We start from the raw sequence: 57,671 nt of genomic DNA, 5'->3' as shown, positions 1-57,671 counted from the left end.
ATTGATGACTGGTATCGGCGTTGAAACAGCGACTAAAGAGCACGTACTGCGGCGGCGGCGATGATGCCTGCTGCAATTGCGGGTAGAGGCTTTTTCACGATGAACATGACAACGGCAGTAGAAAACAGTGCTGCTCTAGCACCGTTATCACCCTCTACTGCTAGCGGAGCTAAAAGCGCAACCAATACAGAGCCTGACATCGCAGTAATGAAACGTTGAACCCGTTCGCTAATTGGAATGAATGACATTACATACACTCCGCCCCAGCGGGTTATGAGCGTGACTAGCGCCATAGCGATGATGATAAGCAGTGTGCCACCTAAGGTTGTTTCGATGTTCATGCTTTCTTCTCCTTCCAACAAGCACCCAAGACTCCGCCAGTAATGGCGCCAACCACTACGTGGCTATTCTCTGGCAAATACCAATACGCCAACATAGAAGAGGCTGCTGCTATGGCCCAAATTGCAAAGATTCTTAAGTCTTTCGGCCCGGCTACCACCATAGACAGCAGGAAGCATCCCATAACCATATCGAGCCCGAGGCCCACCGGATCTTTGATTGCGCTACCAAAATAAATGCCGATCCAGGTGCCCACAATCCAAAAAGACCACATCGCTAAGCCGCCACCAACAAGCAAGCCAAAGCCTGGTTCTTTTCTACCAAATGCATTGAGTGCCATTGCCCAGTTGGCGTCTGATGCAACCAGCATTACACCGTAACGTTTTGTTGGTGGGAGTTGTCGTAACCATGGATAAAGTGTGGCTCCCATCAAGAGGTGACGAGCATTAATAGCAAATACAGTAATAAGAACTGGAATGAGAGGGACTTCTGCTCCCCACATTTCTAACGTGGCAAATTGTGAAGCACCGGCGAAGACCAGTGTGCTCATCAACATAGTGGGAAATACATCTAGTCCAGTCTGTACGGCAGCAACACCGAAAGCGAGGCCAAATATGACCACGAACATAGAGAGAGGTAAAAGTTGGGTGAAGCCGTTCCAGACGTCAAGCCGATTAAATTCGTGCAACTCAGTGGAGGAGCGTTGAAGATGTTGAGTATTTTCTGTCATAGAGATACCTAGCTAGCAGGCAAAGGGGCAGTGCCATACGAGTGTGTTTGTTATTCTTTTGTAAACTTCATGTTTAACATCAATTAGAGGGGCTTTCAAACACTAAGTGCTATATAAAAATGAGCCATCCAAGCGGCTTTAAGAAACAGAGTGTAGAGAGTCGCACTTGGTAGTGCTAAAGAAGAGTAAAACAACAGAAATAGTAAGCTCTGTTTAATTGATAGAATCACGAGCTAGTACAAATTAGTAGATAAGAAAGAAAGCGAGCACCAGGCTCGCTTTTTCGCTCTGTTACGAATAACTTAGTAGGTTTATTTTACGTAGACACGAGGGTTCGCGCTTCCCCAAACCGTATATAGTTCAGGGAAGATGACTTCTGCGTGTTTTTCCATCTCAGCAGCTGAAATCGTTTTGCCTTGTTGGGAGCCAAACAAAACAACTTCAGAACCAGGCTCAACATCTTTGATACCTGTAACATCTACCATTGTGGTGTTCATTGAAGCAACGCCCGCAACTTTTGCACGTTGGCCATTGATCAGAACTTCTGCTGTATTCCCCATTTTTCGTGGATAGCCATCAGAGTAACCAACAGGAATGTTCGCCATTAAGCTTTCTTTGCTTGTTGTGTAGCTGCTGTCGTAACCGACTGTGCTATTTTTTGGCAGGTGGTGAACGGATGCCACGCGTGTTTTGAAAGACACGATAGAAGGGTACTCAGGGTTAGTTGGTAAGTCTCCGTATAAAACGCCACCAGGACGAACCATATCAAGCTGGGCCTCAGGAACATTAAGCGCGGTGTAAGAGTTTGCTACGTGCAGTAAAATGTTGTCGCGTTTTAGATTCGCTTCTTTAATCAGCCATGCAGAACTGTCTTTGAATGAAGCTAACTTTTGGCGCACGTCGTCTGCATTGTAGTTAGGGAAATGAGTCATGATACCAACAATATTAACGCCAGCTTGTTGAGCGATTTCTAGCGCTTCTTTCTTGCCCGCTTCTGTCGTCATATCAACACCATTACGTCCCATACCACCGTCGTTAAGAGCAAGGTGAACTTTGAGTTCTTTACCAGCTTTCTCGGCTAGTTTAGACAGTGCTTTAGCTTGCTCTGCTGTGCCTATCAACTCTTCGACATTTAGGTCGATTGCGGCTTCAATCTCGCCAATATCCGCTGAGCGTACACGCATGAGTTGGCCTTTAAAGCCACTGTCGCGAACAGTTTGTGCTTCGGCGTTACTTGCAACGGCAACGCAAGGAATTTGTTGTTCGATAATAGTCGGCATCAGGCCTGCGATACCATTACCGTATGCGTCGGCTTTCATCACGGCGCAGATTTTCGTTTTGCCATCCATGTGCGATTTAAACTGCTCAATATTATCGCGGAACTGACCTAAGTTTATTTCTAGCCAAGCGTTAGCACCTTGAACTTGCTCTGCTTTTGCTGCTGTATTGCTAATTTGCAGAGGAGCAGCAGTAGCTTGCATTACAGGAACCGCGATTGCAGCAGCGATAGTCAGTGATAGTAAGGTTTTATTTAAGCGCATAAAGTCTCCGTACGCGTTTTTTGTATTGGTTATGTTATTGAGTACTTGGGGAAAGTACCTGACGAAGTAAAACGCTCCAAGTGGTGCTTTGGAGCGTTTGTTAAGATAGTGATTTAATATATACCTAAATATACCTCAGTGATGACATTCAATTTAAGCAAATCGGGATTGATTTGATATCTACTAAGGTACCCACTGAGTTTAACTCAGTTTAAAGCGGCTCATTACATCTTTAAGAGAAATGGATAGCTGGCTTAGTTCGCGGCACGCCTGTGCGGTTTGCTCCGAGCCTTGCGAGACCTCTTGAGATGCCAAATGTATGTTTTCAATGCTGCGGTTAAGCTCTTCCGCAACGGAGTCTTGCTGGTTACAAGCCGTGGCGATTTGGGTACCCATGTCTGAGATGTCCGAAATCGAATGCTCAATGTCGCTCATCAGCTGTTTTGATTGAATGCCTTGTTCTGCACATTCTGAGATACTGGTTCTAGAAAGTTCAGTGGCTGATTTTGCGTCTTTTGCAAGTGATTGTAGCTGCTCAATGATCGAAGTGATTTCACTCGTTGAATCTTGCGTACGGCCGGCAAGAGTTCGAACTTCGTCTGCAACGACGGCAAAGCCACGACCAGACTCACCAGCACGCGCCGCTTCAATGGCTGCATTAAGTGCAAGTAGGTTGGTTTGATCGGCGATGTCGCGGATAACATCCACGATCACGTTAATTTTATTCGATTGCTGTTCAAGCTCTGCTACGGTATCGCCTGCAGCGCCAATTACGTTTGAAACTTCTTGAATCGCGTCAACCATACCTTGGGTTTCACGAACACCGTGTTGTGTGCGGCGGTTTGCTTCGTTAGCTTGGTTCGCTGAGTCTTCAGTGTTACGAGCAACATCGGCTACGGCCGCTTTCATTTCTGTCATTGCTGTTGCGATGTGCGTAATTTGCAGCTGTTGATCTTTCATACCAGACGCAGAAATATCGGAGATTTGGTTCATCTCTTCGACAGCGCTGCTTAACTGAGTAACTGCAGCAATCACGTTATCGATAACTTGGCGTAAGTCATCTTGCATCTTAGTGGTCGCGTCTGCCAGTTCACCAAGCTCGTCATTGCCGATTGCTTTACGGTCAATGTCACTTGATAGATCACCTGTCGCGATGGCATTTGCTTGCTCAACAACAAGTTTAAGTGGGCCACAAATTAGGCGAGTCAGCACGTATGTCATGCCTACCATGATCAGTAGAATAATCACGTTACTTGCAATTGAAGAATTACTCAATCCATTTACAGAGGACAGGATATGAGTTTTGTTGCTATCCATAGCTTCTTTAAGGAGACGGATTAGTTCGCCTAACTCTGAGTCAACCGCTTCGAAAGCAGACAAAGAGTTCGCCAAAATAGGGTGGGCCTTGCTTTTGTCGTTAGCTAGCATCGCTTCATTGTACTGGTCCATAGTAACCAAGTACTTTTTCCACTGACGCATAAGACGCTGGTAAGTTTGCTGCTCTTCGCCAGGCCAGATAGTTTCACCGTAAGCGTTGAGCTCTCTAGTGATCTTTTCGCGTTCTCTAATATTGTTAGAAATTTTAGTTTTGACTTGGTCTGCGTCTTCATAAGTGTACGCAGCAAATTGAGCTCGGCGCCAGCGAGACAAGTGGTCTCGAATCGAATCGACCCTTTCCATTGCAGGAAGCGTATCATCGGTATAGTTTAAAAGCTCAGATTTGATGCTTTTGAGCTCTGTAGATAAAAACACGCCAAATGCAATGTTGACGATGGCAATGAGTAAAAACGATAGCGATATCTTTTTCGCTATAGAAAGATTCTTGATAGACATTAGTGATATACCTTGTTTTTCTTATGTTGTGTCGCCAAAGTAAACCACATCCTTATATGTGATATATGTCCATTAAATTACTGCAACTCGTGTAACGTACCATTATTTATTGATATTTTCGATAATGAATTGAGCTTTGTTTGAAAATAAAAAAAGTCAATGATTTTATAAAGGTACGACCACATTCGATATAAAGTTATCGGTAACAAAATATGATGTTCTGTACGCAGTCGTGCCAAGAGTAGGGAATCAAATTGTTACAGATGTTACAGCGGTGAAAAGATCAGCGTTCATAACGTGATAGTCGCGTGTTTACCTCGAAGCAGTTACGGACACTAGTATGCGTATGACTTAATAGACAATGAAAGGGAACGGGTGCTTATTGGTCTAATTGAATGCCAAACGTACTAGTCAGATCGCTTTTTAAGCACTTAAATCAAAAAGATAAAATTTATTGTTGACCAGATAAATTAATCCGTTAAAGTACGCCTCGTTCTCACGGCAAAGGCCGCTGAGACAGATGGTGTCTAACCCATCGCATGATTGCGTTGCCCTGGTGGTGGAATTGGTAGACACAAGGGATTTAAAATCCCTCGGCGTTCGCGCTGTGCCGGTTCAAGTCCGGCCCGGGGCACCATCAAAATCTTTGGTGACAGAGATACAAAATCAGAAAGGCGCCTTGGCAGAGTGGCTATGCAGCGGATTGCAAATCCGTGGACCTCGGTTCGACTCCGGGAGGCGCCTCCACTATTTCGAAAGCCAGTCTTAAATGACTGGCTTTTTTCGTTTTTAGTCCGCCTTTTCGTAACCCTCGCGCTTTCCTAAAGCCTCCCATGTTTTAATCACCATTCAATATTTTTAATGCGCTAATCATTGATTTTATAAATGTTAGACAGCTCAATAATTGTATAGTGTGATTGGTGATAGTTTCTCTTCGATTGTAATCCGAACTTTTTGTATTACAGGCAGCAACCTAGCTAGCGTCATAGTTAGTATCGCTTGGTGCGTATATGCAGAAAGGAGGATTCTAGTCCTTAACGTGAGAGAAAAATAATGAAAACATTCAACCTTAAACCTACACTTTTACCCTTAACTTTGCTGCTCAGTTCGCCTGTAATGGCGGCACAAAATGGCACCATGATGCAGTATTTCCATTGGTATGTGCCAAATGACGGTGCGCTCTGGACACAAGTTGAAAACAACGCTTCGGCACTATCTGGCAACGGCTTTACTGCGTTATGGTTACCGCCCGCCTATAAAGGTGCTGGTGGTAGCAACGACGTCGGTTATGGCGTTTATGATATGTATGATTTGGGAGAGTTTGATCAAAAAGGTTCGGTGCGCACCAAGTATGGCACCAAAGATCAGTACCTAAGCGCCATCAATACTGCCCATAAAAACAATATCCAGATTTATGGCGATGTGGTGTTCAACCATCGCGGTGGTGCGGATGGAAAGTCTTGGGTTGATACCAAGCGAGTCGATTGGAACAACCGAAATATTGAACTTGGTGATAAATGGATTGAAGCGTGGGTAGAGTTTGATTTCCCTGGGCGCAACGACAAGTACTCAAACTTTCATTGGACGTGGTACCACTTTGATGGCGTGGACTGGGACGATGCTGGCGAAGAAAAAGCTATCTTCAAATTCAAAGGTGAGGGTAAGGCATGGGATTGGGAAGTGAGCTCGGAAAAAGGCAACTACGATTACCTTATGTACGCTGATCTAGACATGGATCACCCTGAAGTTAAGAAAGAACTTAAAGACTGGGGTGAGTGGTATATCAACATGACTGGTGTTGATGGGTTTAGAATGGACGCGGTGAAGCACATCAAATATCAATACCTGCAAGAATGGATTGATCACCTACGTTGGAAAACAGGGAAAGAACTATTCACGGTCGGAGAGTACTGGAACTACGATGTGAATCAGCTGCATAACTTTATCACCAAAACCTCTGGCAGCATGTCTTTGTTTGATGCACCGTTACATATGAACTTTTATAATGCGTCTAAATCGGGTGGTAGCTACGATATGCGTCAAATCATGGATGGTACGCTGATGAAGGACAATTCAGTCAAAGCGGTAACCTTAGTAGAAAACCATGACACTCAACCTTTGCAGGCTTTGGAGTCGACGGTTGATTGGTGGTTTAAGCCGCTCGCTTACGCGTTTATCTTATTGCGTGAAGAAGGCTATCCATCCGTGTTTTATGCAGATTACTACGGCGCGCAGTACAGTGATAAAGGGCATGACATCAATATGGTCAAAGTGCCTTACATTGAAGAGCTAGTAACACTGCGTAAAGATTATGCGTATGGCAAACAACATTCTTATCTCGACCACTGGGACGTAATTGGTTGGACTCGAGAAGGTGATGCAAAGCATCCACATTCAATGGCCGTGATCATGAGCGATGGACCTGGCGGCTCGAAGTGGATGTATACGGGTAAACCAAGTGCTCGCTACGTAGACAAGTTGGGTATCCGAACTGAAGAAGTTTGGACTGATGCGAATGGTTGGGCTGAGTTCCCAGTAAACGGCGGATCTGTCTCGGTTTGGGTTGGCGTTGAATAATCCATTCCTGTGATTTTGATACAGAGTAGGCAATTCTTGATAAATCTTTTCAATGAATCAATGTGTTATTTGATATTCATTCAACAAATGAGTAACTTATATTTGAGCATAATCTAGAGGAAGATAAAGAATGGAATCTATTGCTGATGTATTGGTTGTGGCTATTGTGTTCGGTGCCATATTTGGGGGCGGGATAATAAAGTTAATCTTGAACCATCGTAAAGAAGTAAGAGCGTTGGAGATATCTGAACGTAATACGATGAGCCGAGAAGAACAAGATAACCTTAACAAGCAAATTGGTGACTTGAAGCGACGTGTTGAAGTGTTAGAGCGAATTGTCACAGATAACAAATATCAACTTGAAAAAGAAATCGCCTCTCTGTAGATCACCACTTAATCGTAAAGCCGGCGAAGTCCGGCTTTTTGGTGTCTGTACGTCATACCTTTCGGATGTTTAACTCAGCGTTCATCAAAAAAGTCTTTGTCGCGAATGTATTTACTCATAAAGTGATAAGAGAACGGTCGCATTAACCAACTAAATAAGGAGCGCCCAAGCCGTATGAGCGTTGGGGTGTTCTCGTATATTCTCCCGTTATATAACCATAGCATTTTGCCTACATGCCAATACAAAAAAGGTACGGGCGGCATAAAGGTCACGATGTCGATGTCGCAACAAATCCTGTATGTTTTGTGCCCCAAACGGTAGCGTTTCTTAAACGTCCAATCTCCGACAGCGGGCTGTCCGAAAGTGACCACGCGTTTAATGCTTTTGGGGTATTTTTTCTCAATATAGTCAGCAAAAACACTGCCAATCGCGCCACCTGAAGAGTGGCCAGTAATAGTGATTCTTTTTCCCCTGAGAATAAGTGGTACAACGATACCTTCGAGGCGTTCGATCACGGTCAACCCTAACCGATCTTCATTCCGGCTCGGTAAACTTTCTTGGAACAACAGATGATAGAAACCCGCGTGAATGCGATAGTTTAGTCCCAACCTTCGACAGCTTCTCGTCCACATCGCGAAGTTCAACAACCAATCACTGATACTGTGTGAGCCTTTAATCACTACGACCACTTCACTCTGTTTTTTACTCCAGAGCACGCGAATCATAATCTTACCGTGTTCATTTCTAATGACTCGTTGCCCATTAGGATCGAATCCATATTGAGTTTGTCTGAAGACGCGAGGGTAGGCGAGATTACAAAGCACCGCATAGCGCTCGTATTGGTATCGTTTTAATGGTTTCACGTTATCTTTCTTAATGGAGCCCAACGATTGACTGTAATTAATGAATATTAAGAATACGTGAACCTTGATTTAGGGTCGGTAGAGATTTTGTGTATTGGAATCGCGAATGAAAGACTCAAACTGGCTTAAATGCGTCAAGATGGTTTGGCGAGAGAGTTCATGATGTTCGCTAAGCACGTTAATTAGCTTTTTCAAAGCCTTACGATCTTGTTTATTGAGATTTGCTGTTTCTTTGAGTTGTGCGAAAAATTCAATTTGACTTGAAGTGTCGTTAAAGTCACCGAGCTTGTCTTGCAATAGTTTTAGTTGTTTCACGTTGTTTTTGTGCTGTTGGGAAGGATAGAGCGTGGAAAATCCTTCTAACAAATAACGAAGCGCTTTGCACTTTATCCGCATCGAATGAATCACGCTGTCACGACTTTTGTCCGAGATTTTGCGTCGTGCTTTATCAACTTTTTTAAATTGAACGGAGATTTTTTGGCTTGCGAAAAGTAACGCAGGTACGTTGCTATCCACTGGTTCGTGTTGCGTACTTCGCAACATACTATTCCTGATCAAAGTGCAGTGCGTTGTGTATTCTTGTGTATCTAGCCAACGCGTAACTTTTGCTTGTTCGTAAGCACGTTCAGATTCTATAAAGCAAAAAAGTTGCTCAAGAGACGATTTGTGATTTGGGAGCATTTCAATGTATTGGTTTTTGTCCAAGATAAATACGTCCAAATCACGCAGCTTATTTGTTTTCTTCATCATTATTCTTAAATGAGGTTTCAAAATACGCTGTTCAAAAGGAGGGATCAGTTCGCGAAGTAGTGAGCATAGTGAGCGTATGCGCCTCAGTGTGACGCGATATTGGTGTGTATATTCAGGATCCAAGTCGTCGATGACTCCCTGCTCCAGAGAGCGTGCATAATCAAATTCAGTAAGGAAGAAGTGGGGCACTACGAAGTCGAGTTCGGAGTCGGCATGTAAGGGTAAGTGAAATGATGGTTTTCGAAACATGATGAGCGCTATTTTGTTCTCTGAAATACACGTTAAGTTTATACCCATACTGTTAACTTGCGCGATTTGTTGGCTCTTCATTGATATAAAATGAGAAGGTTAAAAGGCACGAAAGCAAAGCGTATTGATGATCAAATAAGCAAAATGATCGCCCTTTGTTCGTTAGAGTCGTCTTTTTAACCATTTGAATAAAAAAGACTAATTTTTTGTTGACCAGATAAATTAATCCGTTAAAGTACGCCTCGTTCTCACGGCAAAGGTCGCGAGATAGATGGTGTCTAACCCATCGCATGATTGCGTTGCCCTGGTGGTGGAATTGGTAGACACAAGGGATTTAAAATCCCTCGGCGTTCGCGCTGTGCCGGTTCAAGTCCGGCCCGGGGCACCATCAAAATCTTTGGTGACAGAGATACAAAATCAGAAAGGCGCCTTGGCAGAGTGGCTATGCAGCGGATTGCAAATCCGTGGACCTCGGTTCGACTCCGGGAGGCGCCTCCATTCTTTTACTTGTCCATGAGTTCCGATAGTAACCTGTAGGATCTCAACTTCTCAGATTGTTCAAACACCATCGTGTTTACCATAATTTCATCTGCCCCAGTGCGTTCCAAAAGTTTCTCAATTTTCTGTCTTACATATGTTTGATCACCATGGATAGATTCACGTAATTGAGTTTCAACGTGAAGCTTTTCCTGTGCTGACCATAGTGGTGCCATACTTTTCACTGGTGCGCGAAGTTTTTCGCGATTGCCGCGAATCATTTTTAAGAATTTTTGCTTCTCTGTTGTCGCGAGAAAATCTGCATGTGACTGAGTATCCGCTACGATAACGTTGGCACAAATCATCACATAGGGTTGAGCTAAATGCTCGGATGGGACAAACTCATCTCGATAAAAGTTTAGAGCACGAGACATTGCATCTGGAGCAAAGTGTGCAGCAAATGCGAAAGGTAAGCCTCTCTTAGCTGCTAAACGTGCGCTGTATGTACTCGACCCCAGAAGCCAAATCGGCAGAGATGTGTTGTTACCTGGATAAGCCGCGACTGGTTGATTTCGAGATACGGGACCAAGAAAGAAATTAAGTTCCTCCAACAGCTCTTCAAAGTCAGGATCCATATGCTCTGGTTCCCGCCTTAATGCATGCATTGTTTGGTAGTCGGTGCCTGGTGCGCGTCCTAATCCGAGGTCAATACGACCAGGGTATAATGCCTCTAACGTTCCGAATTGCTCTGCAATAACTAGTGGTGCATGGTTAGGTAACATGATTCCACCTGATCCTAAACGGATCGAGTTCGTGTGCGCTCCAATATGACTGAGTAATACACTGGTTGCGGCACTGGCGATGTCGGGCATGTTATGGTGTTCAGCCATCCAAAACCGATGATAGCCCCAGGACTCGATTGATTGAGCTAATTCAACGGAGCGTTCGAACGTTTCGGTGAAGTTTGTTCCGTCGGACACGGGTGCCAAATCCAGAACAGATAAACGAGGAAAAGACATAGGATAGTTATAGCCTGTTAATGAATCTTAACTATCATATGGTGGTGAAAGTTGACGTTTAAAAGGGGAGGATTAACCATTCACAATGGATTATTTTTCTTCAATGCCTGGAGAGCGTTTAGCTTACGAGTTTAGCTTTTGCTATGTGATAAAAGCGGCTTTATTACTGTAAGTGGCCACAGTGGTCGATGTCGTTGAATATTCGCATGTAGAACGTTTCCACAGCTACTTTAGATTAAAACATAGGCCTCTTTAACAGCGAACTGCTGTTGTCGACAATAGTGAACGAGCTAGCTTTAGAACGTTTTGACTGATACATAGACTTGTCTGCCGCTGTTAATAATTCATGTACATTCGACCCATGCTCAGGATAGAGTGCAATACCAATGCTAGCTCCGACGCATAACTCTTTACCTTTAAAATGAATTACTTTTTCTATTTCTTGGATATAGCGTAGTGCACATGCAGACAGAGACGTACCTGTTGTGTGTGAACGATGAATAATAATAAATTCATCTCCACCAAAGCGGCCTACCATGTCTGATTCGTCGATAATACTTGATAATCTACTAGCTACAGATTTTAACACTGCATCACCTGCCTCATGGCCATGGCTATCGTTAATATCCTTAAATAAATTTAAATCTATAAAAAACAAACTAAAACTATTCTCACTGCCTCTGAAATTACGCGTAAGCTGGATCAAATGTTTTTCTATTGCTCGACGATTGTAGATATTAGTTAAGGAGTCGTGCTCAGACAAAAATACCAAACTTTCTTTTTGACGATTTAGAACTGAAGTTTGATTCTCTACTTCTTCTTTAAGTTTTGATTTTGATATTGTTGTGTGGTTTAACAATGCCGCCATTTTATTGAAGTAACAAGACAGATTTTCAAATTCCGTGAATTGATTTTCTGAAGGGATTTTATAGTCAAAATTTGACCTGCTTAATTGTTTTATTCCATTTATAAACCTTTGAAAGCTTCTCTTGAACTTTATTTTTATATAAAAGCATAATAGCATAACAACCAGAGAGATAAAAATAATACCTGCTTGAGTGTAATAATTTAAATTTTGTAGTTTTGTAGACTTATTATTAAGTATTTTTTTATAAATATATATTATTTCATTATTCATATCCTGGGATACAATGTTTATTCTGGATTGTATGACAGGATTTGATTTATTATAATTTACGACTGAATCATAATGGCGATCTTTGTCTAGTAAATGATTATTTTCGTATTGAACTAAAAAATACAGTTCGAGATTCATTTTTTTTAGGTCTTTAGTAAGGTATAAAACATCTTCATTTTGAGATAATAATTCGTTTAATTTGTTATGAGAAATCATGAATTGTGTGAAATTGTTTTTTCCCCTATTTTGAGTGTAAGCCCAAAGATAACTACTTAATGACTCTAATGATATTTGTATGTCCATTATTTGGTTTAATTGTTTCTTGGCTTTATAATCTTCTATTTTTATGAAGCTTATGTATACTATAACGCTGATACATAGTATTACGCTTAGACTGAATAGTGATGCTAAATAGTGGTTTAACGAACGATGCATTTTAATCTAGACCATCAAAATATGAATTGATATAGTTTTCTTTAAATATTTTTCTGTAATTTGGAATCTGTCCTTCTACATAGTTTTGTTTTAATGCCCAATTAGCTTCTGATTGTAATGTAAATAATAAAGAATTCGTTAAATTTAATCGAAAGTTATAATCATCCCAACTCCAAGATATTTCTTCAACTGTTGTGTTAAGTTTTTGTGATAGTATTTTCATTGTTAAATGAGGGTTTTTATCCATCCAGTTAATTGAGTGATGAAGTGACTTTATTATTTTCATTACTTCTTGATCTGATTTTTCAATGTGTATTTCTTTTGATACAAGCAAAAAGTAAAGTTTATACACGCCAATAATTCCTATGTTCTTTACTTCTTCATTTATTCTATTCTTGGCCATAAATCCGTATGGCTCCCAAGTAGATATTGCATCGACGTTTCCTTGCATTAAATGATTTATAATAACCTGCGTTGTTGATGATATTTTTTCTACTTTTTCTAAATCAATGTCATTTACCTGTAGCAACAAGTCTAAGTAATATTCGCTAGCGCTCTTTTTTATTACACCAACCTTTTTTCCTGGTAATTTATCTATACTTTCTATGCCAGACCGCTTTTTAGTTAGCAGCTTAATATCATTCGTAGAAGATGCAAAAGAAGTGATTAATGCTAAATCTTTGTATTCAAAGCTTTTAAACATCAGTACGCTTTCAGAAAAAGTGGCGTAATTAACATGGTTTTCTAGAAGTAGGTTTGAACATTCGACCCCTCCAAAGCACATGATAAGTTCGACGTTTAAATCGTTTTCTTCAAACGCACCTATGTGCTCTGCAATGATAAAAGGGGCTGACAGAGGCGTCTTAGATATACCGATTGTTGTAGGTTTGTGGATAGCATTTGATACCGTTGTTAACTTTAAATAAGCAACTACTAATGCAGAAAGAACTAAAATTATGATAACTGTAGAAATCTGTTTTGTATCCATCAAAAACAACTCCCTTCATAATAGTAGTAATTAATCTATCAGTTAAATGAGTGTAGTTGCTTATTGGGTTGATGCTAGGAGAGGAGGGGATTTATTTGTATCGTGCCAAATTTATGAGTACCTAGGGGTAATTTCGGTAACTGGCTTAGATATAAAGAATTTATCTTTAGTTAGTTCAAGTTGTAGCAAATGACTGATTTCATAACATGATGATTTATGGAGAGATATCAACTTTTTAAGTTGAAAAATTGTACTCCATTTTTGCCATTTTTCTTTATCTCATACATTGCGTGATCGGCTTTTTGATACACTTCATTAAACGGTTGCTTTCCTTTGTTAAAGAGACAAACACCGATACTCATTCCTATCGTTACTTTATGTAAGTCTTGATTTATCGCTGGAATGATTGAATCTAAGAGTTGATTGCAAAGTTGGGATATTTCCTCTCGACTTGAATGCCAGTTTAAGATAACAAATTCATCGCCTCCTATGCGTCCAACTTGAGACTTGCTTGACGCAAGCTCTGTTAAGCTATTGGCGATATTGATGAGGAGGGTGTCGCCAGTATGATGGCCTAGCTGGTCGTTAACTGCTTTAAAATTATCTATATCAACAAACACTAAAGCAGACTGCTGAGACGGTTCGGTTTGAGGTTGATGATTAAAGTTTTCCTCAATTGCTTTTCTATTTAACAATCCAGTCAATGGATCACTCGAAGCCAACTTGGCCAGTTGCTGCTCATAACGCTTTTCTTTTGTAATATCGATATGAGTACCCATCATCCGTAGTGGTTCGCCATCAGAACCATACTCGACGATGCGCCCTCGATCGTAGACCCAGCTATCACTGCCGTCTTTATGAATCATGCGATGCACTACCTCATAAAGGTCGGTCTTGCCTGCTAGGTGATCTTCAAATGCACCCACCGCAAGATCATAATCTTCAGGGTGGAGATTGTTTTTCCACGTTTCAACCGTCGCGGTTAACTCATGGGGCTGATAACCTAGCATTTTTCCCCACTGCATATTGAATATCGTCAAAGTACCTGAAGGAATATGCTGCTCCCACAAACACAGTCCATTACTGTCGAGTGCAGCATTCAACTTTTCTTGTAGTCGCGCATTCTTCCGCTTCAGCTCTTCATTTTCTTTTTCTAAGCAGGCAATTCGAGTTAGATATTCTTCCATTTTGCGCATAATTTACGTCGATTTCGGAGCGACAATATACGAAAAATACTTTGCAATTTCTATGATTGAGCTTGGAGATATAAGTATTGAATATGCGGTAAATAATAAAAAATCGGTGATGTTACTTAAGAGCAGCAAAGTAAATACTTGGAAAAAGAAGGAAATAGGGGGCAAGCGAGGGGCTCTCCTGGTGCAAAGTCTTAAATGGAGGCCTTTGCACCGGGACTACTGAGGGTTAGCGGTTTAGTGCACCACAACGCTCAGGCTGGTATGTGATATCGACAATTTCAATTGTCTTCACTTGATTATTTGGCATTGGCCATTCAAGTTTTTGACCAACAGACAAACCGATCAGTGCGCTGCCTACGGGCGCAAAAATAGAGATATCATCACTGCTTTTCAGTTCAGAAGGGTAAACCAATGTCTTTGTCATGGTTCTATCTTCACCTGCAAATTTAAACTCTACAGTTGAGTTCATCGTGACCACGTTATCTGGCATTTGTTCTGGCTCAAGAACTGTTGCTCGGTCGAGCTCTGCTTCTAATTCCACAAGCTCCGCTGCGATGTTTGGCATTTTATCCAACAAGGCCGTGATTCGGTTCATATCTAAGCTTGAGATGTAGATAGAATTGTTTTCTGACATTTTATGACTCCCAAATAAAAGGCCGCCTCACAAAAATGGGACGGCACTCTATATGTCAATTACGGTATCAACCATATGGACGCTATTCCATATGAACTAAACCTGATTTTAGTCTTTATAATGCGACTTAGCTAGTAAAAAATTTTTATTGTGAAGCTTGATTTTTCTAAACCTTTCAATCACTTCAGATATTGTTCTCTGATCACCTTGAAACGGTGAAGTCAAGTGAGTGCGTCGTTTAGAAGCAAAACAGGATTTATCGTAGGTGTGCTCGGTTTCGATGGTCAGCCTTACTTCATAAAGCAAAACGGTATAGTCCGTTGCTAGTATGGCTTCGGTTATCTCAGTTTGTTAAAACTACCAATATCCGTTAATAAATTACTTTTTATTTCGCAATAGTCAGATAAATACGTTCATCTACCCCTTTAGGGTAGTTTGAAATTGTAATTGATTTACATCATGTATTAATTTTCTTTCACAATTAACAATGAGCTCAGTGATAAGAACCTAACTCTTAGGAATTATAATGAGCAAGTTGAAGCTAGTAGTCATCGGTAACGGTATGGTAGGGCACCGTTATATTGAAGACTTAGTCGAGAAAGCTGATATGTCTAATATGGACATTACGGTTTTCTGTGAAGAACCTCGTGTCGCATACGACCGTGTGCACCTTTCCTCTTACTTTTCTCACCATACTGCAGATGAACTTTCTTTAGTGAAAGAAGGCTTCTACGAGAAACACGGTATTAACATGCTGATCGGCGAACGCGCGATTAACATCAACCGTGAAAACCGCATTGTTTACTCAAGCACTGGCCGAGAAGTTCAATACGACAAGCTGATTCTTGCTACTGGCTCATTCCCATTTGTTCCACCTATCAAAGGTCACGAAAGCAAAGACTGTTTTGTTTACCGTACTATCGAAGATCTTAAAGCGATCGAAGCGTGTGCGAAGAAGAGCAAATCAGGCGTTGTTGTCGGTGGTGGTCTGCTAGGCCTTGAAGCAGCAGGCGCACTGAAAGCACTGGGTGTAGAAACGCACGTTGTTGAGTTCGCGCCAAAGCTAATGGCTGAGCAACTTGACCTGGCTGGTGGTAACCAACTTCGTCAAAAGATCGAGCGTATGGGCGTGAACGTTCACACCAGCAAAAACACGCTTGAGATTGCGGCAGAAGGCACAAACGCACGCAACGTTATGCGTTTTGCTGACGGTTCAGAGCTAGAAACAGACTTCATCGTATTCTCTGCAGGTATTCGCCCACAAGACAAACTAGCACGCCAAATGGAGCTAGAAGTGGCACCTCGTGGCGGTGTTGCTATCAACGACCATTGTCAGACTTCTGATGAGAACATCTACGCTATCGGTGAGTGTGCGTCTTGGAACGAAATGTTCTACGGCCTTGTTGCTCCTGGCTACAAGATGGCGACCGTTGCTGTTGACCACCTACTAGGTAACACAGAAAGCAAATTCGAAGGCGCTGACATGTCTGCGAAGCTGAAACTTCTTGGCGTGAAAGTAGGCTCTATCGGTGACGCGAACGGTCGTACTGAAGGGTGTAAGAGTTACGTTTACCAGAACGAAGAGCAAGAAGTTTACAAACGTCTTGTCGTTTCTGAAGACAACAAGAAACTGCTTGGCGCGGTTATGGTTGGCGACACGTCTGACTACGGCGACCTGCTTCAACTTATGTTGAACGAAATCGACCTACCAGAACACCCGGATGCGTTGATCCTTCCTGCACACGCAGGCGCTGAGAAACCAGCACTAGGTGCAGACGCTCTACCAGAAAGCGCAGTGATCTGTTCTTGTTTCGACGTGACAAAAGGCAAGGTCGCACAAGCGGTCGCTAATGGTCACCACACGTTGGGCGACATCAAAGCAGTGACGGGCGCGGGTACAGGCTGTGGTGGTTGTATTCCTCTAGTGACCTCTGTTCTAAATGCTGAGCTTGCTAAATCTGGTATCGAAGTGAAGAACGACGTGTGTGAGCACTTTGCATACTCACGCCAAGAGCTGTTCCACCTAATCCGCATTGAAGAGATCAAAACGTTTGATGAGCTTCTAGAGAAATACGGCAAAGGTTACGGCTGTGAAGTTTGTAAACCACTGGCTGGTTCTATCTTGGCTTCTTGCTGGGGTGAGCACATTCTTAAGCCACAACTGGTTAAGCTGCACGACACGAACGATAACTTCCTAGGTAACATCCAAAAAGACGGTACTTACTCTGTTATCCCACGTATGGCGGGTGGCGAAGTAACACCTCAAGCACTGAGTGCACTAGCGAACGTTGCAGCAGAATACAACCTATACACCAAAGTAACCGGTGCTCAACGTATTGGTCTGTTTGGTGCTCAAAAAGACGATCTTCCAGAGATCTGGCGCAAGCTTATCGACGCTGGTTTCGAAACAGGTCAAGCGTACGCAAAAGCACTTCGTATGGCGAAGACATGTGTGGGCTCAACTTGGTGTCGTTACGGCGTTCAAGACTCTGTTGGTCTGGGTTCTTACATCGAGAACCGTTACAAAGGCATTCGTACACCTCATAAGATGAAGTTCGGTGTTTCTGGTTGTACTCGTGAGTGTGCGGAAGCACAAGGTAAAGACCTTGGCATCATCGCGACTGACGCAGGTTGGAACATGTACGTATGTGGTAACGGCGGCATGAAACCTCGTCACGCAGACCTACTTGCAAGTGACCTAGATAAAGAAACACTAATCAAGTACATCGACCGCTTCATGATGTTCTACATCCGTACTGCTGCGCCACTACAACGCACATCAGTTTGGATGGAAAACATGGAAGGTGGCGTTGACTACCTACGCGAAGTGATTGTTAACGACAAGCTTGGTATCAACGCTCAACTAGAGGCAGACGTAGCGAAGCTTGTAGACGAGTACGAGTGTGAGTGGACTGCGACCATCAACGACGAATCACAACTGACTCGTTTCGCGCACTTCATCAACTCTGACAAGCGCGATGAAAACGTCGTGTTTGTACAAGAGCGTGAACAGCACCGCCCAGCAACCTTCACGGAAAAACACCCTGAAGCGAAAGGCGACATCCTACACGTAGCGATCACTGAAGCATAAGGGAAGGTTGATTATGTCATTTGAAAAGATTTGCCAAATCAGCGACATCGTACCGGGCACGGGTGTTTGTGCACTGGTTGATGGTCAGCAAGTTGCGGTATTCCGCCCAACACAAGCAGAAGAAGTGCTGGCGATCAGCAACACAGACCCGTTCTTCCAATCAAACGTGCTTTCTCGCGGTTTGATCTGTGAGCACCAAGGCGAGCTTTGGGTGGCTAGCCCACTTAAGAAGCAACGCTTTAACCTGACAACAGGTGCGTGCATGGAAGACGAGCGTTTTAGCGTGAAAGCGTACAAAACCCGCGTAACAAACGGCGAAGTAGAAATCTCTGCGTAAGCTTGGTTTTCATTCCCTCCTCTTAGGGGAGGGAATGAACTGAAACCTAGATTTAATAGACAAAGGCTTTCCAAGCATCAACTCAGGGGAACAGGGAAGCGAGGTGTTGTAGACAGCGTTCAGGTGTCAACGGGAAGCCTTTCTCTATTAAATCTTTAACTTTTTAACTTTCAATTTTGGATAAGGACACATTCATGTCTACTGATTTTAAGCCTGCAGAATTCGTGCAAACCATGATCAATGTTGGTGAAGCGAAAACCAATACAAGCACGCGAGATCTTCTGCTTCGCGGTACGATGGCTGGCGTTATTCTTTCGCTTGCGGTGGTGGTTGCTATTACCGCGATTGTACAAACGGGTATCGGCCTTGTAGGTGCACTTGTTTTCCCCGTTGGTTTCGTAATTCTAAGTGTGATGGGTTATGACCTAGTAACCGGTGTTTTTGGTCTAGCGCCTCTGGCTAAGTTTGCGAACCGTCCGGGCATCACTTGGGGTCGTATCTTCCGTTGTTGGGGTCTTGTAGGCTTGGGTAACCTTATCGGTTCTCTGATCGTTGCTTACCTAGTGGCTATCTCTCTAACAGGTAACTTCTCTCTAGAACTGAACGCAGTAGCGAAGAAATTTGTCGCTGTTTCTACCGCGCGTAGCCTTGGTTTTGAAAACATGGGTATGGACGGATGGATCACGTGTTTCGTACGCGGCATCTTCTGTAACCTAATGGTGTGTCTTGGCGTTATCGGCAACATGACAGCACGTTCAGTGTCTGGTCGTGTAGCAATGATGTGGTTCCCAATCTTCATCTTCTTTGCGCTAGTATTTGAACACACCGTAGTAAACATGTTCCTATTCCCACTAGGTATGATTCTAGGTGCGGATTTTGGTATCGCGACTTGGTTGAACTTCAACCTTATTCCAACCATTCTAGGTAATATTGTCGGTGGTCTCGTAATGACTTGTATTCCACTGTACCTAACTCACGCAAAAACAGCGCCTTCTATCAACGTAGTTGAAGAAGAAGTAAAAACAGAGCCTGCAATCGCAAAATAAACCGCTTTTATCTGGCCCTACCTATGGTAGGTAGGGCTGTTCAACTCATTTAACTTTCGATAAGTATTGTATTGATTTAACTATAAAAAGTAATAACTCCTTGGGGTGATTTTAACCTTGAGTTAATGACTTGAGTGTTACTTTTTATGTCCAAATTTTCGATAGGCGTTGATATGACAACTGTTAACTCATCTTTAAACAGCGGCTTTGTTTCTCTTGTTGGTGCAGGTCCAGGTGATCCTGATTTGCTCACAGTAAAAGGCTTAAAAGCCATTCAAGCGGCTGAAGTTGTGGTGTACGACCGATTGGTGTCGAAAGACATTCTTGAATTGGCTCACGCATCAGCAGAGATGATCTACGTAGGTAAAAAATTAGACTTTCACTGTGTGCCTCAAGATCAAATCAACCAAATCTTGGTGCAGAAAGCGCAAGAAGGTAAACGCGTTGTGCGCCTAAAAGGTGGGGACTCATTTATCTTTGGCCGTGGTGGTGAAGAGCTAGAAGAGCTAGCCGAATTTGGCATCAAATACGAAGTGGTTCCTGGTATTACGGCGGCGGCGGGTGCAACGGCATACGCTGGTATTCCATTAACGCACCGTGACTATGCTCAAAGTGTTCAATTTATCACTGGTCATGTACAAAAAGATGGGCGTGAGATTGAATGGCATTCACTAGCGCAATCCAACAACACACTTGTGTTCTATATGGGGTTGAAGCAAAGCGGCCATATTATGGATAAGCTGATCACTCATGGGTTAGATCCTGAGATGTCATGCGCCATTATTGAAAACGGTACGCGCCCAGAGCAGCGCGTGTTCCAAGGAAAGTTGAACGAGCTATCGATCATGGCAGAGCAAGCCGTGAGCCCAGCATTGATTGTGGTTGGCAGCGTGACTCAACTTCACAACAAGTTGGATTGGTTCGCAAAGTAATACTGCCCAGAAGTGACTATATTTTACAGGGGCTTTGTTGCCTCTGCATTTCTTGCTTACGCATAGGCATTTGATCAATGAGGTTGTTGATAAACGGCCAGTCTGTTTCTGCGCCCCAACGGTGCTTTTCTAGACCATCTTTACCAAGCAAAATAGCAGTATGAGAACCTTTTTCGACCGCATAAAGACGAGCTAGCATTTTTAGGTCGAACTCTTCTTTAAGCCAAGCAGGAAAGGTATAACCTTGTTCTGTAATGACCAGTGTGACGACATCTCTGTCTTCCAACTCACACTCATTCATAAGTGTTTCTAGCAAGAATTGTTTGACGTATTCATCATTTTCCGGCGCAAAGTAGAGCACACTTCTATGTGGCCAGTATTTGGAGTGCGCTGGATAACCAAATGCTGTCGATGACAAGATACAAGAAAGCAGTATCACTAGTAACTTTCCGCCCATGACAGTTCCCCTAGAAACCCAAATAACTTTTTATACGTTAAGTTTAGTGGAATTGGCTCATTGTGCTTTTTCCAAAACTGGCATAGGGTAGGCAGCAAATAAATTGAGCGTAGAAATAGATGAGTTCGGAAAGCAAACAAAAAATCGCCATTTTGGTTGATGTACAGAATGTGTATTACACCTGTCGCGAAGCGTATCGAAGCAATTTTGATTACAACCAGTTTTGGTATGTCGCCACACAAGGGAAAGAGGTGGTAAGTGCTCGTGCTTATGCCATCGCGAGTAACGATCCAAAACAACGTCAGTTTCATCACATTTTACGCGGTGTTGGATTTGAGGTGATGCTTAAACCCTACATCCAGCGTCGTGATGGCAGCTCGAAAGGCGATTGGGATGTGGGTATTACTCTCGATGCAATTGAAATTGCTCCCGAAGTTGAGGAAGTGATTCTAGTTTCGGGAGATGGAGACTTTAGTCTGCTAGTAGAGAGAATTCAGCAGCGCTTCAATAAAACGGTGACCGTTTATGGTGTACCTAAACTTACATCTCAAACTCTGATTGATTGTGCCGACAATTTTGTCGCGATTGATGACGATTTCTTGCTGTAGTTAATAGTGCAATAAAGAAAGGCGAGTCACTCAGGCTGTACGAAAACGTACAATGACTCGCCTCTAATTTATCGTTGATTTGGCTAGTTACGAAGGAATGATCATTTGCCCTAGCAAGTAACCCAAGCAACACGCACCAATCACGCCGATTAAGCCCACAGACATGAATGAGTGGTTGAAGTACCACTTACCAATCTTAGTTGTGCCCGAGGTATCGAAGTTCACAGTCGCGATATCTGAAGGGTAGTTGGGAATAAAGAAGTAGCCATATACCGCTGGCATCAAGCCGATAAGCAGCGCAGGTTCCAAACCTAAGCCGAGACCAACAGGTAGCATCATGCGAGCCGTTGCAGCTTGAGAGTTCACCACAACCGACACGATGAATAACGCAAGCGCGAATGTCCAAGGGTAGTTGGTTACCATCTCTACGATGCCGGATTTAAATTGAGGCATAGCGTACTGGAAGTAGGTATCTGACATCCATGCAATACCGAAGATAGCAATCGCCGCCACCATACCAGATTTAAATACCACCCCATTTGGTACGTCACGCGGGTCAGTTTTGGTCGCAAGCAAAATGATACCGCCGAAGCAGAGCATCATCATTTGAATCACAACCGCCATGCTGATTGGCTTCGAGCCATCTACGATGGTACGAATGTCTGGCCACATCGCGATAACGACGATAACCAAGATCGATGCAATGAACAGCAATACAGAGTTACGAGCACTTGTTGGTAGTACTTCATCAAGAGACGTTGCAGTTGTGTTGAGGATTTTTTCTCTCCACACAGGATCTTTCAAACGCTCTTGGTATTCTTCATCGTCGTCTAGTTCTTTACCACGCTTTAGGCTGTAAAGTGACATCAACAACGTACCGAATAAGGTTGCAGGTACAGTAACGAGCAGAATTGAGAGCAGAGTGATCTCGTGTTGAATATCAGAGAGTTGCGCCAAGTAGTAAACTACGGCCGCTGAAATTGGCGAGGCTGTGATTGCGATTTGAGAGGCGACAGAAGCGGCAGCCATAGGACGCTCTGGACGAATGCCGTTTTTAAGCGCAACGTCGCCAATGATTGGCATGATAGAGTAAACCGCGTGACCTGTACCAAGTAGGAAGGTCATAAAGTAAGTCACGAACGGAGCAATAAGGGTGACGCGTTTTGGGTTCTTACGAAGCACACGCTCGGCAACTTGCAGCATGTATTTCAAACCGCCAGCGGCTTCAAGAATGGAAGCACATGTTACCACCGCTAGAATGATCAACATGACGGTGACAGGAGGAGAGGTTGGCGGCATCTTAAAGATGAAGACTTCAATCACCAAGCCAATTCCGGATACGACCCCAAGGCCTATACCACCATAACGTGAGCCGATATACAGCATCACGAGCAAAAATAGAAACTCAAGATACAACATGTGGATTTCCTTATTCAAAACAGAGGGCTACATAGCCAAATTACCTCTTTGTATTGTCTCGATATTCAGAAAGAAAATACTTCATGTTGTTCACAATCCGCTGGATAAGAAACAGCAATATTCAATTATTGGCAATAACTCACGCTACACAGGTGAACTGTTAACACAGTTTTATCAGGGTGTTTTTATGCTGTGTATTTTTGCGATCATGTGAGCGTTAAATGCGAAGAGGTTTAAGAGTTTGTTGCTATTCATCGCATACGTAACCAGACCTTACAGTTTCACAGAACGCGGAAATACAGTCATAGCTAACCCTAAGAGTGTTTCTTTGTTATGAAAACGCAAAGGATAATAGTTTGCATTGCGATTAGTGCTTGGGTATAAAGGTGTCAGAATGAATACAACTACAATAAGCCATCATGTCTGAGCAATTTTTCCCGCAACTGTTTCAAACTTCGAGTGAGATAACACCTTACCTACACGGTGATATCGGCGAGATAGGGCAAGAAGCTATCCATATCGAAAATGATATCAACCCGATCATCCAAGGCCTTTACCAGCAAATCTCGGAGGCTCATCCGGAAGCGGGAAAAGCATATTGGTTGACAAGAACGTGGGATTTACTTTGTTGGCAGCCAGTTTATGTCGCATTCATCTCTATTTACGGTTACCACACGTTGCCAAACATTCGCGAGATAGCGCAGCACCTCAAACCTTGTTTTGTTTCTGGGTACCGATTCTCCGACGAAGCGCATATACATGGCGAGCCAGAGGCGTTGATAAAAGAGGCGGGGCGTCAAATCCGAGAACTGTTCGACTTCTATCAACAAGAGATGAGTCAATGGACACGCATTCGTCCTGGCTTCACCCATCAATTGATGTCGGACGGAATCATGGCTTGTTTAATTCGTCTCCAACAGCGCTTTCCGCAAATGACTAACTCGACACTTCAGGAGCATGCGGTCTTGTGGCTAAGCGCAATGGGTTTGGATGTTGATAATAGCCGCTCACTTCATGAGACGGAATCTGATCAGCCGCTAAAGTTAGTAAGAAAAAGTTGTTGTTTAGTCTATAAGTGTGAAGGCAGAAAGCTTTGTGCAGATTGTCCTCGTTTAGAGGAAAATCGACAGCTTATCAGCAAGAAGGTTCTTAATTAACATTTATTTAACTTGTGTAACAGTGCTCGATTTGAGAGTGAGAATAAGTATCATTGCATACTCTTGTTGACAACAAAAAGATAAATACAATGATGAAAAGGACGTTTTCTTTCAATCTCATCGTACTTGCGATGAGCAGTGGATACGCAGTTAGCTCAATAGCAGCAGAAGATCTTCAACAAACATCGACTCCGAGCGATGAGCAATTGGTTGTTGTAGGCAGTGTGATGCCGAAATCGATCTCCGATATTCCAGGAACGGTTTGGTTTGTTGGCCAAGAAGAGATTGCTCAGCAATATCGTGCGGGCAAGACACTGGGTGATATTCTTTCTGCCACCATCCCTTCTTTAGACGTCGGCACCGGTGGTCGAACTAACTATGGTCAGAACCTTCGCGGTAGAGCAATGTTGGTAATGATTGATGGTGTCTCGTTACAGTCTTCTCGCCCGATTAGTCGTCAGTTAGACGCAATAGACCCATTCAACATCGAGCGAATTGAAGTACTATCTGGTGCAACCTCCATTTATGGTGCAGGCGCTACTGGTGGTGTTATTAACATTATCACCAAGAAAGCGTACTCGGATGACTTGTCGTTTGAATCCTACGTGAGTGGCACTACAGGCTTTAATAGCAGCGATGACTTTGATTACAAACTCGCTCAGTCTATCTCGGGTGGTAATGAGCGAATTACCGCTAGAGGTTCGGTTGTGTACACCGAGACACAAGGTGCATTTGACGCAAATGGCGACATTGTCACCCCAGACATTTCACAGGGCTCCTTGCAGTATAATTCAACGCTCGATGTTATGGGATCGACCGAGATTCAAATCTCCGATGCCAGCAAGTTAAACCTTGTCGCACAATACTATGACAGCCAGCAAGATTCGCCATACGGTTTGTACATTGTTAACAATAAATTTGTTGATGTACGAGAGGGGTTCGATTCCGACCGTGAACATGGTACAGAGCGAGTTCTCTTAAGTGCGAACTACGCTCACGACAGCGTATTCGGTCATCAACTGATAGGCGAGTTATCTTACCGTAGTGAAGACCAAACCTTTACTCCTTATTACCAAAGTGCCTCTCAACAAAAAACAGAAGTTTTTGCTGGGCGCTTAGCGTTAGCTAAAAGCTGGGAGTCATTCAAACTTGTTTATGGTGTCGATGCGTACTTAGACCGTTTTGAAAGTAACCAGGCTCTGTTCGATCCAACCATTGCGAACAGCTCTGGGAACTTAATTAATCGAACCTATGCCGAAGTGGGGCGTTACCCTGATGTTGATGTGGCGTCTTACGCAATGTTTGTCCAGGGGGATTACCAAATCAATCAAGATTGGTCAGTACAAGCAGGCTACCGCTACCAATACATGGACAATAAGATTGATGATTTTGTTGCCTATAGTATACAAAAGAAGATCGCATCGGGTAATGGTGTATCAGCGGATGCGGTACCAGGTGGCAGCACTGACTACTCTGTGAGCTTATTTAATTTGGGCACCATTTATCAGCTTAACGATGAATCTCAGCTTTGGGCGAACTTCTCTCAAGGTTTCGAACTCGCTGATCCTGCAAAGTACTACGGCCAAGGTAGCTACGATGCCGCGGATGCAAATGGTCACTACGCGTTGAACAATAGCATTAATGTATCTGACTCAAAAATGTCGGGCATCAAAACGGACAGCTATGAAATTGGTTACCGATTAGATACGGATACTGTCGCACTGCAAGCGGCGGGTTTCTACTCGGTTTCGGATAACTCAATCAAGTATGACAAGAAGACGCTCCTAATCACCAATGTTGATGACGAGCAACGTGTATACGGTGCCGAAGCAAACATTAACTACTGGGTAAACCGTGATATTTTGTTAGGTGCATCAGGTCACTATGTGGTTTCTGAGCTTAAAACCAACGGTAAGTGGGAAGATCTAAGTGCGGGTAAAGCAAGTACATCAAAAGCGAACGCGTGGGCGGCTTACTATCAGGATGGCTATTCAGTACGTTTACAAAGCCAGACGATGTTTGATTACGAAGATGACGCAAACAATAAACTAGATGGATACACTACGTTTGATCTTCTTGGTAACGTAACACTACCTATCGGGCAGTTAGGTTTTGGTATTCAAAACCTATTTGACGAAGACTACACAACCGCTTGGGGACAACGTGCGCAGATTCTTTATGCAGCACACTACGATGCAGCAGCGTACGACTACAAAGGAAGAGGTCGCACATTCACACTGAACTACAGTGTCGAATACTAAAGCTAACTATCTCCGAATATCAAAAAAGCCGCTTGAAGCGGCTTTTCTTTTAGGCTTGATCTGTCTTCGCTGTGTCTACAACGTTTTCCGTGTGTTCTGAAGCTTGGTTTTGTTCTTCAGCTTCCATTTTCGCGCGTTCAGCTTTGGAGATATAACGCGGCTTATTGCTCTTATGTAGCTTAGCGTTATGCTTCTTCTGCTTCGCTTTCAAGATCTGATTGATTTTCTTCTTGCGGTTCATGGTGGTGGTCCTTTAATTTAGCGAGGCAGGATAGTTACTTTTTTATCAAGTTACAACTAAATAAGCGCCGGTATCGGTCGCAAAATTCAAGTACGTTCCTATGTCCAATCATCTATCGCGTTTTAATGGAGCCCAAATGAAAACACTGTACACCGAACGTTTGATACTGCGTCTTGTGAGTGTAGATGATGCACCATTTATACTAGAACTTTATAACCACCCAGACTTCTACCGTTTTGTCGGAGACAAACAAATTCGTACCGAATATGAAGCGGCGCGTTACATAAAAGAAAACATGCTACGCATGCAACAAATTAAAGGCGTGAGTTTACTCGTTGTAGAGAAGAAAGAAGATGGGCAACCCATCGGGATTTGTGGGTTGGTTAAACGTGACACATTACAACACTATGATCTCGGATATGGATTTTTACCTTCCGCTTATGGCTACGGCTACGGAACGGAGTCTGCAACCGCAGTGCTGGAATACGCTAGAGAGGAAATGAAACTCGATAATTTGGTTGCCATCACCAACAATGACAATATTCGTAGTATAAGTTTGCTCAAAAAACTGGGCTTTGAGTTTGAACGAGTTGAGCAGCAATATGATAATGGCCGCACGTTAGAACTTTACACAATGATGTTGTGATTTTTGGATAGCGCATGAGCGATATTTTACTTGGCAAACTCGCCACTGAATTTAAGACAGTAAAAGCCATGGTAGAGGTTTACTGTCATGACCATCATGGAACAAAACGTGACTTATGCTCAGAATGTCGTGAGCTGCTTGAATACGCAGAAGTGCGCCTCGACCGCTGTCCTTATGGAGAGAATAAACCGACGTGTAATAAATGTCCGATTCACTGCTACAAACCAGAGCCGAAAGAACAAATGCGTTTGGTCATGCGTTACTCTGGCCCCAGAATGTTACTGAAACATCCCATCTTGGCGGTTCGTCATTTGCTTCATGAAAAGCGAATGGTACCGGAAAAGCCTGCAGCGAACGCGTCAAACCGTCACAAGCGTTTATCTAAACAAAAATGCGAAGAATAAAAAAACGAGGGCGACATGCCCTCGTTTTCGTTGAGTAGAAGCGGCGTGGTTAGAGGCCAGCGGCCATACGCTGCTTGGTTTTGCTCGCAGCAAGTAGCATGTATACGCCCGTCGCAACCAAAGCGGCAAACAAGTAGCCTAGCAAGCCGTGTTCTTGGCCCATAAATTTATCAGCGACAACAGGACCAGCAACAGAGCCGATGCTGTAGCTAAACAGCATGACTTGTGTCGCAGAGACAATAAAGCGTTCATCAAGTCCTTCGCAACCTAAGTTGATTGCAATCGGGTACAAGGCAAAAGTAGCTGCACCTAAAAAGAATAATGCAGCAGCCAATACCACGGCTGACGAGGAAATAAACGTCATACCGATCGAAAAAATACCCAAAATACAGAAAAACGCCATTAGCACTGTGCGGCTCATGTATTTGTTTAACGCGGTCACCATTGGTTGAACTAGCATGCCACCTAGAATCACTAGCGCCATCAATGTACCAATGTCTTGATGGCTAATTTTACGGTTAGTTAACTCAACTGGCATTAATCCGTAGATCGCACCTAAGGTCAAACCTGAAACAACACAACCAATAATTGCTGCATGGTTTAGTTTGGCAATTTGCTTAAATGATAAAGCGGTTGATTCATGGCTGTTTGGCTGCTCACACTCAATGAACATTAGCACCAGCATCGCCATTAGGATCAACGTCGTGATCGCAATAAACGGAACGCCGCCACTTACGCCAAGCACGCCAATACCAAACTGGCCTAATGCTGAACCACCATAAAGCGATAGCATGTACAAGCTCAAACGTCTCGCACGCGATGCTTCGTCTCCAGACATTAGCCAAGATTCAACAATGACAAAAACACCAGCAACCGCGATACCCGCAATAAAGCGAGCGGCAAGCCACATCAATCCGTTAGCAAACACGGGTAGTGTGACGATAGTTAGCGAAAATACGGCCAAGCAACCAATAAACGCGTTACGGTGACCAACTTGACGTACGATACGTTCAATAAAAATAGCACCGGTTAATAAGCCGCCATAAAACACACTCGCCAACCAACTCGCGTAATCTGCTGAGATGTTGTATTCACCGAGCATGAGAGGGATCAAGCTCATTAAATAGCCCGAAGCCACCGCATAAAGAGACAGTGCGACGACTGGAACTGTAACTCGTGGTGATGCTGCAGGAACGACTGTGTTTTCCACTGTTTTGCGCCTATAAGTTAAATGAAATCTAAGGGTTATTCGGCGCGAATATGAGGCTAATAGTTAGGCAAGTAAAATGATAAATTTAAGTCGTTTCGACAAATAATATTTGTTAACTAGATAGGTTGATAAGTTGCATAAAAACGCCAACCTACAAACAAGGTTGGCGTGGAAGATTATTTAGTAAGTGCTTGATTTAACCATTGATCGAATTGAGTTTTAGGTAACGCACCATTGATCATATCAACGCGTTGACCATTCTTGAAAACCATAATGGTAGGAATACTGCGAATACCAAATTGCGCCGCAAGTTGTTGTTGAGCTTCGGTATCAATCTTAACAAAACGAGCCGTTCCGGCTTGCTCATGAGCAACATCAGAGAAAACAGGAGCAAAACCAACGCACGGGTTGCACCATGGGGCCCAAAAATCTACTACAACAGGCATATCACTTTGTAATAGAGCAGAAAAGTTATCTTGTGTACCTTCGATAGGCGAGCCGTCTAAAAGTGCACTTTTACATTTACCGCAAGTTGCAGATTCGGCAACGCGCTCATTAGGGACACGATTTAGACCGCCGCACGAAGGGCAGCGAGTTTTAAACGATGACATGACTTCTTCCTTTATTACGTATTGATGAAAACATGACTTACCAGTCAGCCTCATTATTTGTATACTTATTTTTTAACCTGCCGAAATAACGCAGCGCAGGTTTGTATTTGAGCCTAAGGTTCTAAGAAATTTTATTAAAATACAACAATAAATAGGTCTGCGATGACAAATTACTACGCTGAAATTACAGGTTGGGGGAAATGTGTTCCGCCAGCCGTGCTCTCTAACGATGATCTTAGCACTTTCCTCGATACTTCCGATGAGTGGATTCGTACCCGCACTGGTATCGAAAACCGCCGTATTAGTCATGTAAACACGTCAGACATGGCGACCGTTGCTGCTAAACATGCATTAGCTCGAGCAGGCGTCGATGCAACAGACGTGGATTTAATCATTGTGGCGACTTGTTCACCAGATTCATTGATTCCAAATATCGCGTCTAAGGTACAGCAGAACCTAGGTATTCGTGCAGCCGCTGCCTTTGACTTAAATGCCGCATGTACGGGATTTGTCTATGGCCTAGAAACGGGCACACGTTTGATTCAATCAGGTAACTATCGTAACGCGATCATTATTGGTGCGGAAAGATTGTCTTTCTACATCGATTGGGCAATGCGAGATACCGCTGTTCTATTTGGTGATGGTGCGGGCGCCGTTGTGTTATCAAGAACGGAAAAAGAAACGGGTTTACTACAGTCTCAAATCGGTTGTGACGCAAAAGGCCGCGATATTCTGTCCGTACCAAAGTTTGGTACTTGTATGGATCGCTTTGCGGAAGACAACGGTTACTGGGATTTCAACTTTGTAGGACAAGAAATTTTCAAACGTGCAGTAAAAGGTATGGGGCTAGCTGCGAAAACCGTACTGAAAGCATCACAGTTAACGACGGAACAAATCGATGTTGTGATTCCGCATCAAGCGAATATTCGTATTATTCAAACCTTGTGTGACCTGTCTGGAATTCCACACGACAAAGCGTTTGTTAACATTCAAAACTATGGCAATACTTCAGCTGCGACGGTGCCAATTGCATTGTGTGAAGCGGTAGAGCAAGGTCGAGTTAACCCAGGTGATAATATGCTTCTTGCTGCATTTGGTGCAGGTTTGACATGGGGTGCGGCAGTATTGAAATGGGGTGACCGCGTAACGCCAATTGGCGAAAGTGATGCGGTTCTGCCTGAATGTGAGCAATCCGCGTTAGAATTACTTGAGCGTGCCATTAAGCTGTGTAACGAACGCCGTCGCGACGAGGTGTAACGGACACTTTGCAAACATAAAATGAGTAAGGGAGCGCGAGGCTCCCTTATTTGATGATGTGTTCTACAGCTACCTGTAAAATATCTTACGACATAAAACCCAGGTTTGAATGAGTAAAATTACGGATGTTCGGGAACACGTATTCCAGTGCCGCGTTATCACTCACGCCCATCCACTGTGCTAGTGTTGAACCAACTTGATCAGCGGCAATTTTGGGTATGAGTCGGCCTTGAGAGTAATCATCGTTTCCGCCCAGTATTAGTTCCGGCCATGTACCGATAGGTTGTTTCCCATTTACCGCGCCTCCAATTAATAGTTGATGGCCACCCCAGCCATGATCGGTACCATTTCCGTTGCTCATCATCCGTCGACCGAAGTCAGACATAGTGAAAGAGGTGACTTGCTTGTTTAGCCCTAACCGTTCGACCGCACGATACATTGCTAAAAGGTTTGTCGCGAGATCCTCAAGTAACACTGGATGACGTGCCAGTTGCGAATCGTGTAGGTCATACCCAGAGTGTTTAACGAAAAAGACTTGTCGTTGCTGCTTCAATACATCTTGGCTTGCTATCAATTTGTACACGGTTTGCATCTGCTTGCCGAGCGTCGATGACGTAAACAGCGGCTCGTCAGCAATGTGGTTGAGTTGCTCGCTCAGGACACTACTCATTACCATCGACTCATCAACCATCAAATTAAAATGACCATTAAATGGATTGTCAGCTTGATGAGAGAGAAGGCGATCATAGATCCCCTTGTATAGCGGGTTATCAATCGCGGTAAGCTGAACTGCGCGATCTTTTTTCAGGACGGTTTGGCGGTGTTCCATTGCCCGTAACCAAAGCGAGTTGCCATGCACACTGTATAGCGGTGTTATTTCTGATTCAGAGTTTAATACATCCAACATTCTGCCAGCCCAACCAAGATTTTTAGACTCGCTCATTCCACCAAGTAACCAAGCGTCTGTTTGAGAATTATGAGAAAACAGTTGCTCGGGTAGTGATGCTTCACCTTGCTCAATAGCTTGTTTGGTGACGGGATGGTTGAGAATGCCACTATTGAGCACGATGCTGGCATCGCCTTGTTCGAAAACGGAAGTTAACGCATTTAACTTGGGGTGTAAGCCGAGCTTCACTGGGTGATTTGAGCTATCGACAGCACTCAAATTGATAGGGAGTATGTCTTCTTTGGCGACAGAGAGTGGCCCTCTGACTTTGGAATATTGATGATAGTGCGCCTCCGATAATGGCAGTACGGTGTTGAATGCATCGTTTCCGCCTGCTAAATACACACATATTAATGCTCGAAAGTCATTGGATGGCGCTGCGAGAGAGTAACCTGGCAGACTAAGAGAGGCTAGTGCGCCCATCGATAGCGTGCTTTGTATAAAATGTCGTCGTGAAATATCCATAATTCACTCCTAATCCTGAATATAGAATTCGTCGCCAGAAATGGCGGTAAATATCACTAGAGCGAGTTTTGTTGTTGGCACATAGTCCCCACGATAATCATTCAGGGCGGTGAGCATGAGCTCTTTCAATTCAGCAGAAGCCGTTCCAGCAAAGAAACGCAAGTTAACCAATTCGACTAAGGCACGGTGATCGTCCAGAAGAAGATAAAACTCGTTAAGATCGAAGTGGTAGGAATCACCACCTCCTCTACGAGTGCTGGTTAACATATAGTTGACCAAATCGGTATAAACAGACCAATTGAGAAGTTCATACTCTGGAGAGTTAATACCAGACTCCGTAAACTCGTTAGACGGCTGATAGTCTGGAGAGTAAAAATTAAACACGGAAGGAGAACGAAGCGGCCCTTGATTAGCGATGTTCATCATCGTTGTTGCGTCTTCGTAACGTGATCCTTTAACCGTAAAACCTGATGCTCGATGAAAATTAGTCAGGACCAGTATCGGTTCTTTCACTTTTATAGGCGGGGTATCCGTCATCCCTAATGCTTCAGGGTCGAGCAATATGGCTCGAACAACGGCGGTTAGATCGCCTTTTTCTCCTTCCCCATTGTTGTTAAATATCGTAGCAACACGCGCGACGTACTCTGGGCTTGGATTTGAACTGACCAAACGTTGGATAAGTAACTTTGAAACAAATGGAGCAACATTTGGGTGAGACATCAACATATCAATCACTTTTGAAAGCTCTTCTTGTGCGGTTAGACCCGATGGGATCACGTTCCCTAGAAATCGCTTCTCGCCGGTGTCGTGTCTTTGACTGATAACTCGCATCGGTTTCACGAATGCGATGTCGGAATTTTTCCATCCAGTTAATGCTCGCGCGAGCTCTTGAATATCAGTTTGATTGTACGTGGGGATAGGTTTGCCTGTTGCGTGGTTCAGCTTTTTACTGCCATCTAAATTGAGTTCATACAAACCGATAGTGAATAACTGCATTAACTCTCGAGCAAAGTTCTCATCGGGAAGCGTTCCTGTCGCACTATTTTCTTTTGCACTACCGAGCATAGACAAATAGCTCCCCATGACTGGATGGATGGAAACGTCATACAACAGGTCTCGGTAGTTGCCAAACGCATGCTCAACCAACAGATCGTAGTAATTCACTAACCCTGTAGGTTTGCTGGAAAGAACGCCGCCATAACGAGACACGACTACGATCTGACTCAATGCATAAGCCGTTCGCTGCCTAAGCTGATCTTCAGCAGTAACAACAATCTGATACCAAGCATTTTCTCGGTTTGACTGTAGGCCTTTAGAAAAAGGCGTTTGATAAAGTGGTTGATGGTAGGTTGCTGGCAGGTTGATTTGTTTCTGTATCCAATCCTCAAACCCGTTTTCCCTAACCTCATTAATTAACGCAGGTGTTGGTCCAAAAGAGGTTTGATAGAGAAAACGCGCAACGGTTTGATCGGATGGGGATTGCTGTATTTCTGCTGATACATTAGACACATGGCTCAGCAATAAGATAGCCAATCCTAGTACCCAAGCAGAGATTTTATTTAGCTTCTGACGTCTCATAGTTAACTCGCTTACCCGAAGTAACGATTTAAGTCCATTTAACGGGAGTTATTAAGCTCTTTTGAGCTGTTTAGTAAATTTATGAAAATCAAGCAGCTGCATAGGCGAGTATAGTAGCTATAAGTGGTGAACAAAAAACTCAAACGATGAATTTGGTACTATAGTACTAGAAGTTTTTGATGCTATTTTTTCTAAGATACTGATATTAAATATGGCCAATGAAGAGTAATAAGCAGAGGTATCGCAATGGATATAGAAGGGGGACAGCTAAAGTACTGTTAACAAGAGATTGGTATGTTTGTTAAGGCTTAAGTTAGTTTCAAGAAATTATTGAGCCAATAAATAAAGTCCATTGGTTTGCACAAGAGAAAACCACACGGATGTTCTCTTGTACAAAGCAACAAAGGTTATTTTCGGGCAAGCTTATGGTGAGCACGAGAAAAGTGATCGGCACAAAATGCGCCCACGATCGAGAGTTCGCCAGCCAGACAAAGCGCAGCTGCGACTTCGGCTAACGCTTTCGCATTGCCGTTGCCGTGCAAACCCAAAATATCCAAACATGCTTTTTGCGTTGGAAGGCCAGTACCACCACCAACCGTCCCCACCATGATGTTTGGCAAGGTCACGCACGCGTACAAGTTGCCTTGAGCGTCCACATCCATACGAGTGATTCCAATGGCAGACTCTGCAACGCAAGCGGCATCTTGACCACAAGCAATGTACAGCGCGGCAAGCGCGTTTGCGTAATGCGCGTTGACGCCAATTGTCCCGCTGAGTAAACCGCCCACTGTGGTCATTTTGCCAAATTGAACCATAGACTCCGGCGTCGTATGCAGATATTTTTCCACCAACTCAGCAGGAATGGTCACTTCGGCGGATACTTTCTTACCGCGTACCGAGCGCAGTGTGTGCGCGTTTGGTTTTTTGTCGCCTGATAAGTTGCCATCCAAGAATGCTTGAGTTGGTTTGATTGGGCTGGTCGCCAAAATATGATGGAACACTTCGTTTGTTGCGATGGTCACCATGTTTTGTCCGGAAGCGTCACCAGTCACGTATTCAAAGACCAAATAAACGTGGTTTCCTTCGATATTTACATTGATGTCTTTGAGTTTGCCATGTGAGGTGGTGGATTCCGCAATTTGACGAAATACGTCAAACTGGGTCACAACCCAACTGACGAACTGGCCGGCGTCAGCAAGGTGATTAAAGGCGAATACTGGTGTTCGGCTCACCCCTTCACTTAGTAACAATGCGCTCGCGCCACCAGCGGCGGTGATAAGATTTGCGCCACGGTTGTAGGAAGCGACTAACGCGGCTTCTGTCGTTGCGAGCGGAACCAAAAAGTCATCGTTCGCATACAAACCGTTGACGCGCAAAGGGCCTGCGATGCCGACCGGCACATTGACAGTACCAATGAAGTGCTCGATGTTGTTGGAGTAAGCGTCGCAATGTGACTGTGTGAAAGGATCAAGAAGATGATCTTTATTGGTCATTTGTTCCAATACTTGCCAACGGCGCGCCAAATGCTTATCCGATAGGCCAGGGCTTAAGCAGAGACGTTTCTCTGGCTTGTGAAACTTCGGTTCTAATGCCGATTGAATCTTACTGCTGGTTTCGATATCGGAAAGGGCGGAGCTTTGAACAGGGTTATCTTGGTTTAACTTCGGCATACAAACGTTAACTGAAAAATCGAACCAGAGATTGTAGTGATTGGGGCTTTGATTACAACGTTGATTATACGTTTTGCAACAAATACCACTGTGTGAGTGCCTTTGTTATCCAAGTAATTTGATATTGGAGCGGAGGATTTACCAGAAATAAATGGGTTTTGACAATGAATGTTGCAGTAAATGGCAGAGCCGGGGGGTTATGGCTCTTAGAGAAACTGGACTGTGAGTGTCTGGAGTCGACAAGGGATAAGCATGATTGCCTTAAAAGCGGAGAGGAATAAATTGTCTAACCCAGTCCCTTGGGTTAGACGCTAGTTTGAATCAGTTGTTCAAAAACTAGTTGAAGGCGCGAGCCACACGTCCCGCACTTTGAATACGGTAATGGCCAACGTAAGCAGGAACAAATACAGATTGTCCTTTCGAGGCAGTTAACGTCTCACCGTTATCACTGATGAGTGTCAGGTCGGCATCAATCGCCATCAAAATCTCTGCGCTATTGGCATCAACCACTTCATTGTTCGGTTGGTTAAGAATGCTGAAACTAAAGTCTGCCACTGGAACGGGGTAAAGGCTCTGGCAACCATCGGCATTGGGCTCTAGAACAAGGCTGTTAAACGGCTTAGGCACAAAGTCTGTGCATTTAGCCAGTTCTTCAACATCCATGTGTTTCGGCGTGAGTCCTGCACGCAAAACGTTATCTGAGTTCGCCATGATCTCTAATCCCGTACCTTTAATGTAAGCGTGTGGCGTTCTTGCGCTCAGGAACATCGCTTCGCCAGGTTGCAGCGTGATGACATTCAACAGCAATGGTGCAAACAAGCCGACATCGCCGGGGTATTGAGTGGATAGATCCAAGATGAGTTGGAAAACGTCGCTGTCAGTGCCATGCTCTGATTGACGTGAGGCGCAGGCAAGAAGCTGTTTCAGTGCTCGCTCTTTTGTTTCGCCTTCCATGGTCAGAATGTGCACAAAGAAATCTCGCAAACCTTGTGAGTTGATTTCGCGTTTGAATGCATCTAATGGTGCGCGTAGCTCATCGATATCACAAAGGCTAAATGCCTCAGTAATATCGGCATACGAGCGAAAACCGTTCATGGCTTGGTAACTTGTCAGTGCGTATACCAGCTCAGGTTTGTGGTTTGGATCCTTGTAGTTACGATGGCTCGCGTTTAGTGGGATCCCGGCACTTTGTTCTTTTTCGAAGCCTATTTCGGCATCTTGTTTGCTTGGGTGAACTTGAATCGACAGTGCATGTTCGGCCGCTAAGATCTTAAACAGAAAGGGCAGGTCGCCAAATTTCGCTGCGGTTTCTGCTGATAAGTAAGCGGGTTGGTTTTGTTTGATCAGTTCAGACAAAGGCAGCGTGTTCTGCTCAATCTGAACTTCAGAGCAGCCGTTTGGGTGAGTACCCATCCATACTTCTGCTTGAGGCTCATTCGTTTCGTTAGAAAAGCCAAACAAATCGTGAATAGAAGAGGTGCTTCCCCAAGCGTAGTTTTGGATTTTGTTGTTCATTTGAAAGAAGCTATGCGATGAAATAGTGTTCAAATTCATGAATTTTTCCCATAGTTAACCCTCCGAACTGAATCGGAAGAAAAATTGAGCAGAGATACGTTAAATAAGGTGGGCGAGCGCGGTTAGGTCACTCGCCAATTTGCCCGAAGGGCGATAAGTCGATTTACAACCGAGGTTTTGGTTCGAGTGGTTTTCGTGATGGTTGCGCTTGCAAAAATGGCAGCAACAAAAGGCCAATGACGGCTGCACAAACTGAAATGGTGATGAAGAAACCCGTCCAATGATATTCTTCAAGAATTAACGCCAGTGGATAACCAGACAATGCTGCGCCCATGTAGGCGAACAAGCCCACGAATCCTGTTGCCGCGCCGGCAGAGTCTTTGTGAGAGCACTCCGCCGCCGCCATACCGATCAGCATTTGTGGTCCAAAGACAAAGAAGCCGATGGAGAACAATCCCGCTGCTTGGAATGCAAAGTTGGTCAGAGGCATTAGCCAAAGCGCGGAGACAGATAAGAAAATCCCAATCGCGAACAGCAAGTTCATTGGCCCACGGTTACCGCCAAAGAGTTTGTCTGAGCCCCAACCCGCAACCAATGAACCAACAAAACCGCCGATTTCAAACATAGAAAGGGCAGCGTTGGCGTTAATCAGGCTGTAGTGATGCTGCTCTGTTAAGTAAAGGTTTCCCCAGTCGTTGATTGCGGTTCGGACGATGTAAACCAACACATAACTGAACGCGAGCAGCCAGATGTATTTGTTGTTAAATACGTACGATTTCAGAATTTCTCGGTAGGTGAGGCCACGTCCGTAATTTTCTTGCGCAAGTTCTAGTGCGTCGTTGCGCCATTGGCCGACACTTGGTAAACCCATTGTTGTGGGTTTGTCGCGCAATCGCCAACAAACGAATAGACCGAGTAATACCCCGATGATGCCGGGTAGAATAAAACCTTCACGCCAGCTGTAGTGCAACGTTAAATAGCCCACCAAAATAGGGATCAGCGCGCCACCAACGTTGTGTGCGGTGTTCCAAATCGCCCATAAGAAGCCACGCTCGGAACGTGAATACCAAGTCGTTAACAGCTTGGAGCATGAAGGCCAGCCCCAGCCTTGGAACCAGGCGTTTAAGATCCACAGAGTAATGAAAGCCGCGAGTGAGCTAGAAAAACCGAACGCGATATTGACCAGACCTGTCGCAATCAATCCTAATCCCATGAAATAACGAGGGTTAGAGCGATCCGAAATCGTGCCAGAAATAAACTTCGAGCAGCCGTAGGTGATGTAGAAAAGTGTACCGATAAGACCCAAGTCGCCTTTATCTAAGCCAAGGTCGGTGATCATCGCTGGTGCTGCGTAGTTAAAGGTCTTACGGGTAAAGTAGAAACCTGCGTAGCCGATGTACATCCCCAACATAATGTGCAAACGCCAATGGCGGTAACGCTGGTCGATTTGCTCGTTGCTCAGACTCGGTTGAGTAAATTTAGGTGAACGTAAAAATCCAAACATCTTGAGTTACACCTTAGGTAAAGTAATGCTGATTTGTGTGCCGATCATTTGATCGCTGGTGGAGTAGATAACCATTTTTCCACCTAACGCGTGCACACGCTCTTGCATGCCGCGAACGCCCATGCCTTTCATGCTGTCCTGAACTTTGAAGCCGACACCATCATCGTGAATCATTAGTGACACCGCCGTTTCTCCAATTGTCAGCTCAATATTGATCAACTGCGCTCCTGCGTACTTGGCGGCGTTATTCAATGACTCTTGGCATAAACGGAATAGGGTGACTTTGAGTGTGTCACTCACGCTGGTGTAATTGCCTTGCCAGTTCAGTTGAACAGTTGTTCCATGATTGGCGAATTCCATCTCTCGCGTCAGTTGCTCGACGGATTCTTTCAAGTCCAAATCATCCAGCATTTTGGGTCTTAGCTTGCTCAACAGTCGCTTAGTGGTGTCGTACACGTTGAGCGAAAGTCTTTCAATCATGTCTGCGCAACCTACGCGTGTTTCTGTGTTATTTACCCGCTTAATGATGTTGGCTTGTGTGCGGATTGCCGTGATGTTCTGGCCGATTTCATCATGTAGCTCGCGCGCAATATCGCGTCTTACCGATTCTTCCGCTTTGATAAGCTGGCGAGACAAATTCTGATTGCGTGCAAGTTCGCCGCGCAGTTTGTGATTGAGGTCTTTTTGTTTCTGAACCCCTAAACCGAGCATAATGCCAGTAATGGTTTGCGCCGAGAGAGATAATAACAAATCGGTGATTTCTAGATTCGATACGCCGCTACGAGCCGCAATCAGCGCTATGCTGTTGAGCATGGTGGCGAGTAGGGCACCTTGCCAGCCGTAACGCAGAGCAAGCACGATGATTGGAATCGCCATACAAAACGGCGCAAATCGTTTTAGCTCTTCAGGCAAACTGGTTTGCACCAAAATACTGCCGATCAAAAGCAGCGCATAAAGCACGATATGACGCACCTGAAATACAACGGCATTACTAAGTAGGAGAGAGCTAAGCGGAGACCAACGACTTTGGAACAAATAGCTCCACAACAGGTAGCACATAGGCACCACGAGCAAGCCTCCAGAAATGCTAGCCAGCCATACCATGTAAACAGAAGGCACGTGAAATCCGACCGCCATTACGTTGATGAAGGCGGTAATGATGATCACAATGCCCATGACGGCTAAGTGGCGGTTTTGGTCACCGTAGTAGTATTTTTTCGCAATCAGAGTGACCGGGATACTGGCAATGCTCGCAATCAGCACGGTAAGCCACTGCGGTTGACCCAGTAAGATCGCAAGTGCGATGGAAAGCCCCCACTCTGAAAGATAAATCGTTGGCCAATAAACGGTGCGAGTGTGTAGGGCGACACCTAATCGTAAAGCGAAAGGAAACAATAAGATCGCCAGCTCGGGATCATTGACAAAGTAATAGGCAATCACCCATAAGCAGAACCAGGCGCAAGCCATAACAAAAAGTCCGCAAATGGTGGTAACAGCATAAGCTCGCATTAAAAGGACTCTTGAGAAAATAGTTTGGCGAGCTCAACGTTGTTTTTCACGCCGAGTTTGTCGATGGCATTCGCACGATGAACATGCACCGTCTTGTGGCTCAAGCCAAGCTCTGCCGCGACAGACTTTACATCCAACCCAGTGGCAAGTAGCTGACATACCTCGTTTTCACGTTTTGTCAGTTGGCATAGAGAGGTGGTGTTGTCGCTAGGCGTTGCAAGTTTAAGTGCAATATCTGATGTGAGGTAACAGCCGCCAGAAGCACTGGTTCTCACGGCTTGAATAAGTTCGTCTGGGCTACAGCGTTTACTAAGATAGCCTTTTGCACCTAGCTTTAGTGATTTTTCCACCATCGCAGGGGAGTCATGCACGCTAAGCATCACGCAGGCAATGCCAGTTGGTATTTCGCTGAGAAAGTTTAAGCCGCTTTCATCTGGCATGGAAATATCTAGGATGACGACGTGTGGGTGTACCGCAGGCAACCCTTTTCGCGCTTCGGCGACAGAGCCGAATTCACCAACAACGGTAATATCACTTTCTAAATTTAATAATTGTGCGAAACCTGAACGCACGATGACGTGATCATCAACTAGAGCAACATGAATCATTATTACAACCAAATAGAGCAGACGACTAACAACAATAAGCTCCAACAGGAGCTAATAGAAAAATCTTTAATGATACTGAATTGAGCCATGCTTTTTAATGATCTTGCGCGCTTTACCGAAGTAAAGCGCGCAGAGAAGCTAGGCTTGGTTTTGTGCAAGTTGAAGCTTCTTCGCGTGTCGAATCTTCTTCTCTTCCGCGATAGCGACGAAAGCAAGCAAAACAATACAAATCATGGCGGAGGTATCTAGGGCTGCGAAGGTACCTTTCCAACCTGTTAAGCCGAAGATAGGTGTACCGTCTGCAATCATACCGAGACCAAGTTTCGCGAAGCTGTCACCGATTAGGTAAGCGAATGTACCTTTTACTCCGTCAGCTACACTGATTGCTTTTTTAGGGACAAAACCAACCGCGGCAACACCGATAAGAAGTTGCGGACCAAACACCAAGAAGCCCAATACAAATAGAGAGGCTAAGTACATGAACTCGCTAGTGGCGTGTTGGTAGAACTCAAGCGATACGATGATCAAACCAAGAGACACACAAGCAACCAATGCGCGGCGACCGTTTGCTAAGTCAGATAAGTAACCCCACATCAAAGTACCCACAAGCGCACCGACTTCGAATAGAGTAAAGCCAGAGATTGCCGTTTCTTTTGACAGACCAAGTTCTTGGTACGCGTATACCGTTGACCATTGGTCGATACCAATACGCACGATGTAAAGGAAGATGTTGGCAAAGCAAAGTAGCCAGATAACTTTGTTTTTAAGAACGTATTCAACAAAGATTTCTTTTTTGGTCATCTGGTTTTCTTCAGCGGCGGTGTCTTCTTCACTCACTGCTTCATCGAAAAGTTCTTCTACTTTACCTAGACCGTAAGCTTCTGGTGAGTCGCTACCAAAGCGCATACCGATAAAGCCAACGATGATCGCGATGATAGAAGGGAACACGAACATGCCGATTACGTGGCCGTCGAATAGGTAGTTGGCACCGAAAAGAGCAACACCCGCTGCGCCCGCACCACCAACGTTGTGTGACATGTTCCACAAGCCTAGGTAAGAGCCGCGCTTGTTACGAGGTGTCCATTTTGTAATGGTTGAGTAACTAGAAGGGCCACCAGTACTTTGGAAGAAACCACTTAGAGCGTAGAAAGCCACCATCAAGAACAGGCTTGCACTACCGCCGCCCATGCTGAAGCTGAAACCAAGCATTGCAAGACCAGAAAGGATCAGCATAAAAGGGAGGAATTGCTTGGTGTTCTTACCGTCAGCGTAGTAAGACACAACGGTTTTACCGATGCCGTATGTGATGGAGAAGCCAAGGCCAATAAGACCTAGGTCTGTCATGCTCAAACCGTAAGTTGAGATCATGTCGTTTTGCGCGACATTGAAGTTCTTACGAATCAAGTACATGGTTAGGTAGCCGATGAATACGACCAAGTAAGATTGGATGAACGGTTTAAACCACATCTTTCTTCTAACTTCGACAGGAAGATCGAGGGTCGGCTTCCGCACCTGTTCGAGGAATTTTAACATGATGAACTCTCTTGTAATTGTTTTAGAAACACAACGGCGGCCGTTATGCGCTCTTGTTACCTTTGACTGAGCGGAATTCTAGAGAGTGGTTTTGTAAGGCACATGAGATGGTTGCCTAGATCGGCTAGGAAAAATTCCTAGAAATGCCTAGGAAGGCGGAAAAGCGTGAAAAGAGTCACACAAAATCCTTACTAATTTATGGGTTTTTGACAGGGTTCTTATCGGGTTGGAAAGCGTTCAAATGCAAGCAGGTTAATATACGCAAGCTTAGTGCTGACAAGGGGTGAGCACGTTTGGTTGGAGAGAATAGTGTCTTGTCGCTAAGTATCAATTGGGAACGAGAAGCAAACAACAGAGACCCAGAGGTCTCCGTTAGAAATATTAGGAATTCGATTAGGTTGACGTGTTAAGGCGCGGGGCTGTATAGACGCGGCGAGCCGTGTTTTGGCAAGTGAATTAGGTTCAAATGGTTTCTTCTTGCCCATTCGACAGTTAACGCTGTAGGCGCAGATAAGCAAACCAGAGTGGGGATACGCGCGCGAACGGCTTTGTGGATCAACTCCAAGCTGCAACGGCTTGTCATGATTGCGAAGCCACTTTGAGGCTCGATGTGATTGTTGGTCAATGCGCCAATCAACTTATCTAGCGCGTTGTGACGGCCGATGTCCTCTCGGCACAACTTGATGTTGCCTTGTAAATCTGCAAATAAAGCGGCGTGTAACGCGCCAGATTCACGTGCGGCTTCTTGATGCAGTGCGACTTTGTCTCGCAGCCCTTCGAATACATCGGAGCGCGGAGGAAGAGACGGTGTCAGCGGCGCCAAATCAGGCAAAGCTTGTTCCAGAGCCTCGACACCACAAATGCCGCATCCGGTTGTTCCGGCAAGATTTCGGCGCTGTGTTTTTAACGCCCAGAAAGCGCGGTTGCTGATTTCCACTTCCGCATAGTGAGATTCGTGATCGCCGCCAATTTCAATGTCTTTGATCTCTTTGAAGTCGTGGACGATGCCTGTGCTTAGGCTAAATCCTTTCACGAAGTCTTCCAGATGGCCTGGCGTCACCATCATGACCGCTTGGCTAATGCCGTTATAGCTGATAGCTAAGGCGGATTCACTTGCCAGCGACATTTGTTGCACTGGGCGGCCATCAATCAATTCTCGGTAATTGAACGCACTTGGTTGAGGTGGTGCTTGATTGAAATCGGACAGTTCAAAATAAGATTGAGTAGTGCATCTCATGAAATCACCTCATAAGCCGTTATGTATGCCAAAAATTGACGTGTGGACTCTTGTTATCGATTGAATATGTTTTTTGCTTCTGCGAAGCACTGATCGGTTAGCGCGGAGAAGGGTTCTTGTTTTCGCTTTAACAAACCTAGCGGGGCGTGAACGGCGGCTTCTTCGATAGGGATAATGCGAAGCGTATCGTTCAACTCTTCCAATCCACAATTCAGCGGCATAATGGCGCAACAAAGGCCACTGGTTACTGCTTGGATCAAGTGGAAGGTGGAGTTACTTTCAATGACGGTTTGCGGAACCAGCCCTTTACTCACAAAGCTAAGATCAATTGAGTGGCGATAGTGCATTCCCTTCGAAAGCAGCCCTAGCGGAATGTTATTGAGTGACTCCCACAACACTTCAGATTCGGCAAAATCAAAATGACGCTCATCGAATAAAACGCCAAGTTTGGTCGAGTCAAGCTCGATAACATCGAAGTAAGCGGTGTTAACTTGATCGACATAACACATCCCCAAATCAAGTTGATTGCGATTGAGTTGGTCTATGATCTGTTCGGTCGTCATGGAGAGTATTTGAAAGCGTAACTCAGGGAACTGGTGAGCTAATGGTTTGAGCAATTCCATCGGGTTTTGGCTGGCGAGTGGCACCATTCCAAGTCGAAGAGAGCCGACCAACTGACCACGGCAGTTAGCAGCCTCGGCTTGCAATCCATCATGAGCGGCTAAGACGGTTTTTGCCCAAGCTAAAATGCGTTCTCCGGCTTCAGTAAACCCTTCAAATCGTTGACTTCTTTGGATTAATTCGAGATCGAGTTCTTCCTCTAAGCTTCGGATTCTCATGGACAAGGTAGGCTGCGTAATGTGGCACAATGCGGCGGCTTGACCAAAGTGTTTGGTCTGTTCAAGTGCGATGAGATATTTAAGTTGTTTGATATCCATAATGGCTTGTTAACCTTGCGTTGTGAGTCACATGTACGGGGGAACTCCCTAAAAAGGGCACAGCACTACCGTACTTTTTAAGCGCTGGAGCGTTTTAACTGGGAAATGGAAAACCAAAACCAAGTCAAGAATAAAACCACACTCAAAATTGATCTGAATCAAGGCTATTCCTGATATTAATTAGGGTCAAATTTAAAGTATCTATAGTGTGATAGATATTATCTATTATCAAGAGTACCGATTTTATTGAGCTCGTTAAGCGAACTAGGTGGAATCGGATGGGAAAACGATTAACCTCATAAATTGTATTGATTAAAAATGTTATGACCGTCAGTGGAAAAATTCGTCATAGATTTTGTTTATCACTCGGTCAGGATTATCAATTGGACGCATATTGAATAACGACTTAATCTTTGATTTAGATCAAGACGCAACAATGCGAATTGAATCTACCAGTCTTAGAAACAGTAGGCGGGTATCCGATATCAAGAATCTAGATAAGTAAACGCTCGGACAAGCGAGAGCATGTTGAGTGGTTACTTATTTGGATTAAAAAATACATGGATTAGAAACTAAGCCCTTCAATACTTCCGCATTATCTCAATAAATAACGCGCTTGTTTTCACGGGCACCCTGCTTGCTGGTATATCTGCGAGGAGTAAAGTCGTGAGCCAAAAAGAACAAATAAAAACATACAAAGGTCCAGCTGGTGGTTGGGGTGCACTGAAAGCCGTAACCAGAAGTTGGTGGGGCAGTGAAAATGCAGTTAAAAACATTCGCACTATGCTCAAAACCAACCAAAATGGCGGTTTCGACTGCCCGGGATGTGCATGGGGTGAGTCGCCAGATAGCGGTAAAGTCAATTTCTGTGAGAATGGCGCGAAAGCGGTAAACTGGGAGGCGACCAATCGTCTGGTTGATCCTGAGTTTTTTGCCAATCACAACGTTTCATCTCTCTCAACGCAAACCGATTACTGGTTGGAATACCAAGGCCGTATCACGCACCCAATGCGATACGATGCCGAGTCCGACCACTATGTACCTGTCTCTTGGGATGAGGCTTTTTCTCTTGTCGCGAAACATCTCAATCAATTGGATTCACCGCACCAAGCGGAGTTTTATACCTCTGGTCGTGCAAGCAACGAAGCGGCGTTTTTATATCAGCTATTTGTGCGCGCATTCGGTACCAACAACTTCCCAGATTGTTCCAACATGTGTCACGAAGCCAGTGCAATCGGGATGAAAGACACTATTGGTGTTGGTAAAGGCACAGTGATCTTTGATGATTTTGAAGAAGCTGATGCGATTTTCGTGATTGGTCAAAACCCGGGCACGAACCACCCACGAATGCTTGAACCTCTGCGCGAAGCGGTAAAACGTGGTGCACAGGTTATCTGTCTAAACCCGCTCAAAGAGCGCGGGTTAGAGCGTTTCCAAAACCCACAAATGCCGATTGAGATGTTGAGTAACGGCTCAGAGCCTACAAACACGGCGTACCTGCGTCCTGCTTTAGGTGGAGACATGGCAGTGTTTCGTGGCATCGCGAAATTCTTGTTGCAATGGGAGCGCGAGGCATTGCAAAACGGTGGCAAAGCGGTATTTGACCGCGAATTCATCAAACAACACACGATAGGTATTGATAAGTATTTGGCTGAAGTGGATGCAACGTCTTGGGAACACATCGCGGAACAATCGGGTCTTGATTTAAGTGAAATCGAGATGGTGGCGAGCATGTATCGACGTGCAGAACGTGTGATCATGTGTTGGGCAATGGGGTTGACTCAGCATCGTCACTCTGTGCCAACCATTAAAGAAGTCGCAAACGTGCAAATGTTACGAGGTAACGTTGGAAAGCCGGGCGCGGGTCTTTCACCTGTGCGAGGTCACAGTAACGTTCAGGGCGACCGTACGATGGGCATTGATGAAAAACCTTCAGATCTGTTGTTGGATCGCATTGAAAGTCGATTTAACTTTGCCGTCCCGCGTGGTGAAGGCCACAACACTGTGCAAGCCATTAAAGCGATGGAAGAAGGGCAAGCGAAAGTATTTATCGGTTTGGGCGGTAACTTTGCACAAGCAACGCCAGACACAGAACGTACGCACAACGCGATGCGAAACTGTAATTTAACCGTACACATTTCGACGAAGTTAAATCGTTCTCACCTTGTCACAGGTAAAGATGCGCTTATTCTTCCATGCTTAGGCCGTACTGAGATTGATCAGCAAGCGACTGGCCCACAAGGCGTGACGGTTGAAGATACCTTCAGCATGGTACATATTTCATTTGGTCAGCTAAAACCGCGTTCGGAGCATTTGCGTTCAGAACCAGCGATTATTGCAGGTATTGCCAATGCTACACTCGGGGCAAAACCAATTGATTGGTTGTGGGTGATTGAAGATTACGACCGTATTCGCGATTTGATTGCCGACACGATTCCGGGCTTTACCGACTTTAACCATAAGCTCAAACACCCGGGTGGATTCCACTTGGTAAACCCAGCTGCTGAGCGTCGATGGAATACACCAAGCGGCAAAGCACAGTTCAGCTCTAGTGAGTTGCCGAAACAGTTGATCAGCGAAGCGATACTCGAAAAAGGCCAAAAGCCAGATTTGATCTTGCAAACCATGCGCTCACACGACCAATACAATACGACACTTTACGGCTTGAATGACCGTTATCGTGGAGTATTTGGTATGCGCGAAGTGCTGTTTATCAATGAAGCGGATATTCGTAAACTCGGTTTTGAACCGGGCGACAAAGTGGACATGGTGTCATTGTGGGAAGATGGCGTTGAGCGCCGTGTGAGCGGATTTACGCTTGTTGCCTATGATGTACCAGCAGGTCAGGCGGCGGCTTACTATCCAGAAACAAACCCATTAGTTCCTTTGGACAGTTATGGGGATAGAACGTTTACGCCAACCTCTAAGTTTATTGCGATAAAATTGGAAAAATCGACATCCGATAAGATCGCTTTGGTGGAAGCGGAATAGTGACCAAACCGGCACAACGACATTTCCGATAAGCAAACGGCTGATATTAATTATCAGCCGTTTTTAATTGCGCTCAGTCTGCATTTAGTGCGCATAGCTTGTGTATAATGTTAATGACATTATGCTGCTCGATAATAGACAGATAAGGCCGATTTGAATCTAATTTCAAGTAGTAAAACTAATAAGAAGATGCTTATGACCTTGAAAAATATAATTAAATTAACAATCAGTCACTTAGTGGCAGTTTCTATTGGCATTGCGATAGGTATCTATACTTTACCGATCCTTATTGCACCACCTGCGCCGACCGATGAACAAGTTGCTAAGAGCAAGCAAGGTGCAGAATACAGCGCAGTGTTTAAGAGGGAACTCAAAGGTAGCGATGCTTTTCATTGGGGAGAGGGAGAGATTCATTTGAGTTCTGAAGTCATTACGTTGGTAGGAAAACTCGCTCCCGGACCAGACTATAAACTCTATCTATCTCCTAAGTTTGTCGAAACGGAACAAGAGTTTAATGACCTTAAATCTGAAATGAGCTTAATTGGTGATGTAAAAACGTTCGATAACTTCGTTGTTGAGGTTCCTCAAAGCACTTCAATTTCTGAATACAATACGGTTGTTGTATGGTGCGAGACATTCGGTGAGTTCATTACTTCGGCAAAGTATCAATAAACCTTAGCAGTAGAGTAAAAGGCTTTTCTTTTCACTTTACGCTAAGATGTTGTTTCGCATAATTAAGAGGCAAAGACTCTTAAACATTCTAAATTTAAGAGCCTTTGTTTAGAGTTATTGACAGAACCATTCGACTTGTTTCGACTTGTAAGTCGTTTGCACCTTTCAGGCTACGTTCTGGAAAAACAAGATTTCGAACTATTTAGAGTTATTCTCTGTTTGGCTTGTTTCGTTCGATGACGCTAATCGCAATGGCTAAAAATAGAATATCTTTTACTAAAAAGAAGTTTGTCACCAAAACCCCATCAGACACTTTCCATGTATTCGGTGTCGTAATTAGAAAGCTGAGTGTCGCAAGAAAAATAATTGCGGCGGCTATGCCAGAAAAATAAGCGACTCGTGTGTTTTTAAGGCCAACGATTAATCCAATAGCGACAATGATTTCTGTTGCGCCAATGATGTTTGATACGGCTTGAACTGACATCACATCATACAACCAACTCATCAGAAAATGATTTTCAACGAGCGGTTGTATAAGCTTGGCCTCTGTAGGTGTGAATTTATAAATACCAATCCATATTAGAACTAAAGAAACGCCGAAAACTCCGATAAGATATCCAATTGAGTCACATTGATGATGGCTTTTTACGTTTTGCATAATTAACTACATTCTCCTGTTTGTTAGCGCTTCCAACAAGACCTATAAGGTTGGTAGAAAATTTCATAGGTTTTTTTCGCTCAAACAACAGATATTAAAAATCACGTGATACAGAATTACGTGTTTGATAGAACTTAAGGATATTTCGTGGAAGTTAAAATTTTTCAGGTTGACTCGTTTACATCAGAGGTTTTCAAAGGTAATCCCGCGGGTGTTTGTATCACAGAGTCAAGCCTTGATGAGGAAACGATGTTGGCCATCGCGGCCGAGATGTCGTTATCTGAAACGGCATTTCTGTCACTCAATACAATGCAACTTCGTTGGTTTACACCGAGGACGGAAGTTGCTTTGTGTGGACACGGCACACTTGCAACGGCGCACGTTCTGAAAGAGCAGGGGTTATATAATACTGGAGATACGATTGAGTTCGTTACGCTATCTGGGGTTTTAACTGCACAACTCGATCATGAAGAAATTCATTTGGTGTTTCCTGCGCCAACTTTAGATATGAGAGCGAGTATTAACAAAGACTTACTTCATGGTTTGGGGCTAGATGCCGCCAATGTAGTCGCCTACGGTCAGTTTGATAATAAGCAGTTGGTCGTCATTAATGATGAATTTGTGCTTGAACAGCTCGACCCTGATTTTGGTGCGCTGCTTAAACAAAAAGGCCGTGGCGTCGTCATCACTGCTCAATCAAGCACTGACGCCGATTTTGTCTCTCGATACTTCGCGCCTTGGGTGGGTGTTAACGAGGACCCAGTTACAGGCTCTGCACATTGTGCTTTATGTGTTTACTGGGCTAAAAAGCTCAACAAAAAGCAACTGAAAGGCTTCCAAGCCTCTAAGAGAAGTGGGGTCGTTCATACAGAGTTGTTAAGCACTGAGCACGTTAAACTTTCTGGAAGTGCGGTAACGATATTGCGAGGATATATGAGAATCGCGTAGCGGTCCCTGTGGGAATGATTTTATTTTCGTGTTACCCAATGCTCAATAGTGAATACGCTTGAATGCTTCTTATTTAAGTGGTTAATTTTGTTTGTAACCCCCCTGACACGGTGGTGTATAACGATTGGAGAGTTATATGAAAACTATCGGCCTTCTAGGTGGTATGAGCTGGGAGTCGACGCTTAGCTATTACAAATTGATCAACGAAGGAGTAAAAGAGGCGTTAGGCGGCCTAAATTCTGCAAAAATTTGTATGTATAGCGTGAATTTTTCAGAGATAGAGAAGCTTCAACATCAAGGTAAATGGGAAGAAACGGCAAGCATTCTATCTGATGCTGCATCTTCAATAGAAAAAGGGGGCGCTGACTTCATTCTTATTTGTACTAACACAATGCACAAAGTTGCGCCTCAAATTGAAGCCAGTATTAATATCCCCATACTACATATCGCAGACGCGACTGCTGAGTTACTTCGTGAGAAAGGGGTTCAAAAGGTCGGACTCCTTGGTACTCAATTCACAATGGAGCAAGACTTTTATAAAGGAAGGCTTTCAGACCTCTATGGGCTTGATGTCATCATTCCCGATCAAGACGACCGCTCTAAAGTACATAACATTATTTATAAAGAGTTATGCCAAGGTGAAATCAAAGAGGAGTCAAGGACGATATACTTGCAAATTATTGAAAAACTAAAAGAGCAGGGAGCTGAAGCTGTGATTCTCGGGTGTACTGAAATTGCCTTACTTGTAAACCAAAGTCACACCGATGTTACACTACTCGATACCACTTCTATCCATGCTCAAGCAGCAGTCCGTTTGGCAATTGAAGGTGAATGATCTACGCTTTCTTTCCTGCAAAAAAAGAGAAAACCAAGCACGTGGTTTTCTCTTTTTTATTATCAAGTTATAAGCGAGCAAATTTGAGAGTTCTGTATCCACCAATCAAGTTGCGGGCTTTGTAACCATTGTTGACCAGCTGACGGTATGCTACGTTACCGCGTAACCCAACTTGACAGTAAATCACGATCTCTTTGTCTTTAGGAAGTTCGTGCATGCGACGACGTAGTTGATCGACAGGAATATTAATTGCACCTTCAAGATAACCAACGGACTCCAATTCACCAGGATTACGAACATCAAGTAACAGTTGGTCTTCTGTCAGTGAATCCATTTCATCATAATGAATCGCGGTCGCATCGCCTTTGATGATGTTATTTGCCACAAACGCCGCTTGGTTAATTACATCTTTAGCAGAGCCATAAGGTGGCGCGTAAGTTAGCTCGAGGTGTTGCAGTTGCTCTACCGTCATACCAGCACGCTGAGCAACTGCCATTACGTCGATACGTTTATCAACACCGTCTTTACCTACTGCTTGCGCACCTAATATTTTACCTGTTACTGGATCAAACAGCATTTTGAATGACACGGTTTCTGCACCTGGGTAGTAACTCGCGTGACTTGCTGTATGCACATACACTTTTTCATAAGCGATGTTTTCACGTTTCAGCTGTTTCTCGTTTTTACCAGTAGAAGCGACGGCTAAATCAAAAATCTTACAGATCGCCGTGCCTTGCGTACCTTGGTAAGTTTCTTGGCGGCCAAGCATGTTGTCTGCTGCAATTCGGCCTTGACGGTTTGCCGGGCCCGCAAGTGGCACTAGAGTTTGCTCGCCAGTCACAAAGTCTTTCTCTTCTACCGCGTCGCCGACAGCGTAGATCGAAGGATCGCTGGTTTGCATGTATTCATTGGTATAAATACCACCAAGAGCGCCGATTTCTAAGCCAGCTTCTTTCGCTAATTTGGTCTCGGGGCGAACACCAATTGCCATAATCAAAATATCGGTGGTGAGTCTTTCACCGTTGTTTAGTGTTAATTCCAATTCACCTTCTAGATGTTGGTGTTTTTCGCTCTCACCAGAGTCGAAACTTGCCACGTGCTCGTTAGGTACGAATTTCACCGACTCAAGTGCGACGCCAAGTTTAAGGTCGATGCCTTTCTCACGAATTTCAGCATGTGCGAAGCCAGCCATTTCACGGTCAACGGGCGTCATCACTTGATCCGCCATTTCAACTAATGTGGTTTTTATGCCTAGCTGGTGGAAGGCTTCCATCATTTCCAAACCGATAAAACCACCACCAACGACCGTAGCGTGTTCAACTTTGTTGGTTTCGATCGTTTTAATGATGCGATCCATATCTGGAATATTGCGCAGCGAGTGCGTTAACGGGTTATCAATACCCGGAATAGGCGGCACAACTGGACCTGCGCCAGGGCTGAGTAGAAGAAAGTCGTAGCTCTCTTGGTATTCCGAGCCATCAAGCAAATTCTTAACCGTAACCGTTTTGTCTTGACGGTTAATAGAAACCACTTCGTTCATCACACGGACATCAACATTGAAACGCGCTAAAAAGCTCTCAGGCGTTTGAAGAAGCAGTTTGCTGCGCTCTTGGATATCACCACCAATGTGATAGGGTAAGCCACAGTTTGCAAATGACACAAATGGACCGCGTTCAAACATAATGATTTCTGCATCTTCACTTAAACGACGAGCGCGAGCTGCTGCAGATGCACCTCCAGCAACCCCACCAATAATCACGATTTTGCTCATGGATTTCTCCTGCTGAATGATCGAAAACGCCTACACCTTACTTAAATAAATTAGCTGAGTCTAATGTTATTTAATCTACATTAGCATTGACTTAATAATATTAATTAGTAATATCTAATGAAATGTAATGTAGTAATGAAGAGGCATAAGAATGGGCGACAGTATGCTACAAAGTGCGACCGAAGCGAGTGAGCTGCTTAAAATTATGGCTCATCCAGAGCGCCTAATCGTGATGTGTAAGCTGATTGAAGGCGAGAAAGGGGTCGGTGAACTGTTTGAAGGTTCATCATTAAGCCAATCTGCTTTTTCACAACATCTCACCGTATTGAGAAAGCACGACATCATTAAAGCTAGGAAGGTTTCTCAGCAGGTATTTTATTCAATTTCTGATGAAAGAGTTGGTCCGCTGGTTGAAGCGTTTAAGCAAGTTTTCTGTAAGTAATTAGTTTGGCGGATGCTATGTTTGAAGTTCCTTGGATGTCGCTTTTGGGCGGCATAATAGTTGGCGTATCAGCGATAACACTGATGCTATTTACTGGCAAGACTGCTGGGATCAGTGGGATCTTAAACGGTGCCGTTGAGAGCGCAGACCGCGTTTGGCGAATTGTTTTTTTAATTGCGATGGTATTAGGTGGCTTGTTTGCTGTTTATGTTCTTGGCGGGCATGTACCAGATCAGTACAGCGGTTCTCTTATTTTAGTTATCGTTGCTGGCTTGTTAGTCGGTGTTGGTACGCGTATCGGCAATGGTTGTACTAGTGGCCATGGTATTTGTGGGATAGGGCGTTTCTCAATCCGTTCTGTGGTCGCGACGTGTACTTTTATGGCCACAGCCATGTTAACCGTCTTGCTAGTATCGTGAGGAATAGTGCCGTTATGAAAACTCATGTAATGAAAAGTATTAAGCAAATGTCCGTTGTTGCATTTTCTGGTGTGCTCTTTGGTATTGGTATGGTGGTCTCTGGTATGGCTGAACCGGCAAAAGTGATTGGCTTTCTCGATATTACTGGAGCATGGGATCCAAGCTTAGCCTTTGTAATGGGCGGAGCACTTGTTGTGTTCGTTCCTGCTTATCTTTTATTAATAAAGCCAAGAAGCGAATCTGTGTTTGGTGATGAGGTTGTCTGTCCGACTTCTAAAACGATAGACAAAAAGTTAGTCGGTGGTGCAGCACTGTTTGGTATTGGTTGGGGCTTACTGGGTGTGTGTCCTGGTCCTGCGGTTGCCAGCCTTTTTACTGGCAACACACAAGTTCTGCTCTTTATAGCGGCAATGTTGGTTGGGTCATTCACCGCTAAAAGAATGGTTCGTGGCTAAAGAGTTCTTCAACGCAAAAAAGAGTATCTCAACGTTAACAGAGAACTTAAACGCTAAAAAGTGAGTGTCGTAGAAACCGGGCAATGGTCACTCAGTTTATAGTCGAGTACATCTTGTGTTTTGAAAACGGTTTGAACACCAGACGACGCCTTTAAATCACCACTCACAATAATGTGGTCTATCACCGAGCGGAATTGGTGGGTTTTATTCGGATTACGATTAGAACGCACTTTACATTCCGCTTTAGTGTCTTTAGTCACTAGCTTTGCACTAGTATTGTCCGATATCACGTCCCATAACCAATCTCCTTGATAACCCAAGTTGTGGTTAAAGTCGCCAAGCACGACATAATGTTGTTTGTTGTCCTCGCGCGCCTTTATCCACTTAGCTAGTGCCTGTCCTTGTTGTTTCACTATCTTACAATCGCGGTTATTACGATACGCGCCACTGCAACCCGCTTTCAGATGTACAGAGAGTAGGTGAGTCTCGTTTTCTTGGTTTGGATTTAAAACAAGGTAGCTCGCGAAGCGAAGCTTGCTGTTGCCTCGTGTGATAGAGAAGTCTGGCTTGTCTAATACGCTTACGCCATTGCGCACGGCAAAGCCTGTGTATTGGTTGGTGTCGTTAAACTGAAGGTGTCGGTTGGAGGCGTTTGAACGATCGGAAAGATAAATAGTGAAGTCATTGCCAACGGCTTTTTGGATGGCAGCAGCACTTTCGACTTCTTGAAAAGCAAAAATGTCGGCTTGTGTTTTATCCACATAGTGGGTCAGCTTTTCAAAATCTTGTGGTGTTCTCGACACTTTTCCACCATCTATAGATAACCATTCTATGTTCCAACTGGTTAGATTGATGGAGTTTTGAGCAAATGAAAGAGAACTAAAAAGTAATATTAACGTAACAAAAAGTGATCGCATTTTGGCCTGTTGCACTCCTATCTTTTAGCGTATTCCTTTCCATCCTTTATCCTACAAGACCTCCAAAAATAGCAAGTAGATTTAGTACCAATTTTGCAATTTTCATGGTTTTCTTCGCAACTGAGATCAACGCCAATAAGATCGATTTCTTCTTGTTCGCTAGCCAATCTTTATTGATCAAAATCAATGTTTTCGAGTGGTGCTTCTCGTTAAATACGCCACAATATATTGTGTTGCCAGAATAAAAAACAACCCCATATAGTGTGTTTGTGGATAACTCTGTGAGTATGCTCGGGTAAGGAGAACAAAGTGAAACCAATCGTAATCAAACGCGACGGATCAAGAGCTCCGTTCAACAGGGATCGTATCCAAGCAGCAGTTGAAGCAGCAGCGGAAAACAAAGATAAGGATGTCGCTATTTATGCTCTTAATGTGGCTCTTGCTGTCGAGTTACAGTTAAGAGAACACGATGAAGTTCACATCCATGAGATTCAAGACTTAGTCGAAAATGAACTCATGCAAGGTCCTTACAAAGCCCTAGCGCGTTCTTACATTGAATATCGCCACGATCGCGACATCGCTCGTGAGAAGCAAAGTGCACTAACTCGCGAAATCGAAGGTTTGATTGAAGAAAGTAATCTGGATCTAATCAACGAGAACGCGAACAAAGACGGCAAAGTAATTCCGACTCAACGTGACTTGTTGGCTGGTATCGTAGCGAAACACTACGCGAAGACGCACATCCTTCCTCGCGATGTGGTTCAAGCGCACGAAGTGGGTGACATTCACTACCACGATTTAGACTACGCACCGTTCTTCCCAATGTTTAACTGTATGCTTATCGATCTTAAAGGCATGCTGACGCATGGTTTTAAAATGGGTAACGCTGAGATTGATACGCCAAAATCAATTTCGACTGCAACAGCGGTAACAGCACAAATCATTGCTCAAGTCGCGAGCCACATTTACGGCGGTACAACCATCAACCGTATTGATGAAGTTCTAGAGCCGTACGTAATCACAAGCTACGAGAAACACCTAGAGATCGCAAAAGAGTGGAACATTGCTGAGCCAGAAGAGTTCGCAAAAGCACGCACAGAGAAAGAGTGTTACGACGCGTTCCAATCTCTAGAATACGAAGTAAACACGCTACACACGGCGAACGGTCAAACACCATTCGTTACGTTTGGTTTTGGTCTTGGTACTAGCTGGGCATCACGCCTTATCCAGAAATCGATTCTGAAGAACCGAATTGCAGGTCTAGGTAAGAACCGTAAAACAGCGGTATTCCCTAAACTGGTATTCGGCATCAAAGATGGCTTGAACCACAAATCAGAAGATCCAAACTACGACATCAAGCAACTTGCGCTTGAGTGTGCGTCTAAGCGTATGTACCCAGACATTCTTAACTACGACAAAGTAGTGGAAGTAACGGGTTCATTCAAAACCCCAATGGGTTGCCGTAGCTTCCTTGGTACTTACGAAGAAAACGGTGAGCTGATTCACGAAGGTCGTAACAACCTTGGCGTCGTGAGCTTGAACCTTCCTCGTATCGCTATCCGTGCAAACGGAAGCGAAGAGAAATTCTACGAGCTTCTAAATGACCGCCTACGTCTTGCTCGTAAAGCACTAGAGACACGTATCTCTCGCCTTGAAAACGTGAAAGCACGTGTGGCCCCAATCCTATACATGGAAGGCGCATGTGGTGTTCGCTTGAAAGCAGACGACTCAATCGCAGATATCTTCAAGAACGGTCGTGCGTCTATTTCTCTTGGTTACATCGGTGTACACGAGACAATTAACGCGCTATTCGGTACAGAAGCGCACGTTTATGATGACGCTGTTTTGCGTGAAAAAGCGGTCGCGATCATCAAGCATCTAAAAGATGCTGTGAATCAATGGGCTGACGAAACAGGTTATGGTTTCAGCTTATATGCAACGCCAAGTGAAAACCTATGTAGCCGTTTCTGCCGCATCGATGCGAAAGAGTTCGGCGTAATTGAAGGCGTAACAGACAAAGGTTACTACACCAACAGCTTCCACCTAGATGTTGAGAAGAAGGTGAACCCATACGACAAGATCGACTTTGAGATGCCTTACCCAGAAATCTCAAGCGGCGGCTTTATCTGTTACGGCGAGTTCCCGAACATGCAACGTAACGTTGAAGCACTAGAAAACGTATGGGACTACAGTTACACCCGAGTGCCTTACTACGGAACTAACACGCCAATTGATGAGTGTTACGAGTGTGGTTACAACGGTGAGTTTGACTGTACAAGTAAAGGCTTCACTTGCCCAAGCTGTGGCAACCATGATTCAACCAAAGTGTCAGTGACACGTCGTGTTTGTGGCTACCTAGGCAGCCCAGATGCACGCCCGTTTAACTTCGGTAAGCAAGAAGAAGTGAAGCGCCGAGTTAAACACCTGTAAGGTTAACTACCACTCGTTTTACACTTTGAAAATCAACTTTAAACAGGTTGATTTTCTCTTTCGCGATAACACAGAGACGCATTATGAATTACCACCAATACTATCCAATTGACGTTGTTAACGGACCGGGTACGCGCTGTACGCTGTTTGTGTCGGGTTGTGTGCATCAGTGCCGTGGCTGTTATAACCAGTCGACGCAACGTTTGGATTCTGGTGTACTTTTCACGCAAGAAGCGGAAGACAAAATCATCGCTGACTTAAACGACACGCGTATCAAACGCCGTGGCTTGTCGTTGTCGGGTGGAGATCCGCTTCACCCTGCTAATGTGCCTCATATTTTGAAGATAGTGAAAAGGGTGAGAGAGGAGTGCCCAGGTAAAGACATTTGGGTTTGGACTGGCTACACGCTGACGGAACTGAATGACGCGCAAAGGGAAGTGGTGCAATACATCGATGTTTTGATTGATGGTAAGTTTGAACAAGACAAGAAAGACCTCAATCTCGAATGGCGTGGCAGTTCAAACCAAATCATTCATCGCTTTACGGACATCTAATCAAGCATTCTCCGCACATAAAAAGGGCTCACGCGTGCATAACGGGTGAGCCCTTTTGGTGTGAGTTCGTTAATGTCTTTTTGGTTACGCTGTCACCGATTGGTTATCTTCAACCATATTATTTATCCAACGTTTAGATTGAATACGGTAAGTCGTCAGTACGCCTTTCACTAACTCTTCCGCGAGCAGAGACATCAAGACAAAATGCAAAGGCAGCCCTAACACCATGCCTGTGTAATAAGTAA

At 44.3% G+C, this 57,671-nt stretch carries 51 protein-coding genes and 4 tRNA genes (1 of these 55 only partly in view); 25 read left to right on the top strand and 30 right to left on the bottom strand.

Translation table 11 applies throughout. The annotated features are described in order from the left end of the window. Window positions 1-32: 32 nt before the first annotated feature. From R7F67_RS16250 to R7F67_RS16235, 4 genes are all read right to left on the bottom strand, one after another. Window positions 33-341, bottom strand: a complete 309-nt coding sequence (locus R7F67_RS16250) for an AzlD family protein (RefSeq protein ID WP_017820198.1) — start codon at window positions 339-341, stop codon at window positions 33-35. Continuing rightward, the gene (locus tag R7F67_RS16245; RefSeq protein WP_017820197.1) at window positions 338-1,069 is read right to left on the bottom strand and encodes an AzlC family ABC transporter permease; all 732 of its coding nucleotides are present in this window, start codon (window positions 1,067-1,069) and stop codon (window positions 338-340) included. The genes R7F67_RS16250 and R7F67_RS16245 overlap by 4 nt, the downstream gene beginning before the upstream one ends. 311 nt (window positions 1,070-1,380) lie before the next feature. Beyond that, a complete protein-coding gene (gene alr / locus R7F67_RS16240; protein ID WP_054576738.1) occupies window positions 1,381-2,610 on the bottom strand; it encodes an alanine racemase in 1,230 nt (409 codons plus the stop codon). A gap of 201 nt (window positions 2,611-2,811) precedes the next feature. Beyond that, window positions 2,812-4,443 (bottom strand): methyl-accepting chemotaxis protein, encoded by a 1,632-nt coding sequence (locus R7F67_RS16235; protein ID WP_005375988.1) that lies wholly within the window; start codon window positions 4,441-4,443, stop codon window positions 2,812-2,814. A gap of 550 nt (window positions 4,444-4,993) precedes the next feature. On the opposite strand from R7F67_RS16235, the gene R7F67_RS16230 reads away from it, so the two are divergent. The 4 genes from R7F67_RS16230 to R7F67_RS16215 all read left to right on the top strand — a co-directional run bounded on the left by R7F67_RS16230 (window position 4,994) and on the right by R7F67_RS16215 (window position 7,405). Continuing rightward, a tRNA-Leu gene (locus R7F67_RS16230) sits at window positions 4,994-5,080 on the top strand. Between the two features lie 36 nt (window positions 5,081-5,116). Next, a tRNA-Cys gene (locus tag R7F67_RS16225) sits at window positions 5,117-5,190 on the top strand. A gap of 306 nt (window positions 5,191-5,496) precedes the next feature. After that, window positions 5,497-7,020: an alpha-amylase gene (gene amyS / locus R7F67_RS16220; RefSeq protein ID WP_054576737.1), complete on the top strand. Its 1,524-nt coding sequence runs from the start codon at window positions 5,497-5,499 to the stop codon at window positions 7,018-7,020. 130 nt (window positions 7,021-7,150) lie between these two features. Continuing rightward, a complete protein-coding gene (locus R7F67_RS16215) occupies window positions 7,151-7,405 on the top strand; it encodes a hypothetical protein (protein WP_005375990.1) in 255 nt (84 codons plus the stop codon). 74 nt (window positions 7,406-7,479) lie between these two features. On the opposite strand, the gene R7F67_RS16210 is transcribed toward R7F67_RS16215, so the two are convergent. Beyond that, the gene (locus R7F67_RS16210; protein WP_005375991.1) at window positions 7,480-8,268 is read right to left on the bottom strand and encodes a lipase family protein; all 789 of its coding nucleotides are present in this window, start codon (window positions 8,266-8,268) and stop codon (window positions 7,480-7,482) included. Window positions 8,269-8,337: 69 nt separating this feature from the next. Continuing rightward, window positions 8,338-9,267, bottom strand: coding sequence for a CHAD domain-containing protein (locus R7F67_RS16205; protein WP_021707732.1), 930 nt, complete (start codon window positions 9,265-9,267; stop codon window positions 8,338-8,340). 301 nt (window positions 9,268-9,568) lie between these two features. On the opposite strand from R7F67_RS16205, the gene R7F67_RS16200 reads away from it, so the two are divergent. Continuing rightward, window positions 9,569-9,655, top strand: a tRNA-Leu gene (locus R7F67_RS16200). Window positions 9,656-9,691: 36 nt separating this feature from the next. After that, window positions 9,692-9,765, top strand: a tRNA-Cys gene (locus tag R7F67_RS16195). 5 nt (window positions 9,766-9,770) lie between these two features. Here the strand turns inward: R7F67_RS16195 and R7F67_RS16190 are convergent. The 5 genes from R7F67_RS16190 to rnk form a co-directional block, all read right to left on the bottom strand. After that, window positions 9,771-10,763, bottom strand: a complete 993-nt coding sequence (locus R7F67_RS16190) for an LLM class flavin-dependent oxidoreductase (RefSeq protein WP_005376038.1) — start codon at window positions 10,761-10,763, stop codon at window positions 9,771-9,773. Window positions 10,764-10,998: 235 nt separating this feature from the next. After that, a complete protein-coding gene (locus tag R7F67_RS16185; RefSeq protein ID WP_226977227.1) occupies window positions 10,999-12,204 on the bottom strand; it encodes a GGDEF domain-containing protein in 1,206 nt (401 codons plus the stop codon). A 133-nt stretch (window positions 12,205-12,337) separates the two neighbouring features. Further along, complete coding sequence (locus R7F67_RS16180) at window positions 12,338-13,324, bottom strand: ABC transporter substrate-binding protein (RefSeq protein ID WP_005376042.1); 987 nt, start codon at window positions 13,322-13,324, stop codon at window positions 12,338-12,340. Window positions 13,325-13,551: 227 nt separating this feature from the next. Then, a complete protein-coding gene (locus tag R7F67_RS16175; RefSeq protein WP_025767735.1) occupies window positions 13,552-14,511 on the bottom strand; it encodes a GGDEF domain-containing protein in 960 nt (319 codons plus the stop codon). A 235-nt stretch (window positions 14,512-14,746) separates the two neighbouring features. Continuing rightward, entirely contained in the window at window positions 14,747-15,154 is a 408-nt protein-coding gene (gene rnk, locus R7F67_RS16170; protein ID WP_005394604.1) for a nucleoside diphosphate kinase regulator, read from the bottom strand. 526 nt (window positions 15,155-15,680) lie between these two features. Between rnk and nirB the strand changes: the two genes are divergently transcribed. From nirB to cobA, 4 genes are all read left to right on the top strand, one after another. Beyond that, window positions 15,681-18,245 carry a nitrite reductase large subunit NirB gene (gene nirB / locus R7F67_RS16165; RefSeq protein WP_054575959.1) on the top strand — a complete coding sequence of 855 codons (2,565 nt, stop codon included), beginning with the start codon at window positions 15,681-15,683 and terminating at the stop codon, window positions 18,243-18,245. Window positions 18,246-18,258: 13 nt separating this feature from the next. Continuing rightward, window positions 18,259-18,582, top strand: a complete 324-nt coding sequence (nirD, locus tag R7F67_RS16160) for a nitrite reductase small subunit NirD (protein WP_005387969.1) — start codon at window positions 18,259-18,261, stop codon at window positions 18,580-18,582. 194 nt (window positions 18,583-18,776) lie between these two features. Continuing rightward, a complete protein-coding gene (locus R7F67_RS16155) occupies window positions 18,777-19,628 on the top strand; it encodes a formate/nitrite transporter family protein (protein WP_033907034.1) in 852 nt (283 codons plus the stop codon). Between the two features lie 173 nt (window positions 19,629-19,801). Further along, window positions 19,802-20,560, top strand: a complete 759-nt coding sequence (gene cobA, locus R7F67_RS16150; protein WP_054575960.1) for a uroporphyrinogen-III C-methyltransferase — start codon at window positions 19,802-19,804, stop codon at window positions 20,558-20,560. Window positions 20,561-20,576: 16 nt separating this feature from the next. Here the strand turns inward: cobA and R7F67_RS16145 are convergent, their stop codons facing one another. Then, window positions 20,577-21,017 carry a DUF4174 domain-containing protein gene (locus tag R7F67_RS16145; RefSeq protein WP_017820187.1) on the bottom strand — a complete coding sequence of 147 codons (441 nt, stop codon included), beginning with the start codon at window positions 21,015-21,017 and terminating at the stop codon, window positions 20,577-20,579. Window positions 21,018-21,136: 119 nt separating this feature from the next. On the opposite strand from R7F67_RS16145, the gene R7F67_RS16140 reads away from it, so the two are divergent. Then, window positions 21,137-21,625, top strand: coding sequence for an NYN domain-containing protein (locus tag R7F67_RS16140; protein WP_005387978.1), 489 nt, complete (start codon window positions 21,137-21,139; stop codon window positions 21,623-21,625). Window positions 21,626-21,712: 87 nt separating this feature from the next. Here R7F67_RS16140 and R7F67_RS16135 read toward each other — a convergent pair whose 3' ends face one another. Further along, on the bottom strand, window positions 21,713-23,044 hold the full coding sequence (locus tag R7F67_RS16135) for an anaerobic C4-dicarboxylate transporter (RefSeq protein ID WP_005376060.1): 1,332 nt from the start codon (window positions 23,042-23,044) through the stop codon (window positions 21,713-21,715). Window positions 23,045-23,463: 419 nt separating this feature from the next. On the opposite strand from R7F67_RS16135, the gene R7F67_RS16130 reads away from it, so the two are divergent. Further along, window positions 23,464-24,201, top strand: a complete 738-nt coding sequence (locus tag R7F67_RS16130; protein ID WP_054575961.1) for a siderophore ferric iron reductase — start codon at window positions 23,464-23,466, stop codon at window positions 24,199-24,201. An 89-nt stretch (window positions 24,202-24,290) separates the two neighbouring features. After that, window positions 24,291-26,462, top strand: coding sequence for a TonB-dependent receptor (locus R7F67_RS16125; protein ID WP_234499217.1), 2,172 nt, complete (start codon window positions 24,291-24,293; stop codon window positions 26,460-26,462). A gap of 49 nt (window positions 26,463-26,511) precedes the next feature. Here the strand turns inward: R7F67_RS16125 and R7F67_RS16120 are convergent, their stop codons facing one another. Then, window positions 26,512-26,703, bottom strand: coding sequence for a DUF2986 domain-containing protein (locus R7F67_RS16120; protein ID WP_171342947.1), 192 nt, complete (start codon window positions 26,701-26,703; stop codon window positions 26,512-26,514). A 136-nt stretch (window positions 26,704-26,839) separates the two neighbouring features. Between R7F67_RS16120 and R7F67_RS16115 the strand changes: the two genes are divergently transcribed. Beyond that, the gene (locus R7F67_RS16115; RefSeq protein WP_005387984.1) at window positions 26,840-27,349 is read left to right on the top strand and encodes a GNAT family N-acetyltransferase; all 510 of its coding nucleotides are present in this window, start codon (window positions 26,840-26,842) and stop codon (window positions 27,347-27,349) included. Window positions 27,350-27,363: 14 nt separating this feature from the next. Further along, window positions 27,364-27,753: a nitrous oxide-stimulated promoter family protein gene (locus R7F67_RS16110; RefSeq protein WP_005387988.1), complete on the top strand. Its 390-nt coding sequence runs from the start codon at window positions 27,364-27,366 to the stop codon at window positions 27,751-27,753. 49 nt (window positions 27,754-27,802) lie between these two features. Here the strand turns inward: R7F67_RS16110 and R7F67_RS16105 are convergent, their stop codons facing one another. Together R7F67_RS16105 and trxC are read right to left on the bottom strand one after the other, a co-directional pair. Further along, window positions 27,803-28,963, bottom strand: coding sequence for an MFS transporter (locus tag R7F67_RS16105; RefSeq protein WP_017634647.1), 1,161 nt, complete (start codon window positions 28,961-28,963; stop codon window positions 27,803-27,805). A 176-nt stretch (window positions 28,964-29,139) separates the two neighbouring features. Beyond that, window positions 29,140-29,574, bottom strand: a complete 435-nt coding sequence (trxC, locus tag R7F67_RS16100; RefSeq protein ID WP_005376074.1) for a thioredoxin TrxC — start codon at window positions 29,572-29,574, stop codon at window positions 29,140-29,142. Between the two features lie 162 nt (window positions 29,575-29,736). Here trxC and R7F67_RS16095 point away from each other — a divergent pair, with 162 nt between their 5' ends. Further along, complete coding sequence (locus R7F67_RS16095) at window positions 29,737-30,831, top strand: ketoacyl-ACP synthase III (RefSeq protein ID WP_005387993.1); 1,095 nt, start codon at window positions 29,737-29,739, stop codon at window positions 30,829-30,831. Between the two features lie 85 nt (window positions 30,832-30,916). Here the strand turns inward: R7F67_RS16095 and R7F67_RS16090 are convergent, their stop codons facing one another. The 10 genes from R7F67_RS16090 to R7F67_RS16045 form a co-directional block, all read right to left on the bottom strand. Beyond that, window positions 30,917-32,242, bottom strand: coding sequence for a DUF1501 domain-containing protein (locus R7F67_RS16090; protein WP_017820183.1), 1,326 nt, complete (start codon window positions 32,240-32,242; stop codon window positions 30,917-30,919). Window positions 32,243-32,251: 9 nt separating this feature from the next. Next, window positions 32,252-33,820, bottom strand: coding sequence for a DUF1800 family protein (locus R7F67_RS16085; protein ID WP_017820182.1), 1,569 nt, complete (start codon window positions 33,818-33,820; stop codon window positions 32,252-32,254). 407 nt (window positions 33,821-34,227) lie between these two features. Then, a complete protein-coding gene (locus R7F67_RS16080; RefSeq protein WP_017820181.1) occupies window positions 34,228-35,490 on the bottom strand; it encodes a hydroxymethylglutaryl-CoA reductase in 1,263 nt (420 codons plus the stop codon). A 336-nt stretch (window positions 35,491-35,826) separates the two neighbouring features. Then, window positions 35,827-37,044 carry a mannose-6-phosphate isomerase, class I gene (gene manA / locus R7F67_RS16075; protein WP_017820180.1) on the bottom strand — a complete coding sequence of 406 codons (1,218 nt, stop codon included), beginning with the start codon at window positions 37,042-37,044 and terminating at the stop codon, window positions 35,827-35,829. Window positions 37,045-37,168: 124 nt separating this feature from the next. Then, window positions 37,169-38,509, bottom strand: coding sequence for an MFS transporter (locus tag R7F67_RS16070; RefSeq protein ID WP_005480243.1), 1,341 nt, complete (start codon window positions 38,507-38,509; stop codon window positions 37,169-37,171). Between the two features lie 6 nt (window positions 38,510-38,515). Further along, window positions 38,516-40,018, bottom strand: coding sequence for a signal transduction histidine-protein kinase/phosphatase UhpB (gene uhpB, locus R7F67_RS16065; RefSeq protein ID WP_234499216.1), 1,503 nt, complete (start codon window positions 40,016-40,018; stop codon window positions 38,516-38,518). Beyond that, on the bottom strand, window positions 40,018-40,626 hold the full coding sequence (gene uhpA / locus R7F67_RS16060; RefSeq protein ID WP_005376090.1) for a transcriptional regulator UhpA: 609 nt from the start codon (window positions 40,624-40,626) through the stop codon (window positions 40,018-40,020). Before uhpA ends, uhpB begins: the two co-directional genes overlap by 1 nt. Before the next feature lie 138 nt (window positions 40,627-40,764). Further along, complete coding sequence (uhpT, locus tag R7F67_RS16055) at window positions 40,765-42,159, bottom strand: hexose-6-phosphate:phosphate antiporter (protein ID WP_021707729.1); 1,395 nt, start codon at window positions 42,157-42,159, stop codon at window positions 40,765-40,767. A gap of 406 nt (window positions 42,160-42,565) precedes the next feature. Beyond that, on the bottom strand, window positions 42,566-43,396 hold the full coding sequence (gene fdhD, locus R7F67_RS16050; protein WP_017634640.1) for a formate dehydrogenase accessory sulfurtransferase FdhD: 831 nt from the start codon (window positions 43,394-43,396) through the stop codon (window positions 42,566-42,568). 53 nt (window positions 43,397-43,449) lie between these two features. Beyond that, window positions 43,450-44,334, bottom strand: coding sequence for a LysR family transcriptional regulator (locus R7F67_RS16045; protein ID WP_005388011.1), 885 nt, complete (start codon window positions 44,332-44,334; stop codon window positions 43,450-43,452). Between the two features lie 666 nt (window positions 44,335-45,000). On the opposite strand from R7F67_RS16045, the gene R7F67_RS16040 reads away from it, so the two are divergent. Continuing rightward, the gene (locus R7F67_RS16040; RefSeq protein WP_042520945.1) at window positions 45,001-47,325 is read left to right on the top strand and encodes an FdhF/YdeP family oxidoreductase; all 2,325 of its coding nucleotides are present in this window, start codon (window positions 45,001-45,003) and stop codon (window positions 47,323-47,325) included. 195 nt (window positions 47,326-47,520) lie between these two features. Beyond that, window positions 47,521-47,997: a DM13 domain-containing protein gene (locus R7F67_RS16035; protein WP_005376099.1), complete on the top strand. Its 477-nt coding sequence runs from the start codon at window positions 47,521-47,523 to the stop codon at window positions 47,995-47,997. A 208-nt stretch (window positions 47,998-48,205) separates the two neighbouring features. On the opposite strand, the gene R7F67_RS16030 is transcribed toward R7F67_RS16035, so the two are convergent. Then, entirely contained in the window at window positions 48,206-48,655 is a 450-nt protein-coding gene (locus tag R7F67_RS16030) for a YkgB family protein (RefSeq protein WP_005376100.1), read from the bottom strand. Window positions 48,656-48,802: 147 nt separating this feature from the next. On the opposite strand from R7F67_RS16030, the gene R7F67_RS16025 reads away from it, so the two are divergent. Both R7F67_RS16025 and R7F67_RS16020 read left to right on the top strand, forming a co-directional pair. Continuing rightward, window positions 48,803-49,603 carry a PhzF family phenazine biosynthesis isomerase gene (locus tag R7F67_RS16025; RefSeq protein ID WP_318057270.1) on the top strand — a complete coding sequence of 267 codons (801 nt, stop codon included), beginning with the start codon at window positions 48,803-48,805 and terminating at the stop codon, window positions 49,601-49,603. A gap of 136 nt (window positions 49,604-49,739) precedes the next feature. Continuing rightward, on the top strand, window positions 49,740-50,438 hold the full coding sequence (locus R7F67_RS16020) for an aspartate/glutamate racemase family protein (protein WP_176311566.1): 699 nt from the start codon (window positions 49,740-49,742) through the stop codon (window positions 50,436-50,438). 67 nt (window positions 50,439-50,505) lie between these two features. Here the strand turns inward: R7F67_RS16020 and R7F67_RS16015 are convergent, their stop codons facing one another. After that, a complete protein-coding gene (locus tag R7F67_RS16015; RefSeq protein WP_154204409.1) occupies window positions 50,506-52,209 on the bottom strand; it encodes an FAD-dependent oxidoreductase in 1,704 nt (567 codons plus the stop codon). A gap of 151 nt (window positions 52,210-52,360) precedes the next feature. On the opposite strand from R7F67_RS16015, the gene R7F67_RS16010 reads away from it, so the two are divergent. Genes R7F67_RS16010 through R7F67_RS16000 form a run of 3 tightly spaced genes read left to right on the top strand, consistent with a single transcriptional unit; the run spans window position 52,361 to window position 53,525 of the window. After that, window positions 52,361-52,651 carry an ArsR/SmtB family transcription factor gene (locus R7F67_RS16010; RefSeq protein ID WP_005376206.1) on the top strand — a complete coding sequence of 97 codons (291 nt, stop codon included), beginning with the start codon at window positions 52,361-52,363 and terminating at the stop codon, window positions 52,649-52,651. Window positions 52,652-52,656: 5 nt separating this feature from the next. Next, a complete protein-coding gene (locus R7F67_RS16005; RefSeq protein ID WP_254901900.1) occupies window positions 52,657-53,070 on the top strand; it encodes a YeeE/YedE family protein in 414 nt (137 codons plus the stop codon). Window positions 53,071-53,084: 14 nt separating this feature from the next. Continuing rightward, the gene (locus R7F67_RS16000) at window positions 53,085-53,525 is read left to right on the top strand and encodes a YeeE/YedE family protein (protein WP_213903775.1); all 441 of its coding nucleotides are present in this window, start codon (window positions 53,085-53,087) and stop codon (window positions 53,523-53,525) included. A 53-nt stretch (window positions 53,526-53,578) separates the two neighbouring features. Here the strand turns inward: R7F67_RS16000 and R7F67_RS15995 are convergent, their stop codons facing one another. Beyond that, a complete protein-coding gene (locus R7F67_RS15995; RefSeq protein ID WP_213903776.1) occupies window positions 53,579-54,442 on the bottom strand; it encodes an endonuclease/exonuclease/phosphatase family protein in 864 nt (287 codons plus the stop codon). A gap of 309 nt (window positions 54,443-54,751) precedes the next feature. On the opposite strand from R7F67_RS15995, the gene nrdD reads away from it, so the two are divergent. After that, complete coding sequence (gene nrdD / locus R7F67_RS15990; RefSeq protein ID WP_005388026.1) at window positions 54,752-56,872, top strand: anaerobic ribonucleoside-triphosphate reductase; 2,121 nt, start codon at window positions 54,752-54,754, stop codon at window positions 56,870-56,872. Between the two features lie 83 nt (window positions 56,873-56,955). Continuing rightward, entirely contained in the window at window positions 56,956-57,426 is a 471-nt protein-coding gene (nrdG, locus tag R7F67_RS15985) for an anaerobic ribonucleoside-triphosphate reductase-activating protein (protein WP_005376213.1), read from the top strand. A gap of 84 nt (window positions 57,427-57,510) precedes the next feature. On the opposite strand, the gene R7F67_RS15980 is transcribed toward nrdG, so the two are convergent. After that, window positions 57,511-57,671 carry the 3' end of an MATE family efflux transporter gene (locus R7F67_RS15980; RefSeq protein WP_213877351.1) on the bottom strand. Its footprint extends 1,225 nt past the window's final position, so the window shows 161 of its 1,386 coding nt (coding positions 1,226-1,386); the start codon falls outside the window, past its right edge; it ends in the stop codon at window positions 57,511-57,513.

Source organism: Vibrio sp. YT-17 (assembly GCF_033337375.1).
In the GTDB taxonomy this organism is placed as follows: Bacteria; Pseudomonadota; Gammaproteobacteria; order Enterobacterales; family Vibrionaceae; genus Vibrio; species Vibrio alginolyticus.
Note: the sequence above shows the minus strand (reverse complement) of the source record. Positions and strands in the feature narration are given on the sequence as shown.

Excerpts from the sequence above, each read along its gene's own strand:
- R7F67_RS16250 (WP_017820198.1), bottom strand. The coding sequence starts at position 341 with ATGAACATCGAAACAACCTTAGGTGGCACACTGCTTATCATCATCGCT.
- R7F67_RS16245 (WP_017820197.1), bottom strand. The coding sequence starts at position 1,069 with ATGACAGAAAATACTCAACATCTTCAACGCTCCTCCACTGAGTTGCAC.
- alr (WP_054576738.1), bottom strand. The coding sequence starts at position 2,610 with ATGCGCTTAAATAAAACCTTACTATCACTGACTATCGCTGCTGCAATC.
- R7F67_RS16235 (WP_005375988.1), bottom strand. The coding sequence starts at position 4,443 with ATGTCTATCAAGAATCTTTCTATAGCGAAAAAGATATCGCTATCGTTT.
- amyS (WP_054576737.1), top strand. The coding sequence starts at position 5,497 with ATGAAAACATTCAACCTTAAACCTACACTTTTACCCTTAACTTTGCTG.
- R7F67_RS16215 (WP_005375990.1), top strand. The coding sequence starts at position 7,151 with ATGGAATCTATTGCTGATGTATTGGTTGTGGCTATTGTGTTCGGTGCC.
- R7F67_RS16205 (WP_021707732.1), bottom strand. The coding sequence starts at position 9,267 with ATGTTTCGAAAACCATCATTTCACTTACCCTTACATGCCGACTCCGAA.
- R7F67_RS16190 (WP_005376038.1), bottom strand. The coding sequence starts at position 10,763 with ATGTCTTTTCCTCGTTTATCTGTTCTGGATTTGGCACCCGTGTCCGAC.
- R7F67_RS16185 (WP_226977227.1), bottom strand. The coding sequence starts at position 12,204 with ATGGACATACAAATATCATTAGAGTCATTAAGTAGTTATCTTTGGGCT.
- R7F67_RS16180 (WP_005376042.1), bottom strand. The coding sequence starts at position 13,324 with ATGGATACAAAACAGATTTCTACAGTTATCATAATTTTAGTTCTTTCT.
- R7F67_RS16175 (WP_025767735.1), bottom strand. The coding sequence starts at position 14,511 with ATGGAAGAATATCTAACTCGAATTGCCTGCTTAGAAAAAGAAAATGAA.
- rnk (WP_005394604.1), bottom strand. The coding sequence starts at position 15,154 with ATGTCAGAAAACAATTCTATCTACATCTCAAGCTTAGATATGAACCGA.
- nirB (WP_054575959.1), top strand. The coding sequence starts at position 15,681 with ATGAGCAAGTTGAAGCTAGTAGTCATCGGTAACGGTATGGTAGGGCAC.
- nirD (WP_005387969.1), top strand. The coding sequence starts at position 18,259 with ATGTCATTTGAAAAGATTTGCCAAATCAGCGACATCGTACCGGGCACG.
- R7F67_RS16155 (WP_033907034.1), top strand. The coding sequence starts at position 18,777 with ATGTCTACTGATTTTAAGCCTGCAGAATTCGTGCAAACCATGATCAAT.
- cobA (WP_054575960.1), top strand. The coding sequence starts at position 19,802 with ATGACAACTGTTAACTCATCTTTAAACAGCGGCTTTGTTTCTCTTGTT.
- R7F67_RS16145 (WP_017820187.1), bottom strand. The coding sequence starts at position 21,017 with ATGGGCGGAAAGTTACTAGTGATACTGCTTTCTTGTATCTTGTCATCG.
- R7F67_RS16140 (WP_005387978.1), top strand. The coding sequence starts at position 21,137 with ATGAGTTCGGAAAGCAAACAAAAAATCGCCATTTTGGTTGATGTACAG.
- R7F67_RS16135 (WP_005376060.1), bottom strand. The coding sequence starts at position 23,044 with ATGTTGTATCTTGAGTTTCTATTTTTGCTCGTGATGCTGTATATCGGC.
- R7F67_RS16130 (WP_054575961.1), top strand. The coding sequence starts at position 23,464 with ATGTCTGAGCAATTTTTCCCGCAACTGTTTCAAACTTCGAGTGAGATA.
- R7F67_RS16125 (WP_234499217.1), top strand. The coding sequence starts at position 24,291 with ATGATGAAAAGGACGTTTTCTTTCAATCTCATCGTACTTGCGATGAGC.
- R7F67_RS16120 (WP_171342947.1), bottom strand. The coding sequence starts at position 26,703 with ATGAACCGCAAGAAGAAAATCAATCAGATCTTGAAAGCGAAGCAGAAG.
- R7F67_RS16115 (WP_005387984.1), top strand. The coding sequence starts at position 26,840 with ATGAAAACACTGTACACCGAACGTTTGATACTGCGTCTTGTGAGTGTA.
- R7F67_RS16110 (WP_005387988.1), top strand. The coding sequence starts at position 27,364 with ATGAGCGATATTTTACTTGGCAAACTCGCCACTGAATTTAAGACAGTA.
- trxC (WP_005376074.1), bottom strand. The coding sequence starts at position 29,574 with ATGTCATCGTTTAAAACTCGCTGCCCTTCGTGCGGCGGTCTAAATCGT.
- R7F67_RS16095 (WP_005387993.1), top strand. The coding sequence starts at position 29,737 with ATGACAAATTACTACGCTGAAATTACAGGTTGGGGGAAATGTGTTCCG.
- R7F67_RS16090 (WP_017820183.1), bottom strand. The coding sequence starts at position 32,242 with ATGGATATTTCACGACGACATTTTATACAAAGCACGCTATCGATGGGC.
- R7F67_RS16085 (WP_017820182.1), bottom strand. The coding sequence starts at position 33,820 with ATGAGACGTCAGAAGCTAAATAAAATCTCTGCTTGGGTACTAGGATTG.
- R7F67_RS16080 (WP_017820181.1), bottom strand. The coding sequence starts at position 35,490 with ATGCCGAAGTTAAACCAAGATAACCCTGTTCAAAGCTCCGCCCTTTCC.
- manA (WP_017820180.1), bottom strand. The coding sequence starts at position 37,044 with ATGAATTTGAACACTATTTCATCGCATAGCTTCTTTCAAATGAACAAC.
- R7F67_RS16070 (WP_005480243.1), bottom strand. The coding sequence starts at position 38,509 with ATGTTTGGATTTTTACGTTCACCTAAATTTACTCAACCGAGTCTGAGC.
- uhpB (WP_234499216.1), bottom strand. The coding sequence starts at position 40,018 with ATGCGAGCTTATGCTGTTACCACCATTTGCGGACTTTTTGTTATGGCT.
- uhpA (WP_005376090.1), bottom strand. The coding sequence starts at position 40,626 with ATGATTCATGTTGCTCTAGTTGATGATCACGTCATCGTGCGTTCAGGT.
- uhpT (WP_021707729.1), bottom strand. The coding sequence starts at position 42,159 with ATGTTAAAATTCCTCGAACAGGTGCGGAAGCCGACCCTCGATCTTCCT.
- fdhD (WP_017634640.1), bottom strand. The coding sequence starts at position 43,396 with ATGAGATGCACTACTCAATCTTATTTTGAACTGTCCGATTTCAATCAA.
- R7F67_RS16045 (WP_005388011.1), bottom strand. The coding sequence starts at position 44,334 with ATGGATATCAAACAACTTAAATATCTCATCGCACTTGAACAGACCAAA.
- R7F67_RS16035 (WP_005376099.1), top strand. The coding sequence starts at position 47,521 with ATGACCTTGAAAAATATAATTAAATTAACAATCAGTCACTTAGTGGCA.
- R7F67_RS16030 (WP_005376100.1), bottom strand. The coding sequence starts at position 48,655 with ATGCAAAACGTAAAAAGCCATCATCAATGTGACTCAATTGGATATCTT.
- R7F67_RS16020 (WP_176311566.1), top strand. The coding sequence starts at position 49,740 with ATGAAAACTATCGGCCTTCTAGGTGGTATGAGCTGGGAGTCGACGCTT.
- R7F67_RS16015 (WP_154204409.1), bottom strand. The coding sequence starts at position 52,209 with ATGAGCAAAATCGTGATTATTGGTGGGGTTGCTGGAGGTGCATCTGCA.
- R7F67_RS16010 (WP_005376206.1), top strand. The coding sequence starts at position 52,361 with ATGGGCGACAGTATGCTACAAAGTGCGACCGAAGCGAGTGAGCTGCTT.
- R7F67_RS16000 (WP_213903775.1), top strand. The coding sequence starts at position 53,085 with ATGAAAACTCATGTAATGAAAAGTATTAAGCAAATGTCCGTTGTTGCA.
- R7F67_RS15995 (WP_213903776.1), bottom strand. The coding sequence starts at position 54,442 with ATGCGATCACTTTTTGTTACGTTAATATTACTTTTTAGTTCTCTTTCA.
- nrdG (WP_005376213.1), top strand. The coding sequence starts at position 56,956 with ATGAATTACCACCAATACTATCCAATTGACGTTGTTAACGGACCGGGT.